Origin of the sequence: Curtobacterium sp. RIT-PI-V (assembly GCF_025642935.1) — a bacterium.
In the GTDB taxonomy this organism is placed as follows: domain Bacteria; phylum Actinomycetota; class Actinomycetes; order Actinomycetales; family Microbacteriaceae; genus Curtobacterium.
In genome coordinates, this window is sequence record NZ_JANZKM010000009.1 from 1 (window position 1) to 56,806 (window position 56,806).

Sequence of the window (56,806 nt, forward strand, 5' to 3'; positions counted from 1 at the left end):
CCCACTCGACACCCGAAGATGCTCCGCCAGAGAGGCTGGTGAATCCGCTGCCCGGGGAAGAACCGTGGCGGACAAGATCCCCGGGTGAACCCAGTGACCGTCTCAGCCGTTCCGTTCTCCGCCGCCGTGGCAACGAGTGATTACTCTACGCAGGGACGAACGGCTGCGCCAAGCCAGGCCGCATCCCGGGCGTGTCGCTCGGAACGGCCCGGAACGCGGAACGGCCCGCTCCCCCGAGGGGGAACGGGCCGTAGGGTGACGAGCCGGGTCAGTGGCGCGCGATCACCGGGTTCTTGAGCGTGCCGATGCCCGAGATCGTGACCTCGACGACCTCGCCGTCGCGGATCTGACCGACCCCGGCCGGGGTGCCGGTCAGGATGACGTCGCCGGGCAGCAGGGTCCAGATCGACGACACGAACTCGACCAGCGAGGGGATGTCGTGGACCATCTCGTTCGTCGAGCCCGCCTGGCGCAGGTCGCCGTCGACGCGGGTCTCGATGCGGATGTCCGACGGGTCGATCTCGGTCTCGATCACGGGGCCGAGCGGGCAGAAGGTGTCGAACCCCTTGGAGCGGGTCCACTGGCCGTCGCGGGCCTGCAGGTCACGGGCGGTCACGTCGTTGGCGATGGTGTACCCGAGCACGACGCTCGCGAAGTCCTCACGCCGGACGTTCTTGGCGAGCGATCCGATCACGATGGCGAGTTCGCCCTCGTGGTCGACGCGTCCGATGTCCGCCGGCAGACGGATGGGTTCGTCGGGTCCGATCACCGAGGTGTTCGGCTTGAGGAACACCACCGGGTCGTCGCCGGCGCGCTCGTCCATCTCCGAGGCGTGCTCGAGGTAGTTGAGCCCCACCCCGATGACCTTCGACCGCGGGATGACGGGGGCGAGGAGCTTGGCGTCGGCGAGTGCGACGCGCTCCCCCGTGGTCTCGAACCCCTGGTACATCGGGTCTCCGGCGAGCACCACCAGGTGCCGCTCGTCGAGGATGCCGTACCGGGGGTCTTCACCCTTGCTGCTGAACCGTGCGATCTTCACCGTTCGACCCTACCCACGCCCGGACGTCGATCAGGACGCGTCGGTCAGCTTCGTCATCCACCCGTGCGGGTCGGGACGACGGCCGTACTGGATGTCGGTGAGCTCGTCGCGCAGGGACATCGTGAGTTCCCCGGCGCCCTCGGTCGGCGAACCGATCGTGAAGCCCTCGCCGCGGAGCTCCGCGATCGGGGTCACGACGGCGGCCGTCCCGCAGGCGAACGCCTCGGTGATGGAGCCGTCGGCCACACCGTCACGCCACTCGTCGAGGGTCACCCGGCGCTTCTCGACCGTGAGCCCGCGGTCCTCTGCCAACTGCAGGATCGAATCGCGCGTGATGCCCTCGAGGATGGAGTCGGAGTCCGGCGTGACGAGGGTGCCGTCGGACTTCACGAGCACGACGTTCATGCCACCGAGTTCTTCGAGGTACTTGCCCTCGACCGAGTCGAGGAACATGACCTGCTGGCACCCGTGCTCGTAGGCCTCCTGCTGCGGCAGCAACGACGACGCGTAGTTGCCACCGGTCTTGGCGGCACCGGTCCCGCCCTTGCCGGCGCGGGCGTACTGGGTCGACAGCCAGATCGAGACCGGCTTCGGGCCTGAGGTGAAGTACGCCCCGGCCGGGCTCGCGATGCAGTGGTACGCCACCGCCTGCGCCGCACGCACCCCCAGGAACGACTCGGTCGCGATCATGAACGGCCGGAGGTACAGGCTCGTCTCGGGTGCGGACGGCACCCAGTCGACGTCGGCCTGCACGAGCTGCCGGATCGACTCGACGAAGGCCTCGACCGGCAGTTCCGGCAGCGCCAGGCGACGGGCAGACCGCTGGAACCGACGAGCGTTGGCGTCCGGGCGGAAGGACCACACCGACCCGTCCGCGTGCCGGTACGCCTTGAGCCCCTCGAAGATCTCCTGCGCGTAGTGCAGCACGCTGGCGCTCGGGTCGAGCGAGAGCGGGCCGTACGGGTGGACCGAGGCACCGTGCCACCCGCCGTCGAGCGTCCACTCGACGGTGGCCATGTGGTCCGTGAAGTGCTTGCCGAAACCCGGGTCGGCGAGGATCTCCTCGCGCTCGGCGGCGGCGCGACGGTCCGCGGACGGGGTGGTGGCGAACTCGAGTCCGAAAGCGGTGTCGGTGCTCATGGGGAGGGCTCCTTCTCAGGCGGTGGTGGTGCGTGCCGTGGCCGCGGCGGCGATGGCGTCGCCGATCTCGGCCGTGCGACGCTGCGTGGTGCCCCGGTCTGCCAGGTCCGCCTCGACGGCCCGCGTCACCGCCGTCGCGAGGTCACTGCGACCGATGTGGTCGAGCAGCAGTGCGACGGAGAGGATGGCGGCCGTCGGATCGGCCTTCTGCTGACCCGCGATGTCCGGCGCGGAGCCGTGGACCGGCTCGAACATGCTGGGGAAGGTGCCGTCCGGGTTGATGTTGCCCGAGGCCGCCAGACCGATGCCGCCGCTGATCGCGCCGGCCAGGTCGGTGATGATGTCGCCGAAGAGGTTGTCGGTGACGATGACGTCGAACCTAGCAGGTTCCCGCACCATGTGGATGGTGACCGCATCGACGTGCTGGTAGTCCACCGTGACGTCCGGGAACTCCGCCCCGACGGCCGCGACCGTGCGCTGCCACAGGGCCCCGGCGTGCACCAGGACGTTGCTCTTGTGCACGAGCGTGAGGTGCTTCCGGGCCCGACGGTCGGCCAGGGCGAAGGCGTAGCGGACGACCCGCTCGACACCGAACGCGGTGTTCAGCGACACCTCGGTCGCGATCTCCTGCGGCGTGCCCGTGCGGATCGCTCCGCCGTTGCCGACGTACGGCCCCTCGGTGCCCTCTCGCACGACGACGAAGTTCACCGCTCCCGGGTCGGCGAGCGGCGTCGCGACGGCGTCGTGGACCTTGGTCGGTCGCAGGTTGACGTAGTGGTCGAACGCGAAGCGCAGCTTCAGCAGGAGCCCACGTTCGATGATCCCGCCGGCGAGCCGGGGGTCACGGGGGTCCCCGCCGACCGCGCCGAGCAGGATCGCGTCGTGCGACGCGATGGCGGACATGTCGTCCTCGGTGAGGATGTCGCCGGTCTCGAGGTAGCGCGTCGCTCCGAGGGAGAACGGGGTCTCCTCGATGACGAGGTCGTCCGGGGTCACGGCGTGCAGGACCTTGAGGGCCTCGTCGACGACCTCTGGTCCGATGCCGTCCCCGCGGATCACCGCGAGCTGGAGCGTCCGGACGGCCATCAGAGCGTGATGTCGATCTCGCGGAGCGAGGAGGCGTCGATCGCCCGGCCGACGTGCTCCAGGATCTCGGCGGGCACCGGCGAGTCGACGGTGAGGACGCTGAGCGCCTGTCCGCCGGCGGCTTCGCGCGAGATCTGCATCGCCGCGATGTTGATGCCGGCCTCGCCGAACTCCTTGCCGTAGACCGCGACGATGCCCGGGCGGTCGACGTACTCCATGACGACGTGGTGCCGGTCGAGCGGGACCTCGACGTCGTGGCCGTTGATCTCGACGAGCTTCTCGACCTGCTTGGGGCCGGTGAGCGTGCCGGACACACTGATCGCGGGGCCGTCGGACTGGGCGCCGCGGATCGTGAGCACGTTGCGGTACTCGGGGCTGTCGGTCTCGGTGATGAGCCGCACGGTGACTCCGCGCTGCTCCGCGATGAGCGGGGCGTTGACGTAGGAGACCTGGTCGCTGACGACGTCGGTGAAGACGCCCTTGAGCGCCGCGAGCTTGAGCACGCTGACGTCGTACTCGGCGAGCTCACCGTGGACCTCGACGTCGATGCTCGTGACGGGCGACGTGGCGAGGGCCGTGAAGACCTGGCCGAGCTTCTCGACGAGCGGGATGCCCGGGCGGACGTACGGGTCGATGACGCCGCCGGCGACGTTGACCGCGTCCGGCACGAGCTCGCCGCCGAGGGCGAGACGCACCGACTTGGCGACCGAGACGCCGGCCTTCTCCTGCGCTTCGTCCGTCGAGGCACCCAGGTGCGGCGTGACGACGACGTTGGGCAGCGAGACGAGCGGGGAGTCCTTCGGGGGCTCCGACACGAAGACGTCGAGGCCGGCACCCGCGATGGTGTTCGCGGTCAGTGCGCGGTGCAGGGCGTCCTCGTCGATCAGGCCGCCGCGGGCGACGTTCACGACGAACGCCGTCGGCTTCATGAGCGCGAACTGGTCGTCCGAGATCATGCCGAGGGTCTCGGGCGTGCGCGGCATGTGGATCGTGACGAAGTCGGCGCGCTGCAGCAGGTCGTCGAGCGAGACGAGCTCGACCCCGAGCTGCTGGGCACGGGCCGTCGTGACGTAGGGGTCGTACGCGATCACCTGGACGCCGAAGGCCTGCAGGCGCTGCGTGATGAGCGCGCCGATGCGGCCGAGACCGATGATGCCGACGGTCTTCTCGTAGAGCTCGACGCCGGTGTACGACGAGCGCTTCCACGCCCCGGCAGCCAGCGACGCGTGCGCGGCCGGGATGTGTCGGGCGAGCGACAGGATGTGCCCGACGGTGAGCTCGGCGGCGGAGATGATGTTCGACGTCGGCGCGTTCACCACCATGACACCGGCGGTGGTCGCCGCCTTGATGTCGACGTTGTCCAGGCCGACACCGGCACGGGCGACGACCTTGAGGTTCGGGGCCGCGGCGATCGCCTCGGCATCGACCTTGGTGGCGGAACGCACCAGCACGGCATCCGCGTCGGCGAGGGCCGACAGGAGCGCGGGGCGGTCGGTGCCGTCCACGTTCCGGATCTCGAAGTCGGGCCCGAGGGCGTCGACCGTGGCGGGCGAGAGTTCTTCGGCGATCAGGACGACCGGCTTCGACACAGCTGCAGTTTCCTCACGAGAGACGGTTGGTATCCCACCATGCTATCGACGTGCGCGGCCCGTTACGACCGCGGGCGCCTAGAACTGCAGCAGGCTCGGCACGAACAGCTGCAGGTCGAGCCAGAGGGCGCCCGCCGCCGCGAAGGCGAGGACGAAGACGGCGAGGGTGACCGCGAGCCGCGCACGACGCGTGATCACCAGGGCGACCACGAAGGCGACCGGGGCGATCAGGATGTCCAGGACCAGCCACAGCCAGGGCGTGCTCGCCTGCAGCGACTCGCCACCGGAGGTGGTCGCGAGGAACGCGTTGAACTCGTCCACCCGCTGCGAGATCTGCGTGAGGTTCCCCACTGCCTGCACCGTCATGTAGGCGAACAGCACGGCGAACACGAGCCAGACCGCGATGCGGCCGATGACCGGACCGCGCGACCGACGGCCGACCGGCGTCGCGGCGGTCACCCGAAGCTCCGCGTCAGCAGGAACGGCCACGGGAACAGCACCACGGCTCCGAGCAGCATCCAGAGCAGTCGTGTCCGGGTCCGGCTGCCGCGGGCGGCCCAGAGCACCACCGTGAACCACAGCGCCGGCGCGAGGATGGCGAGGAACCGGAGCACCTCGACGAAGACCGTCAGGACGGTGTCGACACCCGAGACGTACGAGGTCGACGCCGTCAGCAGCCAGGCGACGGTGTAGAGCAGGTAGAGCCCCCCGAACACGCCGAACCCGACGAGGGCGCCGGAGGTCTCCGGTGCCTCGGGGTCGCGGTCGCCACGGTCCTTGACGGCGACCGGGTTGTGCGCGGCGTCGACGTGGGTGGCGTCGTCGGCGTCACCCCAGCTGAGCGCCTCGTCGTCGTGGTCGACGGCGTTCGTCACGTCCGGGTCGACCGACCCGTCGGGTGGGGATGCTGCCGTGTTCATGCCTCGATCCTACGAGGGACCAGCGCACGGGGAGACCACGGGTTCCCGGCGGGACGCGCGCTCAGGCGTCGGCGGGCTGCGCCTGGAGCACCTCGGCGACGACCTCGCGCACGGCGGGGAAGAGCGGGTGGCTCTCCATGAGGCCGGTGAGGATCTCGGTGAGCGCGTGCGCCGTCGCGCCGGAACGGAGCAGCGCGTGCAGCTCGATCGACTCCGGGTCGTTCTCGTCGTCGAAGGCGAGTGCGACGCGGACGGCGCCGAGCAGGTGCTCGACCGGCAACCCGCGTTCGGCGAGCTGCGCGGCGGGACCGACGAAGCGCTCGCGTCGGCCGAGCTTGCGGAGCGGGTTGCGTCCGACGCGCACGGTGGTGTCGGGCAGGTGCGGGTTCGCGATGCGCGACAGGTTCGCCGCGACGTACCGTGCGTGCTCCTCCGGGTCGAAGCCGTGCTTCGCGACGAGCAGCGCGGTGGTCTCGGCGAGCACGCCGTCGACCTCGGCGCGGACGGCGTCGTCCTCGAGGGCCTCGCGGATGAGCCGGATGCCGCGGACGTAGCCGTGGTAGGCGGCCGTCGCGTGCGCGGTGTTCACCGTGTAGAGCTTGCGCTCGACGAAGGGCTGGAGGTCATCGACCCAGGTGACGCCCTCGATCGTCGGGGGTTCGACGTCGGATCCGAGGAACGGCGTGCGCTCGATGACCCACTCGTAGAAGGGCTCGAGCACGACGTCGAGGCCGCCGGACTGCCCGAGCACGCCGGACTGGTCGGGGACGATGCGGTCGATGGCGCAGTTCGCGAAGACCGCCGCGATGTCGCGGTCCTCGAGCACGGGAGCACGCCGGATGCTCGCGTGCAGGGAGTCGGTGGCGTTGAACGCGTTCTCGCACGCCACGATCGTGACATCGCCGCGCTCGAGCGGACGCGCCGCGAGTCCCTCGGCGATGAGCGGTGCGACGAGCGGGAGCGTCCGGGCACCGACCGCGGTCGTCACGACGTCCGCCTCGGCGATCGCCTGGATCACGCGGTCGCGGTCGGTCTTGCTGCTGAGCGCCCGGAAGCCGTAGACGAGGTGCTCGACCGGCATCTCGCCGACCTCGTGCACCACGAAGCGCCCGGCTTCGTTCAACGCGGACACCACACGGTCGTCGACGTCGACGAAGGTGAGCTCGTAGCCGCTCGCCACGAGGAACTGGCCCACGAACCCACGCCCGATCTTGCCGGCGCCGATGTGGACCGCTCGTTTCGTCACCGCCATCCGATGATCATCCCATGCTGGTCGGTCCGCCCCTGACCGCTCGTGCGGACCGCGGACGACGGCTGTCGCGCATCGTCCGGGCGCACGCCGACGAGACGCCGGTCCACGGCGTCGGGGCTGGAGAAGAGCTGCTGCATAACGTTCGGGTCACGTCGCGAGGCGGCGGTGCAAGGGCTGCACCGCCGCCTCGTCATCGAGTGTTCCTCGGAAGACTACCGCGCTGCCGAGCCGTCCACGTAGTCGCCGTCGTTCTGCTTCCAGGCGAAGAGCGCGCGGAGCTCACGGCCGGTCGCCTCGATCGGGTGGCCCTCGCCCTTGGCGCGGAGCGCCTTGAACTCGGGTGCGCCGGCGTCCTGGTCGTCGATGAAGCGCTTCGCGAAGGCACCGTTCTGGATGTCCGCGAGCACCGCCTTCATGTTCTCCTTGACGTCGGGCGAGATCACGCGCGGGCCGGAGACGTAGTCACCGAACTCGGCGGTGTCGGAGATCGACCAGCGCTGCTTGGTGAGGCCGCCCTCCCAGATCAGGTCGACGATCAGCTTGAGCTCGTGCAGGACCTCGAAGTACGCGATCTGCGGCTGGTAGCCCGCCTCGACCAGGGTCTCGAAGCCGTACTGGATGAGCTGCGAGGTGCCACCGCACAGGACGGCCTGCTCGCCGAACAGGTCGGTCTCGGTCTCCTCGGTGAAGGTCGTCTTGATGCCGCCGGAGCGCAGACCACCGATGGCCTTCGAGTACGACCACGCGAGGTCCCATGCGGAACCCGACGCGTCGACCTCGACGGCGACGATCACGGGGACGCCACGGCCGGCCTCGTACTCGCGACGGACGGTGTGACCCGGTCCCTTCGGAGCGACGAGCGACACGTCGACGCCCTCGGGTGCCTCGATGTAGCCGAAGCGGATGTTGAAGCCGTGGCCGAAGACGAGCGTGGCGCCCGGCTTGAGGTTCGGACGGATGTCATCGGCGTAGACGATGCGCTGGACCTGGTCCGGCGCGAGGATGACGACGACGTCGGCCCAGGCGGTGACGTCGGCCGGGGTGAGAACCTCGAAGCCGGCCTCTTCGGCCTTCTGGCGGCTCTTCGAGCCCTCCTTGAGGCCGATCTTGACCTCGACACCCGAGTCACGGAGGTTGAGGGCGTGGGCGTGGCCCTGCGAGCCGTACCCGATGACGGCGACCTTCTTGCCCTGGATGAGCGTCAGGTCGGCGTCGGCGTCGTACACGATGTCAGTCACGAGGGTGTGTCTCCTTGGTTCTGGTGGATTGTGGGGGTGGCGGACCGCTGGTCAGCGCACCCGGTCGGTGATGCTCTTCGGTCCGCGGCCCATGCCGAGGAGTCCCGCACGGGCGAGCTCCTTGATGCCGTAGGGCTCGAGGACGCGGAGGATCGCCTGGATCTTGCCGGGGTCTCCGGTCACCTCGACGATGAGCGAGTCGTTCGCGACGTCGACGACCTGCGCGCGGAACAGGTTCACTGCCTCGAGCACGGCCGACCGCGTCTGGTTGTCGACGCGGACCTTCACGAGCATGTGCTCGCGCTGGACGGACTGCGAGAAGTCCAGTTCGACGATCTTGATGACGTTGACGAGCTTGTTGAGCTGCTTCGTCACCTGCTCGAGCGGGAGGTCCTCGACGTCGACGACGACGGTGATCCGGCTGAGGCCGTCGACCTCGGTGTTGCCGACGGCGAGCGACTCGATGTTGAACCCGCGGCGGGCGAACAGGCCCGCGACACGGGTCAGCAGACCGGGCTTGTCCTCGACGAGGAGGGACAGGACGTGGCTCATGCGGTTTCCCCCGTCATGTCGGCGTCCTCGTCGTCCCAGGTGGGTGCGAGGGCCTGGGCGTACTCGATGGACGAGTTGCTGACTCCCTGCGGGACCATCGGCCAGACCATCGAGTCACGGCTCACGACGAAGTCGATCACCACGGGGCGGTCGTTCGTCTCGAGTGCGAGCTGGATGGCGGCGTCGACCTCGTCGGCCTTCTCGACACGGATGCCGAGGGCGCCGTACGCGTCCGCCAGCTTCACGAAGTCGGGCACGCGGCGCGAGTCGTGACCGGTCTCGAGGTCGGTGAACGAGTGGCGGCCGTCGTAGAACAGCGTCTGCCACTGCCGCACCATGCCGAGCGACGAGTTGTTGATGATCGCGACCTTGATCGGGATGTCGTTGATGACGCAGGTCGCGAGTTCCTGGTTCGTCATCTGGAAGCAGCCGTCGCCGTCGATCGCCCAGACCACGCGGTCCGGCTGGGCGACCTTCGCGCCCATCGCCGCGGGGACGGAGTAGCCCATCGTGCCCGCGCCGCCGGAGTTCAACCAGGCGTTCGGGCGCTCGTACTTGATGAACTGCGCCGACCACATCTGGTGCTGCCCGACACCCGAGGCGTAGACGGCCTCGGGACCGGAGAGCTCGCCGATGCGCTTGATGATGGCCTGCGGGGCGAGCAGGCCGTCGGTCGGCTCGGCGTACCCGAGCGGGAAGTCGACCTTGAGCTGGCGGAGCTTCGTCCACCAGTCGGCCGTCGAGGCGCGGTCGTCGACGGCGATGCCGCCCCACGCGTCGAGCAGGTCGACCAGGACCTCGCGGGCGTCGCCCACGATCGGGACGTCGGCGAAGCGGATCTTCGAGATCTCGGCCGGGTCGATGTCGACGTGCACGACCTTGGCGTTCGGCGCGAACTCGTCGGCCTTGCCCGTCACGCGGTCGTCGAAGCGGGCACCGAGCGCGATGATCAGGTCGCTGTCCTGCAGACCGAGCACCGCCGGGACGGTGCCGTGCATGCCGGGCATGCCGAGGTGCTGCGGGTGCGAGTCCGGGAAGGCACCGCGCGCCATCAGCGTCGTCACGACGGGCGCACCCGTCGCCTCGGCGAAGCGGAGCAGCTCGGCTGTCGCGCGGGAGCGGATCACGCCACCGCCGACGTAGAGCACCGGACGCTCGGCCTCGGCCAGGAGCTGCGCGGCCGCGGTGATCTGCTTGCCGTGCGCCTTGGTGACCGGTCGGTAACCGGGCAGGTCGATCTTGGGCGGCCAGACGTAGGGCGCCGACTTCTGCTGGGCGTCCTTCGTGATGTCCACCAGCACGGGGCCGGGCCGACCGGTCGTCGCGATGAGGTGCGCCGCGGCCAGGGTCGCCGGCACGTCGGCCGGGTCCGTGACCAGGAACGAGTGCTTCGTGATCGGCATCGTGATGCCGACGATGTCGGCTTCCTGGAACGCGTCGGTCCCCATCAGCGTCGAGAACACCTGGCCGGTGATCGCGATGAAGGGCACCGAGTCCATGTAGGCGTCGGCGATGGCCGTGACGAGGTTCGTCGCACCGGGGCCGGACGTCGCGATGGCGACGCCGACCTTGCCGGACGCCGAGGCGTAGCCCTCGGCGGCGTGGCCGGCGCCCTGCTCGTGGCGGACGAGGATGTGGCGGATCGTCTTCGACGCCATGAGCTCGTCGTAGAACGGGATGATGGCACCGCCTGGCAGGCCGAAGACGTCGGTGATCCCGAGGTGCTCGAGCGTCCGGAGGACGGCTCCCGAGCCGGTCAGGATCTCCGGCGACCGGCGTGCACCGGCGGCCGCGGACAGCGGAGTTGCTTCCGTGGGCATGAGGTGGTCCTTGCCTGGAGAGGTGGCGATGGTGCGTGTGTCGAACGCTAGCCCGTGACCGCGCCCTGGGCGGCGGACTTCACGAGCTTGGCGTACTTCGCGAGGACTCCGCGGGTGTAGCGCGGGGGCAGCGGGGCCCAGCCGTCACGGCGGGCCTCCAGCTCGGTCGGGTCGACCAGTAGGTCGAGCGAGCGAGCCGCGATGTCGACACGGATGCGGTCGCCATCGCGCACGAAGGCAACTGGACCTGCGTCCACTGCCTCGGGTGCGATGTGGCCGATGCACAGGCCGGTTGTGCCGCCTGAGAATCGTCCGTCGGTCAAGAGTAGTACATCCTTGCCGAGGCCCGCGCCCTTGATGGCTGCGGTGATGGCGAGCATCTCGCGCATGCCCGGACCGCCCTTGGGGCCCTCGTAGCGGATGACGACGACGTCGCCCTTCTGGATCTTCCCCTCGGTGAGGGCGTCCATCGCGGCACGCTCGCGGTCGAACACCCGCGCGGGGCCCTCGAACACCTCGGCGTCGAAGCCCGCCGTCTTCACCACGGCGCCCTCGGGGGCGAAGGTGCCCTGCAGGACGGTCAGGCCGCCGGTCTCGTGGATCGGGTTGTCGAGCGTGCGGAAGACCTCGCCGTCGAGCGCCGGCGGGTCGATCTCGGCCAGGTTCTCGGCGACGGTCTTGCCCGTGACGGTGAGGCAGTCGCCGTGCAGCAGGCCGGCGTCGAGCAGCGCCTTCATGATCACCGGGATGCCGCCGTTGCGGTCCACGTCGACCATGACGTACTTGCCGAAGGGCTTCATGTCGGCCAGGTGCGGGACCTTCGAGCCGATGCGGTTGAAGTCGTCCAGCGACAGCTCGACCTCGGCCTCGTAGGCGATGGCGAGCAGGTGCAGGATGACGTTGGTGGAGCCGCCGAGGGCCATCGCCACGGCGATCGCGTTCTCGAAGGCTTCCTTCGTCAGTATCTGGCGGGCGGTGATGCCGTGCTCGAGCATGTTCACCACGGCCTCGCCGGAGCGGTGCGCGTAGTAGTCACGGCGGCGGTCGGCGCTCGGCGGGGCGGCGGAGCCCGGCAGCGACATGCCGAGGGCCTCGGCCACGCTCGCCATGGTGTTGGCCGTGTACATGCCACCGCAGGCGCCCTCGCCCGGGACGATGGCGCACTCGATCTTCTTGAGCTCTTCTTCCGACATGGTGCCGGCCTTGCAGGCCCCGACGCCCTCGAAGGAGTCGATGATCGTGACTTCCTTCATCGTGCCGTCGGCCTGCTTCACGTAGCCCGGCATGACCGAGCCCGCGTACAGGAACACGCTGGCCAGGTCGAGGCGCGCGGCGGCCATGAGCATGCCCGGCAGCGACTTGTCGCAGCCGGCGAGCAGGACGGTGCCGTCCAGGCGCTCGGCGTTGACGACGGTCTCGACGCTGTCGGCGATGACCTCGCGCGAGACGAGCGAGAAGTGCATGCCCTCGTGGCCCATCGAGATGCCGTCCGAGACGGAGATGGTGCCGAACTGCAGCGGGTAGCCGCCACCGGAGTGGACGCCTTCCTTGGCGCCCTGTGCGAGGCGGTCGAGCGAGAGGTTGCAGGGCGTGATCTCGTTCCACGAGGACGCGATGCCGATCTGCGGCTTGCTCCAGTCCTCGTCTCCCATACCGACGGCCCGCAGCATGCCACGCGAGGTGGTTGCTTCGATCCCGTCGGTGACGACCCGGCTGCGCGGCTTGACGTCGATATCAGGCATGGAGCGAGTCTAGGACGCTTTGGGATACCAGTCGGACAACAACATGCGTTCGCATGTTCAGGAGTCTGACCGGGAGGCCCGGATCACCCTGGTCAGCGCGTCGCACGGATCCTGGCGAGCTGCTTCAGGACACCCGTCAGGGCCGCCGGGTCCGCGATGCGGTACCCGGCACGGGTCTCCCCCGGGCCCACCTTCACGCCGACGTCGCCGTCCCCGAGCACGCGGAAGCCGTCCTCGTCGGTGACGTCGTCACCGGCGAAGAACACCGCGTCGGCACCGTGGAGCTCGCGCAACCGGGTGATCGCGTCGCCCTTCGTGACGTGCCGGACGGCGAACTCGACGATGTCCTTGCCGCCGCGCTCGAGCACGTCGGCGTCGGCCTCGTGCGCCGCGCGGCTCGCGTCGGCGTTCGCCTGCGCGGCGACCTCGGCGCTCACCCGACGGGTGTGCACGCCGTGGCCGGCGGGCTTGTGCTCGATGACGACGCCCGGGTACCGCGCGCCGACCTCGTCGAGCGCCGCACCGATCCATGCGACCCGGGCGACCTCGTCGTCGGTCAGGGCGGCCTCGTCGTGGCCGTCCACGCGCCACTCGACGCCGTGCGACCCCACCAGCGCCATGTCCTGCGGCGCGTGCGACACGGAAGCGAGGCTGCCGAGCGGGCGACCGGAGACGAGCACGACCTCGGTGTCCTTCGCGCGGTGCAGGGTCAGGACCGCTGCCCACGAGCCCGGCAGGGCGCCGACCTGCGACGGCTCGTCGGCGAACGGCGCGAGCGTGCCGTCGAAGTCGAGGGCGACGATGAGTCGCGGCGCAGCCGCGAGCGTCTCGAGTGCCGTGTCGATGGCGGTCTGGTCGGTGGTGGTCTCAGTCATCACGTGCCTCCCGGGTGTCCTCGGCAGCCCTGGCGGACTGGGCGTCCTGGTCGAAGATCGACATGTTGTCGGTCTGCGCCTCACGGTGTCGGTCCGCCGGGTCGGTGGCGGACGGGTCGAGCTGGGCGTTCCGCGGCGCGTGCCGGTCGAGCGCCTCGAGGAACGAGCGCGACCAGCGCGCCACGTCGTTGTCGCGCACGCGCTTGCGGAGCGCACGCATGCGCGTCGAGCGCTCGCGGCGCGGCATCTCGATCGCGCGCTCGATGCTGTCCTTCAGCGCGCCGATGTCGTGCGGGTTGACGATGACGGCCTGCTTCAGCTCGTCGGCGGCACCGGCGAACTCGGACAGGATGAGCACCCCGTCGCTGTCGAAGCGAGCCGCGACGTACTCCTTCGCGACGAGGTTCATGCCGTCGCGCAGTGCCGTGACGAGCATGATGTCGGCGGCCAGGTAGAGCGCCACCATCTCCTCGCGCGGGTAGCCGTGGTGCAGGTAGGAGATCGGCTGGTGGCCGATGACCCCGAGGTCGCCGTTGATGCGCCCGACGCTCAGCTCGATCTCGTCGCGGAGCGTGGCGTACGTGTCGACGCGTTCACGGCTCGGACTCGCGACCTGGATGAGAGCGGCGTCCTCGACCTTGATGCGGCCGTCCTCGACGAGTTCGCCGAAGGCCTTGATGCGGTGCCGGATGCCCTTGGTGTAGTCGAGGCGGTCGACTCCGAGCAGCACCGTCTTCGGGTTGCCGAGGCTCTCGCGGATCTCACGGGCTCGCTCCTGCACCTCGGGACGACGCGCGATGTCCTCGAAGGCCTCGGCGTCGATCGAGATCGGGAAGTGCCGGGCCTCGACGTGGCGGACCGTGATCCCCTTGCGGCTGCGCGGCGCGTCCGGGTCGTCGACGGGGACGTCGATCGTCTGGCCCTTCGTCGTGTAGCCCTTGATGTGACGGACCGCTCGGAGGAAGTCGCTCGCGTCGTCGTGACGCTGGAAGCCGATGACGTCGGCGCCGAGCAGGCCGTCCAGGATCTGCGCGCGCCAGGGCAGCTGGGCGTAGATGCCGACCGGCGGGAACGGGATGTGGTTGAAGAAGCCGATCGTCAGGTCGGGACGCTTGGCCCGGAGCAGTGCCGGCACGAGCTGCAGCTGGTAGTCCTGCACCCAGACGATGCCGTCCTGCTCGGTGATCTCGGCGATCTGGGCCGCGAAGCGCTCGTTGACGCGCTTGTAGGCGTTCCACCAGTCGCGGTGGTAGCTCGGGTGCTCGATGACGTCGTGGTACAGCGGCCAGAGGGTGTCGTTGCTGAAGCCCTCGTAGTACTCCTCGACGTCGTCGTCGGACAACGGGACCGGCACGATGTGGATGCCCTCGTTGTCGAACGGCTCGACCTCGACCTCGGGCTGGCCGACCCAGCCGACCCAGGCGCCGTCGTTCGCGCGCATCACGGGCTCGAGGGCGGTGACGAGGCCACCGGGCGAGTGCCGCCACCCCTCGTTGCCGTCCTGGTCGACGACCCGGTCCACCGGCAGGCGGTTCGAGGCGACGACGAAGGCGTACTTGGTGGAGGAACGAGAAGGCGCAGACACGGTGGGAACCTACCAGCGCCCGGACAGCGGATTCACGGCGGATCGGCGGGTTCCGGTACGCTTCGGGGGCGTGTCGGGGGGACACGGGTGCTGGCGTGCGGCATCGGCCTCCCGGTCGGAGAGGACCCACCAGCCATGAGCGAGAACCCGCCGAACCCGCCCGTCCCGCCCGTTCCGCCGGGGCAGCCCGGCCCGCGGTCGTCGGACGCGTTCGGCCGCCTGCTGCGGTCCGTGTCCGGCCGTGACTGGCTGGCCGCCGTGCTCGCCGCCGTCGGCGGCTGGGTCGCCGCCTACGTGGTCGCCGCGATCTCGCTGCTCCTCACCGTCGCCGTGCTGGCAGCGGGCGGATCGGGATCCGGTTCCGTCGGGTCGGGGTCGACCGGCACCGGGACCGACCTCGGCGCCGGGAGCACCCCCGACGTCCAGTCGCTGCTGTCCGGGGTCAGTGTCCTGCTCGGTACCCCGGCCCAGCTCGTCGCCCTCGCCGACCTCGGCCGCCTGCACCTGTCCGGCTCGATCGGCTTCCTCGGGTCGGGGTCCGGCGCGCTCGCGGTCGTCCCGGCGGTCGTGCTCGCCGCACAGGTCGTGCTGGCCGTCGTGCTCACCCGTCGCATCCGCACCCGCGGCCTCGGGCGCGCCGCGATCCTGCTGACCGCCGTCCTGTCCGGGCTGGTGACCACGGTGCTGACCAACGCCGCCGCGGGCATCCTCGCCATCCGGTTCCCCGCCGGCTCCGGCGCCGTCATCGACCCCGTGCACGCGGTCGGCCTCGGCAGCATCCTCGGCGCCTTCGTGATCGGCGCACTCGCCGCGGTGCTCGCACGGCCCTCGGCCCTCCTCGGCCGGAACGTGTTCGCCGGTCGCGTCCTCGGCACAGTGCGCGTCGCGGCGTCGCAGCTCACGGTGCTCGTCGTGCTGGTGACGGTCGTGGTCATCGTCGTCGCCCTGGTCGCACAGCCCTCGTGGGGCGCGGCGCTACCGGTGCTCGTCGGCAACGTCGCGGTCGGCCTCACCGCCCTCGGGTTCCTCGGCGGCGTCGGACTGTCCGGCTTCGGCTCGGCGGGGAGCACGGCATCGGTCTTCGGCGGCGCCGGTGGCTGGACCTGGCTCGTCGTCCTGCTCGTCGTCGTGACCTCGGTCGTCGCGGGCCTCGCACTGGCAGTCCGCCGCAACGACCGGTTCCGCACCACGCTGGACTGGGTCGTGACCCCGGTCGTCTGGTTCGCCCTCGGACTCCTGCTGTTCGTGCTCGGCACCGGCCTGGTGTCCTACCAGGCGACGGGCATCAGCGCCGTCAGCGGGACCGGTTCGATCGGGATCGCGCCGTGGACGCCGCTCGTGTTCGCGCTGTGGGGCGGCGCGATCGAGGCCGTGGCACGGTACCTCGCGCCCGTGCTGCTCCCCCGCCTCGGCGGTGGCGTGGTGCTGCGGACCTCGCGCCTCGTCGGAGCGGACCCGCGCCCCGCGGCCGCACCGACCTTCCCGGCAGCGACTCCGGCGTTCTCGCCGGCCGACCCAGCGTTCCCGCCGGCCGACCCGGCGTTCCCGTCGGCGGCGCCCGCGGGCGCCCCGGCAGCAGCAGCGTGGGCGGCGACGCCCGGCGTCGGCCACCCCGGTCAGCCGGAACAGCCCTTCGTCGGCGGTGGCGCTCCCGCACCCGCTCCGATGTCGCCGCGCGCCAAGAAGGTCCTGGTGCGCTCGCTCATCGCCGGTGGCGCCGTGGTCGTCGTCGTCATCGCGGGTGCCGTCACCACCGGCGTGCTCCGGGCCAACGTGTGGGGCCCGGCGCCGACCGTGAAGTCCTACGTGCAGGCCATCGCGAGCGGCGACGCCGACACCGCCGCCCGACTCAGCGAGGTGCCGTCCGACGCCGCGATGCTCGACTCCGCGGTGCTGAAGAGCGCGAAGGACCGCCCGTCGGACATCCGCGTGGGCCGTGTCTCGACGAGCGGTGACAACGCCCTGGCCACCGTCAGCTACACCCAGGACGGCAAGAACCGCTCCGGTCAGGTCAGCCTCCGGCGCACCGGCACCTCGTTCCTCGTGAAGGACGAGTGGCGCGTCACCGAACCGCTCGCCCAGACCGTCACCCTGACCGCGTCCGAGGTGCTCGAGGGCGCGCCGGTCACGGTCGGCGGCAAGGAGATCGGCGAGATCAGCGACGGCCGGTTCACCTCGCTCGCCTACCCCGGCACCTACGAGGTGCAGGTCGGTGGGACGAAGTACTTCACGGGTGGCACCGAGCGGGTGTCGGTCGGCGCGACGTCCTCCGGGTACGTCGACTTCACCCCCACCGCCACGAAGGCGCTGCAGCGAGACGCCGAGCGGTACGTGACCGACCTGATCGACGGCTGCGCCGAGAAGACCGACCTCAGCGCGCTGAGCGGTTGCCCCTGGTACGGCCCGTACGACGCCGACGGCGCGGTGCGTTACGACGTCACGACCATGCCGGAGATCGAGGTCGAGGCCTCCGGTTCGGGCACGGTCATGGTGCAGAGCACGAAGGACGGTGTCGTCGAGTACGACTACACCTCGTACTCCGGGGACGCGGAGCACGGCGAAGACAGCTTCGACGTGAACCAGTACCTGAAGGTCGAGGACGGGAAGCTCGTCTCCGCCTACTGACGCACCACCGCACGCGACGACGGCCGGCCTGGGATCTGCAGGCCGGCCGTCTCACTAGGCTGACGCGCATGGTCAGGACACGGGCGTGGCGGAACGGCGACGCGGCGGAACGGGACTTCCCCGTCGACCGGATCTCGGACCTCGTCGCCGACGCCGACACGTTCGTCTGGGTCGACTACACCGACCCGGTGCACGACGACCTCGTGCAGGTCGAACAAGAGCTCGGCATCCACGCCCTCGCCGTCGAGGACGCCGTCGAGCACGGCCAGCGCCCGAAGCTCGACCGGTACCGCGACAGCCTGTTCCTCGTGGTCTACGACGTCGGCGGTCTCGGCGAGGACGGTGAGCTCGTCACCCACGAGGTGAAGGCGTTCGTCACCGAGCACGCCCTCGTCACCATCCACGGGGCCGACGTCGACACCGCCGCGATGGAGCACCGGCTCGACGCGAACGCCGACGTGGCCGACCACGGAGTGCCGTGGCTCGTCTGGGCGTTGCTCGACGCCGTCGTCGACCACGCCACCGAGACCGTGGAGGACATCGAGCGACGGATCGACGCGCTCGAGGACGACCTGTTCGAACGGGGGAACCCCCGCGAGCAGCAGATCCAGCGGCGGTCGTTCCGCCTCCGCAAGGCGCTCGGGGTGATGCGCCGCCTCGTCGTGCCGACCCGGGACAGCGTCGGGTCGCTGCTGCACGGCGACGCCGAGACGATCTCGGACGGCATCCGACCGTACTTCCGCGACGTCGAGGACCACCTGGTGTCGATCTCGGACTCCGTCGAACAGCTGCGCGACGCCGTCTCGAGCGTCCTCGACACGAACCTCAACCTGTCGTCGAACCGGCAGAACACCGTGATGAAGAAGGTGACGAGCTGGGCCGCGATCATCGCGATCCCCACCGCCATCACCGGCTTCTTCGGGCAGAACGTGACGTTCCCGGGCGAGGGTGCGTGGAGCGGGTTGTACGTCTCGCTCGCGCTCATCGTCGCGTCGTCGCTCGTGCTCTACCGCGTCTTCAAGGCCCGCGACTGGCTCTGACCGCCGCCGCGGGTCAGAGCGCGAGCACCCCGGCGATCCCCCGTCAGAGCGCCAGCGCGAGCACCCCGGCGACCACGGTGAGCGGAGCCGCGACGCACCCGAGCAGCATGTACTTCCCCCACGACAGGTGCACGCCCTCGGCCGACAGCCGTGCGTGCCACAGCAGCGTGGCGAGCGAGGCCCACGGCGTCACCAGGCACCCGGCGTTCACGCCGATGAGGAGCGCCGCGTACCGCACGGCCTCGTGACCGGCGGCGGGCTCGAGCACCAGGTACGCGGGCAGGTTGTCGATGGCGTTCGCCGCCACCGCTCCCCCGGCGCCGAGCAGCAGGAGCGGTCCGGTTCCGGTGCCGTCGCCGAGCGCCCGCACGATCGGATCGGTGAGCCCGGTGCTGTGCAGGGTCTCGACCACGACGAAGAGCCCGGCGGCGAAGAGCAGCGTCGACCACGGCACGCGCGACGGTCGGAGCTCGGCGGGCGACCGGAACGCCGCGACGACGACGAGCACGAGGGCACCGGCCACGGCGGCGATCCAGACCGTCACCCCGGCGGTCAGCGCCACGACGAGCGCGACGAGCACTCCGGACGCCGCCCAGAACGACACCGGGTCGGACGGACGCCGTACCGACACCGGTGTGTAGCGCCCGAAGAGCTCGCCGCGGAACACCACGAGCAGGACGGCGCACGGCACGACCACCCCGGCGACGGCCGGCCAGGCCATCAGGCCGGCGAAGGGCAGCGGGCCGCCGAGGCCCATCCGATCGACGGCGAGCAGGTTCGTCAGGTTCGACACCGGCAGCAGCAGGGAGGCGGTGTTCGCGAGCCAGACGGTGGTGAGCGCGAACGGCATCGGCGGCAGCCCGACCCGGCGCGCCAGCGAGATCACGATCGGAGTGAGCAGCACCGCGGTGGTGTCGATCGACAGGAACACGGTGCAGAGCACGGCGAGGACGACGACGGCGCCCCAGAGTCCGATCGTGCGTCCGCCGCCGACACGCGCCGCGACGTCGGCGAGTCGGTCGAACACCCCGGCGTCCGCAGCGAGCTCGGCGACGATCGTCAGCCCGAGGACGAACCCGAGGACGGGCAGGACCCGCTCGGCCAGGACCCCGAGGTCGTCGAGCGGCAGCAGGCCGAGCGCGACGCACACCGCGCCGATGACGAGCAGCACTGCTCCGATGACGGCCTGACGCACGGGCGCTCCTCCACGAGTGCGCCGGGCAGGGTGTCCGGCGGCGCTCCAATGTACTGACCGGTAGCGTTGGCAGCACGACGACAGGAGGCCTCTGTGCGCAAGTTCATGTTCAACGGTGCGGTGTGGAGTTCGCTCATCAGCGGCTACAGCGTGCTCCAGACCACCCGCCAGGGACCCCGCGACTGGCGGCTCGCCCTGACGTGGGTCGCGTGGATCGCGACCACGATCGTGGCGATCGGCACGGTGGTCGAGGACGACCGCGCCGTCAAGGCGCGCCAGCCGTAGGTCCAGGCCGCGAGACGGACGGGAGGCCCGTGGCGGATCCGCCACGGGCCTCCCGTCCGTCGTCAGCCCCGTCCACGGCACCGGGTTCCGGACACGGAACCACGCGATTCCGCGGTGCTGTGTCCAGAACCTGGTTCCGCAGCGGAGGACCCGACCGTCAGCGCTCCGACGGCGGGATGTCGGACGTCTGGATCGGGCCGGTGAAGAGCGCCGCGCGGTCCTCCTGCCCCGGCGCGAACAGCGCCGAGTCGGCGGCGGTCGACGCCGTGCGCCGCCGCGGTGCCGTCTCGTCGACCATGAGCACGCGCTGGACCGGCAGCGCGTCGGGGTGGGTGCGCTGGATCCACTCGACGAGTTCTTCGCGGATGTAGCAGCGCAGGTCGAACAGCGACGGCGCGTCGTGTGACGTCGCGAGGACCCGCACCCGCACGTACCCCTGCACGGCGTCGGTGACCTGCAGCACCTTGACGCGGCGGTCCCACAACTCGGTGCGGTCGAGGATCCGGTCGAGCTCCTCGCGCATCTCCCCCGGACGGACCCGCCAGTCCAGGTCCATCTCGACGGCGCCGAGCAGTTCGCTGTTCGTGCGCGTCCAGTTCTCGAACGGGGTGCTCGTGAAGTACGTCGACGGCAGCACGAAGCGCCGGTCGTCCCACAGGTGCACGACCACGTAGGTCAGGGTGATCTCCTCGATCCGCCCCCACTGCTGCTCGACCACGACGACGTCGTCGACGCGGATCGACCCGGAGAACGCGAGCTGCATGCCCGCGAAGACGTTGCCGAGCGTCGACTGCGCCGCCAGACCCGCGACGACCGAGATGAGTCCGGCGCTCGCGAGCACGCTCGCGCCCGCGGCCTCGACCCCGTCGAAGGTGAGCAGGATCGCGCCGACGGCGATGATGACGAGCACGGCGACGGTGAGCCGCCGGATGATGAGGACCTGCGTGCGGATGCGGCGGGCCTGCCGGTTGTCAGGGACGTCGATGCGGAACCGGTGGAGGCCGAGGTCCTCGAGGAAGATCGCGATCTGGCACGCCAGCCAGCAGCCCACCGCGATCGTGACGATGAGGAACCCGTGCACGACCTCGTCGCGCCACGGGTACGCGTCGGCGTCGCGCGGGACGCTCGAGGTGAACGCGATCCAGAGCAGGACCACGAGCAGGGTGGTGCGGAACGGGTGCTTCGCCCGGCGCGAGAGCACGCCGGCCCACCGCTCCCGTCGCGCGACCGTCCGCAGCACCAGGTGCAGGACGACCGCGGCGACGGCGGTGATGAGCAGGGCGAACCCGATCGCGACCAGGAGTCGGAGGAGGATGTCCATCCCTCCATGCAAGCAACGAAACGACAGTCGTCGTTCAGAAAACCGGCCCCGGACGCGACGGAGGCCCGGTGCGCACGACGCGCACCGGGCCTCCTGTCCGACCTGCTGACTACTTGCCGGACGTGAGCGAATCGACGAAGTCCTGGTGCTCGGAAGCCCACTTCTCGGTGATCGCGGGGTACTCGCTGGCCTTCGCGCCGCTGTTCACGAGCGCGTTCTCCAGCGAGTAGAGGGTGTCGGAGTCCATCGAGAAGTCCTCCATCCACTTCGACGCCTGCGGGAAGTCCTGCTCGAAGTCCTTCTTGGCGATCGTGTGGATCTCCTCGTTCTTGCCGAGCGCACCCTTCGGGTCCTTCAGGTCCTTGATCGGGAAGGCGTCGTACGCCCAGTGCGGACGCCACAGCGTCACGACGACGTCCTCCTTCTTCGCGATCGAGGCCTTGAGGTCGGCGAGCATCGCCGGCGTCGAACTCGTGATGAAGTCCATGCCGTCCAGGCCGTACTGCGGGATGACCTGGTCGGACACGACCTTCGTCTCACCGGCAGCGGGCTCGATGCCGATGATCTTGTTGCCGAACTCGGACGCGTGCGCCTTCAGCTCGTCGATCGAGTCGACGTCCGAGTACTCCGGCACCGCCAGTTCCAACGACGCCTGCTCGTTCCAGGCGCCGAGGTCCGTCAGGTCCTTGCCGTAGGTGTCCATGTACTCCTTGTGCGTGTTCGGCAGCCAGGTGTCGAACACCACGTCGTAGTCACCGGACGCGAGGCCCGTGTACGCGGGTGCGACGTCGGAGTTGGTGAGCTGGACGTCGTAGCCCTTCTGCTCGAGGACGTGCTTCCAGAGGTAGCTGGCGGCGGTGTCCTCGTCCCAGCCGTTGAAGACGACGACGTGCATCGACTTCTGGTCACCGTTGTCGACGGTGCCGGAGGCCCCGTAGTAGCCGGGCGGCATGCAGGCGGACAGGCCGACGGCGGTGGCGACGGCGAGCACGGCCGCTGCGAGGGTGCGGCGGGTGCGGGTGCGTGGGGTGCTGGTGCGTGGGGTGTGGTTGCGTGGGGTGTGGTTGCGCTTCATGGTCTGGTCCTTCCTCACGCGCTGGTCGTCTGCGGCTCGCGCCGGCGGTCGGCCGGGGCTGCCTCGGTGGTGGCGGCGGTCTGGGCGGTCGCCGCGTTCGGCGTCGCGGTCACGGTGGGCTTCCGCCCGCGCTTCCACGGCCGGGAGGCACCACTCGCGTCGCCGCCGAGCGCTGCGGTCAGGCGGTCCAGCAGGATCGCCAGGACCACGACCGACAGGCCGGCTTCGGCGCCGAGCCCGACGTCGATGCGGTTCAGCGAGGCGACGATCTGCTCGCCGAGGCCGCCGGCGCCGACCATGCCGGCGATGACGACCATCGACAGCGACAGCATGATGACCTGGTTGACGCCGGCCATGATGCTGGCCTTCGCCAACGGCAGCTGGATCTGGCGGAGGATGCGCCACGGGCTGGAGCCGAACGCTGCACCGGCCTCGACGACCTCACTCGGGACCCCGCGGATGCCGAGCTCGGTGAGCCGGACGCCGGGGGCCATCGCGAAGACGATCGTCGCGACGATGCCGGGGACGACGCCGACGCGGAACAGCAGCAGCGCCGGGATCAGGTAGACGAACGCCGGGGTCGTCTGCATGAAGTCCAGGACCGGGCGGATGATCCGGCTCGCGGCGTCGGACCGGGCAGCCCACACCCCGAGCGGGATGCTGAGGACCACGGCCAGGCCGGCGGCGACCACGACGAGCGCGAGGGTGTTCATCGCGTTCGTCCACTGCCCGACGCTGACGATGAACAGCAGACCGATCGCAGCGCCGAGCGCGAGCTTCCAGCCCTTCGCCAGGAACGCGAGCACGACGAGGACCGCGACGACGACCCAGAACGGCGGGGTGGACAGGAAGTACTCCATCCACGCGTCCATCCACGTGAACACGTAGCGGACGACGTCGAAGAAGCCGGACAGGTAGGTCGTGATCCAGTCGACGACCGCGGCGACCCAGGTGCCGAGGGGCAGGTGGAAGTCACCGAAGGAGTTGGTACCGGGGGTGATCATGCGTGGTCTCCTTCGGCGAGGGTCGAGTCCATGTCGGAGTCGGAGATGCGGGTGACCGGTTCGAGCACCGGGATCGGCATCGTCGCGGTCGGCACGTTGCCGAGCGCGGCCAGCAGGGTGACGCGGGGGACGACGCCGAGCAGGCGCTGCTCGTCGTCGACGACGGCGATCGGCAGGGGCGACTCGACGGCGAGCTCGAACAGGTCGGTCAGCGCCGTGTCGGGGGCGACCCGCGCGTACTCGGTGTTCACGATCGCGTCGAGGTTCGTGTCGCCGGCCTTCACCTGGCGCATCACGTGCCGGTCGCGGACCCAGCCCTCGAGCTTCCGGCCACGACCGGTGACGAAGAGCGCGGCGGTCTGCAGGTCGCGCATGGTGCGCAGTGCACCACGAGGACCCACCGTCAGCGGGACGGTGGCGCGGGCCGGCTCCATGACGCTCGCGGCGGTGAGCACGCGGGCGCGGTCGACGTCCTGCACGAACTGGGCGACGTAGTCGTTCGCCGGGTCGGTGAGGATGTCCTCCGGCGACCCGATCTGCACGATCCGGCCGTCGCGCATCACGGCGATCCGGTCGCCGAGGAACATCGCCTCGTTGAGGTCGTGCGTGATGAAGACGATCGTCTTGCCGAGCCGCTGCTGCAGGTCGACGAGCTGCTCCTGCATCTCACGGCGGATGAGCGGGTCGAGCGCGCTGAACGCCTCGTCCATGAGCAGGACGTCGGTCTCGGCGGCGAGCGCACGGGCGATGCCGACGCGCTGCTGCATGCCACCCGACAGCTCGTCGGGCTTCGCGTCCGCCCAGACGTCCAGGCCGACCAGGTCGATGACCTCGCGGGCCTTCGCGAGCCGCGTCGTCTTGTCGACACTGTTCACCTCGAGGCCGTACGCGACGTTCTCGAGCACGGTGCGGTGCGGCAGCAGGGCGAAGTGCTGGAACACCATCGACACACTGGACCGGCGGATGTCGCGGATCCCCTTCGGCGTCGCGCCGGTGACCGTGCGTCCGCCGATCTCGACGCTGCCGGCGGTGGGCTCGAGCAGGCCGTTGAGCATCCGGATGAGGGTCGACTTGCCGGAGCCGGACAGCCCCATGACGACGAAGATCTCGCCGGGTCGCACGTCGAAGGACGCGTCGATGACCGCGGCGGAACCCTGCTCGCGGACCTCGTCGCGGGTGGCACCGGCGGCGAGACGGCGGACGGCCTCGGCGGGTCGGCGGCCGAACACCTTGTAGACGTCGCGGACGCTGACCGCCGGCGACGTGGTGGGGTCCGGCGACGGGGTGTGCCGGCTCTGGGGTGGTGCGATGGACAACTGGGCTCCTCGCGTCGCCACGGCGGACGGAGCGCACGTGCGGCGACGGTGTGGTTGCGAACGGGTCGTCCGGGACGGTGCGCGCGGCCACGTCGAGCCCGCGCAACGGCGCAGGGCGAGCGATCACGCACGCGGGGACCACGCTCGGGGCGGTCCCGGTCCGGCCGACCGTACGGCTGCGGCGCTGCTGGCCGCGGACGCGTTCTGGTCGTCGTGCCCCCGGCCGTCGGGCCTGTGGGGACGTTCAAACCTAACGGTCTCCTGTCCCCCGATCACAATCGACGTCCGCCGGAATCCCGGCACCGCTGTACCCCGTCGTCGGCGTGTCGCCCACGTACATGGGGATCGCGATCGTGACCGTCCTGTTCCAGATCAGCTCGTTCGGAGGTTTGTGTGCCGCCCCGGTTCCGTGCGCATGTAGGTTGGCGCGCATGACAGCGCAGAACGACACGGGCGTGAACCGTGCTCCGGCGAACGACTTCTCGCACGAGCAAGAGGGCTACCAGCACGGTCTGAAGCCCCGGCAGCTGCAGATGATCGCGATCGGTGGGGCCATCGGCACCGGACTCTTCCTCGGTGCGGGTGGACGACTCCACACCGCGGGCCCCGCGCTCGCGCTGACCTACCTGATCTGCGGCATCTTCGCGTTCTTCATCCTGCGCGCCCTCGGCGAGCTCGTGCTGCACCGTCCGTCGTCGGGGTCGTTCATCTCCTACGCGCGTGAGTTCTACGGCGAGAAGTTCGCCTACGCCGCCGGCTGGATGTACTTCCTGAACTGGGCGATGACCTCGATCGTCGACACCACCGCCGTCGCGATCTACCTGCAGTACTGGTCCGCGTTCACCGCCGCACCGCAATGGCTCCTCGCGTTGATCGCCCTGATCGTCGTGCTCGCCGCCAACATGGTCGCGGTCAAGGTGTTCGGCGAACTCGAGTTCTGGTTCGCGCTCATCAAGGTCGCCGCTCTCGTCGCGTTCCTCGTCGTCGCGATCATCTGGCTCGTCTTCGCGTTCCCGGTCGAGGCCGGCGGCGAAGCCGTCCGCACGGGCTTCTCGATCTGGGGCGACAACGGCGGGCTCTTCCCGAACGGGCTGCTCCCCGCGGTCATCGTGATCCAGGGTGTCGTCTTCGCCTACGCGGCGATCGAGCTCGTCGGCACCGCGTCCGGTGAGACGCAGAACACCGAGAAGGTCATCCCCCGCGCGATCAACTCGGTCGTGTTCCGCATCGCCGTCTTCTACGTCGGGTCGATCATCCTGCTCTCCCTGCTCCTGCCGTACACGGCGTACAAGGAGGGTGAGAGCCCGTTCGTGACGTTCTTCTCGTCGCTCGGCAACCCGCAGGTCGGGTCGATCGTGGGCGGCATCATGAACTTCGTCGTGCTCACGGCCGCGCTGTCGTCGCTCAACGCCGGTCTGTACTCGACCGGTCGCGCCCTGCACTCGATGGGCATGAACGGTTCGGCACCGAAGTGGACCACCAAGATGTCGAAGGGCGGTGTGCCGTACGCCGGCATCCTGCTCACCGCCGGCTTCACCGTCGCCGGCGTGGTCCTGAACTACTTCGTGCCGAGCCAGGCGTTCGAGATCGCGCTGAACATCGCGAGCCTCGGCATCATCACGGCGTGGGGCACGATCATCCTCTGCCAGATGCGGCTCCGATCGTGGGCGAAGCAGGGACTGGCGAAGGAGCCGTCCTTCAAGCTGCCGGGGGCCCCGGTGACCGCGTGGCTCACCCTGGCGTTCCTGGCGTCGGTCATCGTGCTGATGGCGATCGACTACCCCGTCGGCACCTACACGATCGCGTCCCTCGTCATCGTGATCCCGCTGCTCGTCGTCGGCTGGTTCCTGCAGCGCGACCGCATCCTGCGCATCGCGTCGCTCCGACAGGGCGTCACCGGCCCGTACCCGATCGGCGTCCGTGACCCGGCGAACCAGGTCCGTCGCGACGGCGAGGCTGGCAACGAGCACAAGGGGTCCGACGACACCGTCTGATCTGTCCCCGGAGCGCAGCACGTCGCGCGCCGAGTGCAGTGGGTCCGGCACCCGTCGGTACGATCGGCGGGTGCCGGACCGCTCTGTCTCCCCTGCGTCTGTTCCACCCACCCTGGATCTCCAGCTGAGCTGGCGAGGCGCGTACGGACGCCTGCGGGTGTTCCCCGACCACCTCGAGGCCGAGACCGACTACGAGCGCGAGGCGCGGGTCTCCGTGCCGATGGACGCGGTCTCGGGTTGGGGCCTCGGACCGTGCGACGAGGACGCTGTCTGCGTCGAGTTCGTCACGGAGCAGGAGACCTTCCGCGTGCTGCTCGACACCTCGGACGAGCAGCTCGCCGCGCTGGCGATCCAGAAGGTTCTCGGACCACCGCTCACCACCGGCTGACGGTCCGCAGGCGCTGCGCTCAGGCGTCGCCCTCCGGGGCGAACTGCGTGACGCGGAACGTGGCGCCCTGCGGGTCCCGCAGCTCGGCCGCACGCGTCCACGGGCCCTGCCAGGTGCCGAGCACGGCACCGCCGAGCTCCTCGGCCCGTGCGGCGGCGTCGTCACGATCCGCCACGCTGAATGACACGTGCCAGTCGTCCGGCCCGTCGTCGAGTCGGGCGAGGGCGCCGATGACGTCCGCGAAGCCCTCCGGTGCCCCGACCTGCCGTTCGCGGATGTCGGGGTCGGAGGTGGCCGCGAGGTGGTCCCCGTAGCCGGGCAGCCGGACCATGGCGCTCGGGCCCTCCTCGATGCCGGAGACACGCCAGCCGAACAGCTGCTCGTAGAACGAGATCGCCTGCTCCGGCTCGGTCGAGCGGAGGTCGCTGAAGACCCAGCCGCCGGGGGCGTTGACGTGCTGCGACCCGAGCCGGTCGCGCGCCTGCCAGAGTCCGAACGCCGCACCGCGCGGATCGACGCAGTCGACGCTGCGGCCCGCGGACCCACCCGGCCCGGCGTCCTCCGCTGGAGCGGCGGTGCCACCGAGCTCGACGACCCGAGCCGCCACCGCGTCGGCGTCGTCCACGGCGATGTACGTCGTCCACGACGCCGGCTCGTCACCCGAGGCGATCGCACCGACCTCTCGTCCGTCGATGCTCACGATCCGGTACGAGCCGGGGGCACCGGGCGGCAGGCGCTCCTCGAAGTCCCAGCCGAACAGAACGCCGTAGAACGCCTGGGCGGCGTCCGGGTCCGGGTGTCGTCCGTCGATCCAGCTCGGCACGCCCTGCGGGTAGGTGCGAGGGGTCCGGTCCGTCATGGTGTCTCCCGAGGTCGCCGACGCCCAGGTCGGATGCCCCAGGTCTACCGCTGACCGCCGACGTCGGCCGGGCCGGTCGCCGGCCCGGTCGCCGGGTCAGTCGTCGGTGTCGACCTGGTCGGTGACGACGTCGCCCGAGCCGGCGTCGATCCGGACGCTGTGCTTGGTGCCGGATCCGTCGACGACGTCGCCCTCCCAGACCACCTTGCCGAGGTGGTCGTCGAGACCGAGCTCGGTGATCGAACCGGCGTGCAGGTCCTCGAAGGCGCTGACGGCCTTGCTGACGTCGAGGTCGGCCGCTGCGACGAACCGGTCGTGCTCGGCACGGTCGTCGGCGTCGGCGGTCTCGGTCTGCGGGGTACCGGTCACCCCGGTGCCGGCGGCATCGGTGTGCAGCTCGTGCTCGGTGCCGTCCTTCGTCACGACGAGGACCTCGTACGCGCTGCCGCGCTGCTCCTGCTCGACCGAGATGACGGTGCCGGAGCCGACGCTCCCCCGTGCGGTCGCGACGGCGGCCAGCAGCGCGTCGTTCGACGTGGCCGAGGCGGCGGTCGCGGACGCGCCACCCGACGTGCCGGTGGTGGCGTCCGTCGCGGCCGACCCGTTCGAGGACGATGCCGCCGAGTCGGACGAGCCGTTGGTGGAGCAGCCGGTGAGGGCGAGCGCGGCCACGACCGGCAGGGCAGCGAGGGCGGCGATGCGGCGGGCTGAGGGCTTCTGGAGCTGGGTGCGGAAGGTCATGGGACGAGCATGTCGGCGGGGTGCTGAAGCAGACCTGAAGCCGCCTGTTCAGCCGCCGAGTGCGATGCGCACGACGAACCGCGCCCCGCCGAGCGGTGAGTCCGCCACCGTCGCCTCGCCGCCGTGCGCCCGGACGGCGTCCCGCACGATCGCCAGACCGAGGCCAGCACCACCGGCGTCGCGGCTGCGGGCCTCGTCGAGCCGGACGAACCGCTCGAACACCCGGTCACGCTCGGCCGCCGGGATCCCGGAGCCGTCGTCGTCGACGGTCAGCACCGCGGCGCCGTCCTGCTCGACGAGGGCCACCGCGACGCGCGACGTGGCGTGCCGGACGGCGTTGTCGACGAGGTTCCGGACAACGCCGGTGAGCAGCCGTTCGTCGCCGAGCACGCGTGCGGCGGAGATCCCGGAACCGTCGACCCGGATCGCACGGTCGCCGGTCGCGCCACCCGGCACCCGCGCCCGCGCCCGCGCGACGGCGTCGAGTACGAGGTCGTCGAGGTCCACGGGACGACGGACACCCGTGCCGCCCTCGTCGAGCCGTGACAGCTCGAGCAGCCCGGTGACGAGGTCCTGCAGGCGCACGGCCTCGGATCGCACGACGTCGGAGAACTCGGCGACGTCGGTCCGGTCCGGGTACGCGACGGCGACTTCGGCGTGCTGCCGGAGGGACGCGATCGGCGACCGCAGCTCGTGCGAGGCGTCGGACACGAACTGCCGCTGACCCGCCGCGGATCGGTCGAGCCGATCGAGCATGGCGTTCATGGTGGTCGCGAGCCGGGCGATCTCGTCGCCGGTGTCCGGCACGACCACGCGGGCATCGGGCTGCGCGGCACGGATCGTCTCGACCTCGGTGCGCATCCGTTCCACCGGCCGCAACGACCGCCCGGTCACGGACCAGGTCACGATCCCGAGCACGAGGACGAGCACCGGCACCCCGACGGCGAGGAGCACCACGGCGGTCCGGATCGCGGTGTCGGTCTGCTCGAGGGAGACGCCGTACACCAGGGTCGCCTCACCCCCACCGGGCAGGTCGACGTCGTCGGCGACGAGCAGCCAGCGTTCGCCGTCGTGCGACCACCGGGACTCGTCGGCGGTCGGCAGGGCCGGCGCGTCGGCGTCCTCACCGTGTGCGAGGACCGAGCCACCGTCACCGACCACCTGCACGAGGACGTCCTCGTAGTCGGTCACCGCACCGGCACCGTCGGACTCGACCCGCGACGACACCTGTTCGAGTCCGGCCTCGGCGGACGTCCGCACCCCGTCGAGCAGCACCAGGCGGAGCACCACGACGAACCCCACGGCACCGACGACCAGGGCAGCGAGCACGACCAGGCCGGCGCCGAGCGTGGTCCGCGCGCGCACGGACCGGAAGCGGCGCGTGCGCCGCGCCCCCCGGTCAGCCACCGTCGGCCGCCAGCCGGTAGCCCGCTCCGCGGACGGTCTCGAGCGACGTCCGTCCGAACGGCCGGTCGAGCTTGCGCCGGAGGTGCCCGACGTACACCTCGACGATGTTCGGGTCGCCCTCGAAGTCGACGTCCCAGACGTTCTCGATCACCTCGCGCTTCGAGCACACCTGCCCCGAACGCCTCGCGAGGTACTCGAGCACCGCGAACTCCCGGCTCGTCAGGTCGACGGGGGTCCCCGCACGCGTCACCGTCCGTGCAGCCGGGTCGACGACCAGGTCGCCGAGGGTCAGTACCACCGGACGCTCCCGCGCACCCCGGCGGACGAGCGCGCGCAGCCGGGCGACGAGGACCGGGTGCGAGAAGGGCTTCGTGACGTAGTCGTCGGCGCCGGCGTCGAGGGCCTCGACCTGGTCCCACTCGCCGTCCTTGGCGGTGAGCATGAGCACCGGCGTCCAGTCCTGGTCGGCACGGAGCTGGGCGCAGACCGCCCATCCGCTCATCCCCGGCATCATCAGGTCGAGGACGATCGCGTCGTAGCCGAACTCGCGGGCGTGCCACAGACCGTCGACGCCGTCGTGGGCGACGTCGACCGCCCACCCCTCGGCCTCGAGGCCGCGACGGACGCCGTCGGCGAGCCGCACCTCGTCATCGACCACCAGGACACGCATGGCGACGATCCTGCCGTGCCGCCCTGAAGCAGCGCTGAAGCGACGCCCGACGGCGAACGGCTCAGACCAGCAGCAGGATCCCGGCGACGACCGCGGCCACGGCGATGGCGAGCGCGATGAGCAGCAGCACGAGGTGCACCGTGTAGAACGTCGTCGGCTTGCCCGCGGCGTCCCGCGCGCGGGTGTCCTTCGCGACGCGCTGGAAGAAGCGCGGCCAGGTGACGACGTTGAAGACGGCACCGATGAACAGGACGACTGCGGCGAAGACGAGCACCGTCCGAGTCTAGACAACGCGTGTCGGTGGTGCTCGGCCGCCCCCAACGCGGCCGAGTCCCACCGACGAGCCACAGGATCTGTAGCACTTGCTACAAACCCTACACGGGCGTCGGGAGACCGTCGAGCCACCCGTTCGGGCTACGCGGAGTCGAGCGCTGATTCGGCCTCGGCGAGGACGGCTCGCTCGGCATCGGTCAACGGCGTGCGCGTCCGCCGGAGCCCGTCGTTGACCTCGACGATCGCGCGGCTCAACCGCGTGGCGGGGTCATCGGTCGACGGGTAGGCGTTGTCGGCACCGATCCGCGCGTGCAGCGGCGCGAGACGTCGCAGCGCCGCGTCGACCCGCCGCGTGCGCCGACGTCGCGAGACCCGGTGTCCGACGACGAGCAGCAGCATCCCCGTCGAGACGCAGATCACGGCGCCGGGCGTCGTGACGTCGTACGGCAGCGCGAGGGCGCGCATCCGGTCGAGGTCTCCCAGGACGTGCGCCAGGTCCATGACCACGACGACGACCATCCGGACGACCCCCAGCACGCCGCCGAGCACCAGCACCCACAGCCCGACCAGGTCCGTCGTCGTCCGGGCCTCGCGCAGGCGGAGGACGCAGATGAGGCCCGTCGCGCCGAGCGCCACCCCGAGGTACACGGTCTGTGCGATCGAGTAGACGGTCGCGGCCGGGTGCGATCCGGCATCGAGCATGAACGTCGTCGTGGTCGCGGGCTTGTCCAGCACCGCGAAGGCGACCACCACCACGACCACCACCGCGGCGCACGACACCACGATCGTGTTTCGGAGCCACGGCCGCGCAGCGCCGACCGCCTTCGCAACACCCCAGAGCAGCGTGCTCGTGCCGGCGACCATCAGGCAGTCGCTGACCACGGTGACCACGTTGGAGCCGCCGAGCAACGGGTCGAGCCACCGGTACAGCGGATCGACGTTCGTGACGATGGTGCCGGCGAAGAGCAGGAAGGTCACCGCCAGGGTCCGGTCCTGCCCGTGTTGCAGGACGAAGAGCGCGATCGTCCCGGCGATGAGCAGCACCGCCTGGACGACGGCGACGATCATCCGAAGACCCCGCGGAAGGCGCTCGGGCGGCCGCGGTGCCGCCGGATGAGCGTCGCGAGCGCGTCGGCGAAGACCTCGGCCTCGTGCTCGTACGCGTTCGAGAACATCCCCCGCGCCAGCGCCCGCTCGACCTTGTACTCGGGCAGGTCCGGGATGACGTCGCGGATGTAGGCCGACTGCGGCGCATGCTCCTGGTGCCGGTGCAGGACGTGTCCGAGCTCGTGGCCGATGACGAACGCCCGGAAGGTCGGCGACGCGGTCGGCGAGATCATGATCAGGTGGGCGTGCTCGAGCGTCGCGACGAAGCCGCACACGGGCTCCGTCGCCAGGAACGCCTCTTCGCGGACGACGATGGGCTTGTCCACGACGACCGCCGCGGCGGCGACGGCCTGATCGACGTCGGACCACCCCTCGACCGCACCGCGTGCCCAGAAGGACTCGAGCAGCGGGTCGGTCACGCCACGCTCCCGCGCTGTGATTCCTCCTCGAGCACCTCGGCGATGCGCCGCAGCGCCTCGGGTGAGAGCTCGCCGGGGAACGTGCGTGCAGCGAACCCGCTCACGCGGGCGGAGCGCAGGGAGCGGACGAGGGCGAGCTGGGCGCCGATGCGCTCGGGGACGTCGCTGTCCTCGAGCAGGAAGCGCTCGTCGACCTCGAAGTACCCGGCGAGGAGCCGCAGGAGCTCGGTGTCGCGGTTGCGTCGGCCGTCGCCCGAGAGCATGTAGGTCCACTTCGCCCGCGAGAGCGAACCGCCGCGGGCGGCGACGTACTCCTCGATCGAGGCGAACGGCACCGGGGCACCACGCTGGGACTCCTCGAAGTCGAGGAGCAGGTTGATGCGCCGTGCGAGTTCGGCGGCGTCCAGGACTCCGCCCCTCGGATCACCGGTCTCCATGTCGGACTCCTCCCCAGCCGTGCGTGCACGACATCGTAGCGCGGCGGACACGGTGCACGCCGTTAGCCTCGTGGGCATGGCCCGCAGCTTCCCCGCCACGATCGCCGACCCGGTCCAGCACGAGATCGTCATCACGAAGTCGCGGTTCATCACCACGGTCGCGCCCGTGTCGGACGTCGCGGACGCCGAGCGGGTCGTCGCCGAGGTGAAGCGCCGCCACTGGGACGCCCGGCACAACTGCACCGCGATGGTCACCGGCACGCTCGGCGACCAGGCCCGGTCGTCGGACGACGGCGAACCATCGGGCACGGCGGGCGTGCCGATGCTCGAGGTGCTCCGACGCCGCGACCTCACCGACGTGGTCGCCGTCGTGACGCGCTACTTCGGCGGCGTGAAGCTCGGCGCCGGCGGACTCGTCCGCGCCTACTCGACCTCGGTCTCCGAAGCCCTCGACACCGCCGCGCTCGTCCGGCGCGAAGCACTCACGCAGGTCCGCTTCGACGCCCCGCACGCCGAGGCCGGCCGGCTCGACAACGTCCTGCGCGACTGGGTCCGGCACCACCACGCGACCCTCGGTGCGACGACGTACGGACGCGCGGCGACGTTCGAGGTCTGGGTGCCGGCCGATGCGCTCGCGACCCTGACCGCCGACCTCGCAGCGGCCTCCGCCGGCGCCGTCGACCTCGTGGTCGGCGTGGAACGGATCGTCGACGTCGCCGCCGACTGAATTCGACCGCCGGAAGCACCTCGGGCGTGTCTCGCTGGGAACTCGTGCACACCCCCGGAACGCACGAAGGCCCCGACTCGATGAGTCGGGGCCTTCGTGGTTGTGGTGCACCCCCTCGGACTTGAACCGAGAACCCACTGATTAAGAGTCAGTTGCTCTGCCAATTGAGCTAGAGGTGCATGTTCCGGCTTCCGTGCCGCAACGGGAATCAACAATAGCATGGGTTCTGCGCGCTCACGACCACTCGTGGGCACGGAGCGAACAGGAGCACCATGACCGACCGTCTCGCCGCCGGCGACACCGCCCCCGACTTCACGCTGCCGGACCAGGACGGCGTCGAACACTCGCTCGCCGCACTGCGGGGCAAGAAGGTCATCGTGTACTTCTACCCGGCCGCGTCCACCCCCGGCTGCACCACCGAGGCCTGCGACTTCCGCGACAACATGTCGTCGCTGCAGGCAGCCGGCTACGAGGTGCTCGGCGTCTCGAAGGACGAACAGGCGAAACTCAAGACCTTCCAGCACGAGCAGGCACTCACGTTCCCGCTGCTGAGCGACCCCGACCTGGCGGTGCACAAGGCCTACGCCGCGTGGGGTGAGAAGAACAACTACGGCAAGATCGTGACCGGCACGATCCGCTCCACCATCGTGGTCGACGAGGACGGCAGCGTGCAGCTGCCGCTCTACAACGTCAAGGCGACCGGACACGTGGCGAGCCTGCGGAAGAAGCTCGGCCTGGTCTGAGGACCGGCCCACAAGGCGGACGGGCGCGCCCCGCTCTGCCGTGACGCGCCAGCGTCACGCGGGGCGCGCCGACCGAGCCTGCGAGGGAGGGGTGGCGGCGTCGCCACGGGCCTCCCGTCCGTCTTTCGGTCGCGTCTACTCGGCCGGACGCGCGAGGGCGGCCGTCACCGACCGCGACAGCACGAACGTGATGCCGAGCAGTGCGGGGATCAGCAGGACCCAGCCCACCGCCGGCTCACGGAAGACACCCTGGAACGCGCCGATCGCGATCGCCCCCTGCAGGACCTGCCAGACGATGATCCCCGAGCGCACCCAGGCGCGCCGCTTCCACAGGCCGTTCAGGAGCGCACCGAGCCAGAGCGCCGCGACGGCCGACAGGATCGTCAGCGCGATCCCGGAGGCCAGGCTCGACGCCGGCGCGACGATCAGCTCGACGACCAGGACGACCGTGACCACGACGAGCGCCGCGAACTCGAGGCCGACCACCACCAGCAGGCCGATCAGCGCGCGTGAGCGTCGCTCAGGACGGTCGACCGCGGTCGGGTCGTCATCGTGCACAGTGATCCTCCAGCATCGGAACCCTTGATTTGCCCCTACCAGTATGGAACGATATTCGAGGTCGTTTGGACGGCACGATGTGGTGTGCGTCTCCCGTGGTTCGTCGCTCCTCCCCCGAGCGTCACGCGGGCGTCAGACTCGCTTCCAGCGGACTCCTCCCCACAGTTGTCCCCTCATGCCTCATGCATGGTCAGCGTTCCGATCCCCCGAACCCCGGCCCCGGCCTGCCGTTCGAGCATCGACATCAAGGAGCACCACACATGGACTGGCGTGACAAGGCAGCTTGCCTCACCGCGGACCCCGAGCTCTTCTTCCCCGTCGGGAACACCGGGCCCGCCGTCGATCAGATCGAGAAGGCCAAGTCGGTCTGTGCGCGCTGCACGGTCACCGAGATGTGCCTGCAGTACGCACTCGAGAACAACCAGGACTCCGGTGTCTGGGGTGGCCTCAGCGAGGACGAGCGTCGTGCGCTGAAGCGTCGCGCCGCCCGCGCCCGCCGCGCTTCCTGACCCGGGCCGGTCCCCGCAGGACACACCGACGCCCGTCGTCCCTCCGGGGGCGGCGGGCGTCGTCGTGCGCGTGGGCGGCAGCCGCTGCGCGGGGCGGGGCGGGGCGGCACGCCGTGCGCTGGTCCTCGGGGTTCCACAACATGCCGCGCGCCGACCGTCGAGGTTCCCCAACTCGCGCGATCGCACGCCGAGATGCGCAGATCTCGGAACCTCACGAGCGGGCGCGAAGGCGGGTGCCTCGGAGAAGCGGGGTGCCCATGCGCGCCCCCGCAGGGGCATTGCGCCCCGAAGAGCCGGGGCGCAATGCCCGTGAGCGGGCGCGAACCCGACGCGCAACTCCCGCGGGCACGGCACGGCACGGCGCGGCGCGCGGGCTAGGCCGGGGCAGTCAGCCAGCGGAACGGGATGGTGATCGTCACCTCGGTGCCGCTGCCGGTCAGGGTGTGCCAGTCGATCGTGCCGCCAAGCTCGCCCTGGATGAGCGTGCGGACGATCTGGGTGCCGAGACCCGAGCCGACCTTCCCCTCGGGCAGACCCACGCCGTTGTCGCGGACCTCGATCTCCAGGTGGTCGTCGAACCGGCGGGCGACGATCTCGACCTCACCGTCGCGGCCGTCCAACCCGTGCTCGACGGCGTTCGTGACGAGCTCGGTGAGCCCGAGTGCGAGCGGCGTGGCAGCCTCGGACGGCAGCACCCCGAACTCGCCGGTCTTCTTCGGGTGCACGGTCGTGTTGTGCGATGCGGCGACCTCGGTGACGAGCTTGAGCACCGAGTCGAAGACGTCGTCGAAGTCGACCGTCTGGCTCAGGCCGCTCGACAGCGTGTCGTGCACGACCGCGATGGCTGCCACCCGGCGCATGGCGTTCTGCAGCGAGGTCCGTGCCTCATCGGAGTGCGTGCGACGAGCCTGGATGCGCAGCAACGACGCCACCGTCTGCAGGTTGTTCTTGACGCGGTGGTGGATCTCGCGGATCGTCGCGTCCTTGGTGATGAGCTCGCGCTCCTGGTGCCGGAGCTCCGACACGTCGCGGCAGAGCACGATCGCACCGATGCGGTCACCGTGGTCGCGGAGCGGGATCGACCGCAGCGACACCGTCACGCCCTTCGACTCGATGTCGGCCCGCCACGGAGCGCGACCGGTGACGACCAGGGGCAGTGACTCGTCGACGTCGAGCTGCGCACCGATGAGCTCGGTGGTGACCTCGGCGAGGGACTTCCGCTCGAGCTCCCCCTCGAAGCCCATGCGGTTGAAGGCGCTCAGGCCGTTCGGACTGGCGAAGGTGACGATGCCGGCGGTGTCGAGGCGCAACAGGCCGTCACTGGCGCGCGGGGCGCCGCGGCGCGGACCGGCCGGGGCGCCGAGGTCCGGGAAGTCGCCCGTCGCGATCATGCCGAACAGGTCGTTCGCACTCGCGGTGAAGTTCAGTTCCTGACGGCTCGGCGTCCGCATCTCGTCCTGGTTGGAGTGCCGCGTGACGACGGCGATCGGCCGCTCGGTGGTCTCCGCGGTCTTGGCGCTGAGGCGCCGCAGGACCGGGATCGCACGGACCCGGGTGGGGGTGTCCTCGTACCAGTCGGGCTCGGCGGAGTCGACGACACGGGACCCGGCGAAGCTCTCGGTCACCTGGCCGCGCCACTCCTCGCGGATCTCCTGCCCGACGATGTCGCGGTAGAACAGCGTGGCCGCGGAGCTCGGACGGGCGTGTGCCACGGCGACGAACGAGCCGTCCTCGGCGGTGGGCACCCACAGGACCATGTCAGCGAAGGACAGGTCGGCGAGGAGCTGCCAGTCCCCCACGAGCAGGTGGAGCCACTCCACGTCGGCTTCGGAGGAACGGCCTTGCGCGAGGACGAGGTCACTGAGGGTCGACACCCAGCCAGTCTAGGTGCGCCGACTTGTGGAGAACGTCGTCCTCTCCACAGCATCAGCGCCTTCGTATTTCGCATGTTGCACGCCCCATACGCTCGCTCCAGCAACGGAAGGGGCAGGGGTGGCGGAGCAGGCACGCCGGATCGACCACACGACGACGACGGCGCACTCGCCGCCGCTCACGATCGTCGAACCAGAGCCGGTCGAAGAACCGGCGAACGATCCACCGGACCCGGCGGACACCGCACGCGCCCTGGGACTGTGCGTCGCCGAGGTCCTGACCGGGGCCCGCGAGGTCGACAGCATCGCCCGCTGGATCACCGACGACGTCCACCGACACCTGCAACAACGCGCAGCCGTGGCCGCGCACGCCCGATCGGTGCGCCGACGGTCACGGAGCCGCCCGGTGCTGCAGGTCGGCAGCGTGCTCGTCTGTCGGCCCGCCGATGGCGTCGCCGAGGCGACCGTCGTCGTGCACACGCGCTCTCACGCACGCGCCGTGGCGATGCGGTTGGAGACGCGGGACGGCAGGTGGCGGGCGACCGCGATCGGCGTCCTGTAGGTGCCCGACGCGGACGGGAGGCCCGTGGCGACGTGGCCACGGGCCTCCCGTCCGTCGGTCGGCGCGCTTGGTGAGCAGCAATGGTCGGGTCCCGAGGCGGGACCCGACCATTGCTGCTCACGATGCGCTGTCGCGCACGCGGACTACTTCTTCGACGCCTGACGACGCTCGGCACGGTTGCCGGCCGCGGCGGCCTGGCCGGAAGCCGTGGCCGCGTTGCCGAACGCGGAGCCCTGCTCGGGCTCGGCAGCAGCTTCGGCCTCGGCCTGGGCCTGCTGCGCGCGCGCCGTGGCGGCCTGCTCGAGGCGGCCCTTCTCGTCGCGCACCTCGACCTCACCATCGATCGACGGTGCCGAGTACTCGAGGCCGGAGACCTCGTCCTCGCCGAGACCCTTGGCCTCGATAACGGCGTTCTCGCCGTCGGACTGCACCTGGACCTCGAGGTTGAACAGGTAGCCGACCGACTCTTCGCGGATCTGGCCCATCATCGTCTGGAACAGCGCGTAGCCCTCGCGCTGGTACTCGACCAGCGGGTCACGCTGCGCCATCGCGCGGAGGCCGATGCCGTCCTTGAGGTAGTCCATCTCGTACAGGTGGTCGCGCCAGCGGCGGTCGATCACCGACAGGACGACACGACGCTCGAGCTCGCGCATCGCCTCGTCGCCGAGGAGCTCCTCACGCGTGGAGTACGCCAGCTTGGCGTCGGAGAGGATCTCGCGGCCGAGGAACTCACGCGACGCCTTGCCCTTCGAGCCGGCCTCGGTGATGACCTCGTCGATGGAGATCGAGATCGGGTAGAGCGTGCCGAGCTCGGTCCACATGGCGTCGAGGTCCCAGTCGTCCGGCGAGCCCTCACCGGTGTGAGTGTCGATCACGTCGTCGATGACGGCCTTGAGGAACGACTGCGCGCGGTCGTGCAGGTCGTCGCCCTCGAGGATGTGGCGGCGGTCGCTGTAGATCGCCTCGCGCTGCCGGTTCAGGACGTCGTCGTACTTCAGGACGTTCTTGCGGATCTCGGCGTTCCGGCCCTCGACCTGTGCCTGGGCGGAACGGATCGCGCGACCGACGAGCTTGTTCTCGATCGCCAGGTCGTCCGGCACGTTCGAGCGACCCATGAGGCTCTCGGCGGCACCGGAGTTGAACAGGCGCATCAGGTCGTCGGTGAGCGACAGGTAGAACCGGCTCTCGCCCGGGTCACCCTGACGACCGGAACGACCGCGCAGCTGGTTGTCGATGCGGCGCGACTCGTGGCGCTCGGTGCCGAGGACGTAGAGCCCACCGGCCTCGCGGACCTTGTCGCCCTCGACCTCGACCTCGGCCTTGACACGGGCGAAGACCTCGTCCCACTCGGCTTCGTACTCGTCCGGGGTCTCGGTCGGGGACAGGCCCTTGGCGTGCATCTCCTGCACCGCGAGGAACTCGGAGTTGCCGCCGAGCATGATGTCGGTGCCTCGGCCGGCCATGTTCGTCGCGACGGTGACGGCACCGAGGCGACCGGCCTGGGCGACGATCGCGGCTTCACGCGCGTGGTTCTTCGCGTTGAGGACCTCGTGCTTCACGCCCTTCTTGGCGAGGAGCTTCGACAGGTACTCGGACTTCTCGACGCTCGTGGTGCCGACGAGGACGGGCTGACCCTGCTCGTGGCGCTCGGCGATGTCCTCGGCGACCTGCTCGAACTTCGACTTCTCGTTCTTGTAGACCAGGTCGGTCTGGTCGATGCGCTGCATCGGCTTGTTCGTCGGGATCGGGACCACGCCGAGCTTGTAGGTCGACATGAACTCGGCCGCTTCGGTCTCAGCGGTACCGGTCATGCCGGAGAGCTTCTGGTACAGCCGGAAGTAGTTCTGCAGCGTGACCGTGGCGAGGGTCTGGTTCTCCGCCTTGACCTCGACGTTCTCCTTCGCCTCGATCGCCTGGTGGATGCCCTCGTTGTAGCGACGGCCCATCAGGATGCGGCCGGTGTGCTCGTCGACGATGAGCACCTCGCCGTTCATCACGACGTAGTCCTTGTCGCGCTTGAAGAGGGCGACGGCCTTGATGGAGTTGTTGAGGAACGAGATGAGCGGGGTGTTCGCCGACTCGTACAGGTTGTCGATGCCGAGGTAGTCCTCGACCTTCTCGATGCCGGGCTCGAGCACGCCGACGGTGCGCTTCTTCTCGTCGACCTCGTAGTCCTCGCCCGGGGTCAGGCGCTTGGCGATCGAGGCGAACTCCGTGAACCACCGGTTGGCCTCGCCCGAGGACGGGCCGGAGATGATGAGCGGCGTGCGCGCCTCGTCGATGAGGATCGAGTCGACCTCGTCGACGACGGCGAAGAAGTGGCCGCGCTGCACCATGTCGGAGGCCTGCCACGCCATGTTGTCGCGCAGGTAGTCGAAGCCGAACTCGTTGTTCGTGCCGTAGGTGATGTCCGCCGCGTACTGCTCGCGGCGCTCGGCAGGCGTCTGGTTCGCGATGATGCAGCCGGTCGTCATGCCGAGGGCGCGGAAGACCCGACCCATGATCTCGGACTGGTACGACGCCAGGTAGTCGTTGACCGTGATGACGTGCACGCCGCGCGACGGGATCGCGTTGAGGTAGGCCGCCGTGGTCGCGACGAGGGTCTTGCCCTCACCGGTCTTCATCTCGGCGATGTTGCCGAGGTGCAGGGCCGCCCCGCCCATGAGCTGCACGTCGAAGTGCCGCATGCCGAGGGTGCGCTTCGCTGCCTCCCGCACGGCGGCGAACGCCTCGGGGAGCAGGTCGTCGAGGGTCTCGCCGTTGGCGTACCGCTCGCGCAGCTCCTTCGTCTCGTCCTGGAGTTCCTCGTCGGTGAGGCTCGAGAAGTCGTCCTCGAGGTCGTTGATCGCCGAGGCGTACGCCTTCAGCCGGCGGACGGTGCGTCCTTCGCCGATGCGGAGGACCTTCTCCAGCACGTTTGCCACGTGAGCTCCTTACGGGGTCGTCGTGCGCGACCTGCGCGCCCGATCGACCAGTCATGCTAGCAACCCCCCGGTGCCGAGCGCTGTGAGGGCCGTCGGTGTGGGGGCAGCGGTGTGCGCGGCCCGCGAACGGACCGCGCACACCGGGTCGGACGTAGTCCGGAGCGATCGCGTCAGGCGAGCGCGGCGGTCGGCTCGGCGTCCGCCGCGGCCGTGACTCCGGTCTGGTCGTCGATGCCGATCACCCCGTAGTCCCAGCCCTTGCGTCGGTAGACGACGCTCGGGCGGCGGGTCTCGGCGTCCACGAACAGGTAGAAGTCGTGGCCGACGAGTTCCATGAAGTACAGGGCGTCGTCGACGGTCATCGGGGCGGCCTCGAAGACCTTGTGCCGGATGACCACGGGGCTGTAGACCTCGTCGTCCTCGTCCTCCGGTGCGTCGGCGTCGACGACCGGGACCGCGCCGGTGGCGACGTCCTCGATGAGTCGGCCGTCGGCGGGGACCACCCCCATGCCGTCGAAGCCACTGCCGGCTGCCTCGGCCACCGAAGTCGGGCGGTGACGACCGTGGTGCACCTTGCGCCGGTCACGAGCACGACGCAGCCGTTCCATGATGCGGGCGAAGGCGAGGTCGAAGGCCGCGTACTTGTCGGACGCGGCGGACTCCGCCCGCACGAGGGGCCCCGGACCGATGAGCGTCAGCTCGATGCGGTCCTCGCCCTGGCTGCCGCCGGACTTCTCGTGGTGGCGGCTGATGCGCACCTCGAAGGCGAGCGCACGGTCAGCGAGCACGTCGATCTTCTCGGACTTCTGTTCGACGTAGGTGCGGAATCGGTCGGTGACCCCGACGTTCCGGCCTGTGATCGTCACGTCCATGTCGCGGCTCCCATCGAGCTTCGGCGCGTCGCCTCCATCCGGCGAACCCGAACGCCTTGCCGCGAGGCTAGACCCGCCGCAGCTCCGACGTCACGGTGCGTCGGCGAGTCCGCAGGACACCCACCGGACGCACAGCGGTCACCCGGTGTTCATCGATCCGTCAGTCCTCGACGCTCGCGACGGCCACGCACCGGACGACCCGGCCGCCCGCGGCGCGGACCGCCCGCACCCCCTCGGCCATCGTGACGCCCGTCGTCACGACGTCGTCCACGAGCACCACGTCCCGTCCGTCGACCCCGCACGCCCGCAGCGTGCCGACGGTCGCGGCGACCCGCTCGATCGCCGTCCGCTCCTTCTGGCCCGGTCCACCGCTCGCCGCCCCGCCCTGGACCAGCACCCGCCGGAGCCGCCCGGTGCCGCGGACGCCACCGCGGGCGAGCAGCAGCACCACGGGGTCGAACCCCCGGCGCCGTGCCCCCGCGCGCGACGGCGGGACCCGCAGCACGACGGTGCCGACGGGCGCCTCGGCGAGCGCGGCACGCACGAGCGAGCCGAAGCGGGCGGCGATCGGCCGAGCGACGTCCACCCGGCCGCGGAGCTTCAGCTCGAGCAGCAGGGTGCGGACGAGTCCCTCGTACTCGAAGGCGGCGTCGAGCCGCACGCCCGCGACGAGTCGGACCCGACGCGGGCGTGCGGCCAGGGCGGCACGGCAGGTCCGGCAGAGCGCACGGTCGGGGCGTCCGCAGCCCAGGCACTCCACCGGCAGGACCAGACCGAGCACCGCGAGCGCCGCGTCACGCCACGGCGTGAGGGGGCCCGCGGTGGGCGGGTCCTCGGTGGGCGGGTCCTCGGTACGCATGCGACGAGTGTGATGGCGACCGGACGGCGGGCGTGGGCCGACGGAGCGGACGGTGGGCGGGCCTCCCGGCCGGTGTGGGTGTGGAGGGGTGACCGCGCCGTCAGCGCTGGACGCCGAGCACGTCCGCGGTCACGCCGGTGGTGTCCCAGCCGCCGCCGGTGGACTGCAGCACCGACCCGCTCGACATCCGGAGCAGCAGTGCGCCGCCGCTCCCACCGCTGATCGAGGTCGCGCGGCCGTCGGGCTTCGGCAGGGTGCTCGACTGCCCGCCGATGGTGGTCCGGACGACGTTCGGCCCGGCCGTGGTCTGCCCGACCGACGCCACGTCGGTGTCGCTCACCCACGTCGCCCCGACCGCGTCGCCGGTGGCCGCCTGCACGCGGACGGCTGCGCCGAACGACGTCGGGGACCGGTCGGACCCGCGGATGATCGCCATCACGTACAGGCCGGGACCGTCGGCGGTCTGGATCAGGGCGAGTGCCCGGGTCGAGTCGCGGGACACCTGGAACGACACGAGGTCGCCGCGCGGCAACGACGTCGCGACCTGGTGCGGGTCGCCGCCGAGGCCGTAGGCGGTGATCCGGCGGGTGTCCGACGACTGGCCGACCCAGACGAACCCGAGGTCGTCGATCGCGGGGGCGACCAGGTCCGCGCGGGCGTCGACGCGCAGGTGATCGTCGCCGCGGACGACGACGGCACCGTCGCGGTTGCCGACGGCGGCCGTGGTGCCGGAGGCGGAGAGCGAGATCGAGGTCGGGTCGAGGCCGGCCACGGTGTCACCGACGCCGCCGCCGAGCTTCGAGACCTTGCCGGTGCCCGAGGCCGCGTAGCCGACCACACCGTCCTCGTCGACGAGGGGGCGGGGGTCGACGTCCGGGTTCTGCTGCGCGTTCGCCCCGCTCGAGTCGGGCACGGACAGGCTCGCACCCTCGATGGTCATCGACACCGACGAGATGGTGGCGACCGAGGCGAGCGACTTGCTCAGCTGCTCGCGCATCCGGACGCGGTCGACGGTACTGGCGCGCAGGGCGTCGCTGGACAGGTCGACGAGTGCCGTGCCGCTGTCGATGGTGACCGCGTTCAGGGAGAGCTGGGTGCCCTCGGGGAACGACGAGACCACGGCGCCCTTCAGCCAGTCGGCGGGACCGGCCATCAGGGCGCTGGCGATGCGGGTGCTGGTGGACGAGCGGGCGAGGAACCATCGCTCGTCGGGCACGAGGAACCGGAACGTCGGGTCGTAGAAGTACAGGGCGTGCTGCTGGAAGACGGAGTCGAAGCTCACCGGGGACAGGATGATGCCGTCCGGGGCGTAGGCGATGCGCCACTCGCCGTCCTCGCGGGTGAACTGAAACGTCAGCGTGGACGAGGTCGGGCGGACCGCCTGGGTGTACTCCCCCTCGGAGTCGACCGTCGCACTCGCGGTGAGCGTGTACGTCAGCTCGCGGTCGTCGGCGCGCTCGACGGTGCCGCTGCCGTCGCGGATCGTGACGCCCTGCCGCGGGTTCCACTGCTGCGAGAAGTCCGAGGCGAGGAACTGGCGGGCGATGGCGTAGTTGTCCTGCGCACCGGTGGCCGCCGCGATGAACCCGCGCAGGATCGCCGTCTGGTCGGAGCCCGTGATCGGCTTGTCCGGCCGGAAGTCGACGCCGGAGAGCGACTCGTCCTTGATCGTCTGCCCGGTGCGGACCGCACCGTCGACGGGGATGGCGGCGCAGGCGGTGATCGCCAGCACACTGACCGCCGCCAGTGCCGCGGCGACGACGTGCCGGAAGCGGGGACGGAGACTGGGGCGCATCAGGACTCCTCTCGCACGGCGCGGGGGCCGTCGTACGACTCGTCGAGCTCGGGCAGTGGGATCGCCGACGTCGCGGCGGTGACCTGTTCGTTGCGCGGCAGGGTGAGCACGAAGGTCGACCCCTGACCGGGACGCGACCACACGTCGATCCGACCGCCGTGCAGCTTCGCGTCGCCCAGGCTGATCGCGAGACCGAGGCCGGTGCCGCCGATGGTGCGCTTGCGGCTCGGGTCGGCACGCCAGAACCGGTCGAACACCCGTGCTGCGTCCTCCGGCGGCATGCCGACGCCCTGGTCGCGCACCGCGATGGCGACCGTGCGGGCGTCGCTGTCGACGACGACCTGGACGGGCTTGGCGTCACCGTGCTCGATCGCGTTGCCGACCAGGTTGCGCAGGATGCGGCGGACGCGCTTGGCGTCGAGCCGCATCGTGGTGTGGCCACCGGGTGTGGCGAGCTGCAGGTCGATGCCGGCGCGTTCGGCCAGGGGGCGGAACTCCTCGACGATGTCCGCGGCGAGCGCCGCCGGCACCGACGGCTCGGTGTCGAGCTGCACCGCCTGCGCGTCGTAGCGGGAGATCTCGAGCAGGTCGGCGAGCAGCAGCTCGAACCGCTCCACCTGGGCGTGCAGGAGCTCGGCCGAGCGCCCGACCGAGGGCTCGAACGCGTGCCGCGAGTCGAAGAGCATGTCGCCGGCGAGCCGGATGGTGGTGAGCGGCGTGCGCAGCTCGTGGGACACGTCGGACACGAAGCGCTGCTGCACGCGCGAGAGCTCGGCGAGCTGGGTGATCTGCCGGCTGACCGCCTCGGCCATGCCGTTGAAGCTCCGCGCGAGGGTCGCCAGGTCGTCCTGGCCGCGCACCGGGATGCGTTCGTCGAGGCGGCCGGCGGCGATCTTGCGGCTCGTCTCCGCCGCCTCGCGGATCGGGACGACGACCAACCGGACCACGAGTGACGTCACCAGGGCGATGAGCACCATGAGCGCGACGCCGCCGATCGAGAGCGTCTGCGACACGAAGTCGAGGGTCTGCTGGGCATCGGACAGGTCGTAGACCAGGTACAGCTCGTACTGGCCGGCGCTCGGGATCTGCAGCGTCGAGCCGACGGCCAGCCCGGGCACGCGGCGGCCGTCGTCGTCGAGCTGCACCGGCTGCAGGCTGAGCTTGCCGGTGTTCGCGCCGACCTCCTTGCGCAGGGCGTCCGTGATGACGGCGTCCGGGAAGTCCTGGCTCGCGATGGTCTGCAGCGTCTGCGGGGTGGACTGGTCCGGGCTCCGCTCGATCGCGATGCTCGTGCCGCCGGGGCTCGTCGTGTTCGACAGGATCGCCTGCTGCGCCTCGTTCTGCAGCGTCTCGAGCTCGGACTGGTTGTTGTCCTCGGCAGCGGTGGCGGCGTCGAAGATCCCCTGCGCGACGATGGTCGCGCGGGCCGACTCCGACTCGATCTGGTCGCGGCGCTGCGAGTAGACGTTCGTCGAGATGCTCACCATGACGGCCGTACCGATGATCCCGACCGCCAGTCCGGTCGTCATCACGGTGATGGCGACCGAGCGGAACATCAGGGACCGACGCCACACGTACGCGACGGGCCGCCAGCCACGACGGACCCAGCGGCGCATCCGTCGTCGGCCGCGGCCGACCACCCCGATCGACACGGTGGCCGTGCCGGGGGCGGCACCGGCTGCCGTGCCGGGAGCGGTGCCGGCGGGCGGGGCGGGCGGCACGGTGGTCAGGCTCCTCCGGCCCGGTACCCGACGCCGCGGACCGTGGTGACGGTCTTCGGGTTGTCCGGGTCGTGCTCGATCTTCGCGCGCAGGCGCTGGACGTGCACGTTCACCAGGCGGGTGTCGGCCTTGTAGTGGTAGCCCCAGACCTGCTCGAGCAGCATCTCGCGGGTGAAGACCTGGTTCGGCTTCTCGGCGAGCGCGCGGAGCAGGTCGAACTCGAGCGGGGTGAGCGCGATGACGGTGTCGCCGCGGCGGACCTCGTGCCCGGCGACGTCGACGGTCACGTCACCGACGTGCAGCACGGTGGCGTCGGTGGCGCTCGGCCGCAGCCGCGTGCGGATGCGGGCGACGAGCTCCTTCGGGTTGAACGGCTTGACGACGTAGTCGTCGGCACCGTTCTCGAGGCCGAGGACGACGTCGGCGGTGTCGCTCTTGGCGGTGAGCATGATGATCGGCGTGCCGCTCTCGGCACGGATGCGCTTGCAGACCTCGATGCCGTCGATGCCCGGGAGCATCACGTCGAGCAGGACGAGGTCCGGCTTCGTGCTGTGGAACGCGTCGACGGCGTCGTTGCCGTCAGCGCTGAACTCGGGTTCGTAGCCCTCCGAGCGGAGGACGATGCCGATCATCTCGGCGAGGGCCTGGTCGTCGTCGACGACGAGGATGCGCGGTGTCATGTGATGTGGACTCCGTGTGGCGTGCGGGTGGTGCCGGGTCGGCACGTGTCCCCACACGATAGCCGAGGCCCCGTCACGCGGCGTTTTCCGCCAGGATGGAGGTGGACCGCGCGTCGCAGCGCGGACCGACACGACGAAGGGGGCCGAGGTCATGTCCGATTGGCAGACGCCTGGCGGTGGTCAGCAGCGCGCCGGGCAGCAGGGCGCGTGGCAGGGACAGCCGGGAGGCCCGCCCCGGTTCTCCGCGCCGCCGCCGCCCGCCCCGGGGCCGGGTCGACCCCCCGGCGGTCGTCCGCCGTCCGGCTCGCGTCCGGTGATCCCCCTGCGCCCGCTCGGGTTCGGTGACGTGCTCGGCGGCGCCTTCACGGTCTTCCGCCGCAACGCCCGCGTCCTGCTGCTCTGGAGCGTGCTGCTCAGCGGCGTGCTCGGGCTGCTCTCCACCCTCGTCAGCACGTTCGGCCAGCAGGCGCTGCAGTCGCGGATGATGACGGCGTTCGACGGCAGCGGTGGTGGCGACACGATCGTCGCGGGCTCGGTGACGCTGTGGATCCTGCTGACGATCGGCCTGCCGTTCCTCGCGTACCTCGGTCGCGGCTTCCTGGTGGCACCGGTCGCCGCGGACACCGGCCAGCGGGTCCTCGGCCGTCGCGCGACCTTCCGGGGCCTGTGGGCGCTGCTCGCCGGGCGGCGGTGGCCGGTGGTCGCGTGGATGTTCGTGCAGATCGGCGCGGGGCTCGTCGTCGGCATCGTCGTCGCGGTGGTCTTCGTTGCGTTCTTCGCGGCGCTCGGCGCCGGGGACGCCGGCGCCGGGTGGTTCGTCCTCGCTGTCTTCGTGATGGTCCTCGGCCTCGGCGTGGTCCTGACCTGGCTCGGCATCCGCTTCGCCTTCACGGTGCCGACCATCGCGCTCGAGGGTCGACCGGTCTTCGCCGCCGCCGCGCAGTCGTGGCGGCTCACCCGCGGTGCGTTCTGGCGGACCTTCGGCGTACTGCTGCTCGTGCAGGTGGTGTTCGGCGTCGCGGCGTCGATCGCCACGGCACCGCTCACCATCGGGGCCGTGCTCGTCGGCGGGGTGTTCGACCCGCTCGGGCAGACCGACGCGTCCTCGGGCATCGGTGCCGGCGCCCTCGTCCTGATCGTCATCGGCAGCCTGCTCGCGATCGCGGTGCAGTGCGTCACCGACGTGCTGAGCGCCGCGGTCGTCACCTTCCTGACCATCGACCGGCGGATCCGGACCGAGGCCCTCGACCAGCGCATCGCGTCGCACCTCGACACCGGGCAGCCGGCCGACCCGTTCGCGCCGTCCGCGCCGGTCGCCCGTCCGCCGTGGCCGCAGCAGCCGTGGGCGGGGCAGCAGCAGTGGCCCGGCCAGCCGGCGGGGCAGCAGCAGTGGCCCGGCCAGCCGGCGGGGCAGCAGCAGTGGCCCGGCCAGCAGCAGCAGGGGCCCGGGCAGCAGCAGGGGCAGCACCGCCCGCCGGACGGGACCGCATGACCGCGGTCGACCCCGACGAGGCCCGCCGTCTGCTCGAACGCGAACTCGACCGGCCCGCGTACGACGGCGCGCACGTGACGTGGTGGGACCGTGCGTCACGGACGTTCCTGGACTGGCTCGGGTCGCTCCGCGCCGACGGACTCGACTCCCCCGTCGCGGCCCGCACGGCCCTGGTGATCGCGATCGTGGTGCTCGTCGCCGTCGTCGTGCTCGTCGTCGTGGCCCGCGGGCTCCCCCGACGTCGTGCACGCAGCGACGCGGACGACACCGGCGGGGTGTTCGACGACGACGACCTCCGGTCCGCCCGCGAACTGCTCGACGCCGCACAGTCCGCGATCCGCCGGGGCGACTGGTCGGCCACGGTCCTCGACGGCTTCCGTGCGACCGCCCGCGGCCTCGGCGAGCGCGACCTGGTCCCCGACGTCCCCGGGGCGACCGCACGCACCATCGCCGCCCGCGCAGCCGTGCCCTTCCCCGCCGAGGCCGCGGCGCTCGACGACGCCGCGACGGCCTTCGACGCCGTCCGCTACCTCGGGCTCGACGCCGACGAGGCCACTGCTCGCCGGGTCCTCGACACCGAGCGTGCCGTTCGCCAGGCCCGTCCGGCCAGGTCCACGGGGCCGGTGGTGCCAGCATGAGCACCGCCACCGACGTGCCGCGCACGGCCGCACCCCGACCGGAGCAGCGCGAGAGCCGACGGTTCCGGTTCGGCTTCTGGATCGCCATCGTGCTCGTCGGGATCGTGCTCGCGGTGCTCACGGCCGTGGTGCAGGGCGCCCAGCCGCCGGAGCGACGCCCCCTCGACCCGACCTCGACCACCGCGAGCGGATCGGCCGCGCTGGTCCGGGTCCTGGAGCAGCGTGGCACCTCCGTCCGGGTGACCGACCGTGCCGACGGGATCGACGGTGGCACGGTGTTCGTCGACGACTCCGACGGCGTCCTCGACCCAGGCGTCGCCGAGCGCATCGCCCGGACCGCCGAGCACGTGGTCCTGGTGGGCGTCGACTCGACCCCGTTCGCGTCGTTCGGCCTCGACGTCACCACGGCCACCGCTCCCGAGGGCGGCGACACCGTGTCCACCGCGTCCTGCGCGATCCCGGCCGCGGCGTCGGCTGCGCGCGTGTCCACCGAGGGGTACGGCTACACGGTCGACGACCCCGGCGCGGACCGCTGCGCGCCGTCCGGCAGCGGCGACGACCGAGCCTGGGGCCTCGTCCGCACGGCGACCACCGGCGGTGACGTCACCCTCGTCGGCACCACCTCGGCCTTCCGCAACGACACGATCACGACCGCCGGGAACGCCGCACTCGCCCTCGGCCTGCTCGGCTCGGACGACCGCCTCACGTGGTACACGCCGACCGTCGGCGCCCCCGACGCCGTCCCGACACTCGGCGAGCTCGCACCGCCGTGGGTGCCGAGCGGCCTCGCGCTGCTCGCCCTGGTGGCCGTCGCCGCCGCGGTGTGGCGGGGCCGACGTCTCGGGCCGCTCGTCGTCGAGCGGATGCCCGTGGTGGTCCGCGCCGCGGAGACCACCGAGGGCCGGGCCCGGATGTACGCCCGCACCCACGACCGCACCCATGCCCTGGACACCCTCCGCGCCGCCGCGGTCCGTCGGATCGGCCAGCTGCTCGGACTCCCCCGGTCCGCGCACGTCGACGACGTCGTCCGCGCAGCGGCCCGCGCCACCGGCATCCCGCACGACCGCGTCGGCGCCGTCCTCGTCGGCGGTCCGACCCCCGACGACCGCGCCCTCGTCGACGGCACGAGGGCGCTCGACGACCTCGAACGGGCCGTCCGACGATCCACGTCGGGCGACCGTCCCAGCACCGACCGAGACCGACCAGGAGCACGACCGTGACCGACCTGCCAGATGCCCCCGACCCGCACGACCCCACACCGGCCGACCGCGCCCCGCACGACCGGAACGAGCACGACCCCGGGCTCCGCGACGCCTTCGGGCGGGTCCGGGCCGAGGTCGCCAAGGCCGTCGTCGGACAGGAGGGCGCGGTGTCCGGCATGATCGTCGGACTCCTGGCGCAGGGGCACGTGCTGCTCGAGGGGGTGCCCGGCGTCGCCAAGACCCTGCTCGTCCGCAGCCTGGCCGCCGCGATGTCCCTCGACACGAAGCGGATCCAGTTCACGCCGGACCTGATGCCCGGCGACGTGACGGGTTCGCTCGTGTACGACGCCTCCACCGGCACGTTCCCGTTCCGCGAGGGCCCCGTCTTCACCAACGTGCTGCTCGCCGACGAGGTGAACCGAACACCCCCGAAGACCCAGTCCGCCCTGCTCGAGGCGATGGAGGAACGCCAGGTCAGCGTGGACGGCGACGCGCGGCTCCTGCCCGACCCGTTCTTCGTCGCCGCGACCATGAACCCGATCGAGTTCGAGGGCACCTACACGCTCCCCGAGGCGCAGCTCGACCGCTTCCTGATGAAGCTGACGCTCGACATCCCGCCGCGCGACGTCGAGTGGCAGGTCCTCCGCCGGCACGCCGACGGCTTCGTCCCGCGGGACGTCCGGTCAGCGGGCATCACCCCCGTGGTCGGCGTCGACGAGGTCCTCGCCGCGCAGCGCGCCGTCCGGGCCGTCGGTGCCCGTGACGACGTGCTGGCGTACATCGTCGACCTCGCCCGCGCCACCCGTCAGGCACCGTCCGTCCGTGTCGGGGTCAGCCCGCGCGGTGCGACCGCTCTGCTCGCCGCTGCGAAGGCCTGGGCGTGGCTCACCGGCTACGACGCCATCACGCCGGACCACGTGCAGGCGATGGCCCTGCCGGTCTGGCGCCACCGGCTCCGGGTGGCCGCCGACGCCGAGCTCGAGGGCGTCGGCGCCGACGGGGTGCTCCAGCAGGTGCTCGAGCAGGTGCGGGTGCCGATCTAGTGGCGGTCTCCGGCCGGTTCGTCGCGCTGCTCGCCGTCGCCATCGTGCCCACCGTGCTGCTCGCCAGCGGGTGGGCCGGCCTGGCGTGGGTCGTGGTCGTGCTGCTCGCCGCGGCCATCGACGTGCTGCTCGCCGCCGACCTGGCACGCGTGCGGGTCGAGCGGCGGATGCCGCGACTGGCCCGTCGGGACAGCACCGCCGACGGCACGCTCGTGCTCGCGAACGACGGCGGGCGGGTGCTCCGGAGCATCGTCCGCGACATGTGGGAGCCCTCCGCCGGGCACCGGCCGCGCCGGGTCCGGATGACGGTGCCCGCGGGCGAACGCCGGACCGCCCGCATGCGGTTCACCCCGTTCCGCCGCGGTCGACGCCGCACGGCCGGCGTCGCGGTCCGGGCGTTCGGTCCGCTCGGTCTCGCGGCCCGGCAACGGGTCGTCACAGCGCCGGGCGAACTCGTCGTCACCCCGCCGTTCCGCTCGCGACGGCACCTGCCGTCACGGCTGGCCCGGTTGCGCGAACTCGACGGTGAGACCACCCTGCAGCTCCGCGGCCACGGCACGGAGTTCGACTCGCTGCGCGACTACGTGCGGGGCGACGACGTCCGCTCGATCGACTGGCGAGCGACCGCCCGACGACAGGACCTCGTGGTCCGCACCTGGCGCCCGGAGCGCGACCGGCGGGTCGTGGTCGTCGTCGACGCCGGGCGTGCCGGCGCCGGACGGGTGGCCGACGAACCCCGCCTCGACACCTTCATCGAGTCCGCACTGCTCCTCGGCGCCCTCGCCGCGGCCGCCGGCGACCGGGTCGACCTGGCGGTCCTCGACGACACCGTCCACGACCGTGTGCACGGGGCGACCCGCACCGACGTGGTCCAGCGCTTCGGCGAGGCCCTCGCGATGGCGGAACCCGGACTCGCCGCGACCGACTGGTCCGCCGTGCCGGCGCTCGTCGACTCGATCACGACCTCACGGGCGCTCGTCGTGCTGGCGTCGAGTCTCGACTCGGTCGGTGCCTCCGGCGACCTTCTGGCGGTGCTGCCCCGGCTCACCCGGCGGCACGCCGTGGTGGTGACGAGCATCGAGGACCCGGCGGTGCAGCGGACCGCACGCGGCGGGGTGGACCCGGCCACGACGATCCGCACGGCGCGGGGCGGACGCGTGCCGGGCCTCCCCACCGGCGCGGAGCGCGACGTGTACCGGCGGGCCGCCGCCGAACGCACCCTGCTCGATGCCGACGGCGTCGCCGACGTCGCACGCCGGAGCGGCGCCGAGGTCGTCCGTGGCGCACCGGAGGACGTCCCACCGCTCGTGGCCGACGCCTACCTCCGCGCGAAGGCGACCGGCCGGCTCTGAAGCCGGGCGGACGCTACCCGGCGACCAGGGCGGACGTGCCGCGCTCGAACTCGTCGAGGTCGCCGCGCTCTCCGGCCCGGTACGCACGACCGCCGAGCACCCACTGGTACGCCAGGACCGCGGCGAGCGCGATCGTCCCGATGCCGATCTTGACCGGCCACGGCCAGTCCTGACGGGTGACGATGCCCTCGACCAGGCCGGACAGCAGCAGCGTCAGCGTCAGGCCGACCGCGATCGTGATGAGGGCTCGGCCGTCCTCGGCGAGGGCCTGCGCGCGGGTCCGGTGCGGCCCCGGAGCGACCCACGACCAGAAGATCATCAGGCCCGCCCCGCCGGCGAGGAAGACCGAGTACAGCTCGAGCTGGCCGTGCGGGGCGATGTAGAGGAAGAAGTCGGCCAGGCGACCCTGCGAGTGCATGATCGCCGCGGAGACACCGAGCCCGACGGCGTTCTGCATGATCGAGAACGGCACGAAGACACCCGTGATGCCGAACGCGACCATGGTGGCCGCGATGAAGGCGTTGTTCGTCCACACCTGCGCCGTGAACGCGCCGAGGCCGTGGTCGGAGTAGTAGTCGACGAAGTCCTGCGTGGCGTACTGGCGCAGCGCCTCCGGCGTGCCGAAGGTCGCCGTCGCCCCCGGGGTCGTCGTGATCCAGACGGCCACGATCGCGCCGATCGCGACGGTGGCCAGCGCCACCCAGATCGTCACCCAGCGGATCCGGTACAGCGCCGCGGGCAGCTGTCGGGTGAAGAACAGGGCGACCGCGGTGAGCGGGTCGACCGGGGTGCCGGTGAAGCGCAGGCGGGCGCGGTACAGGGTGAGCGACAGTCGGTCGCCGGTCGCGGTGCGAGGTGCGGCGCCGCGGATGCGGGCGAGGTCCGTCGCGGCGGCCTGGTACCCCGAGACGAGCTGGTCGACGTCGGCACCGGTGGTGTGCCGGGCGCGCGCGAGGCGGTCGAGCTCCTGCCAGCGGTCGCGGTGCACCTCGGCGTAGGCGTCCAGGTCCACGTGTCCCCCCTCGTGTCGGCCGACTTCCGACAGAATGATCCCATGTCGAAGCCCCGCACGCCGCGCGACCTCGCCGACGCCCGGTTCTCGCTCGCCCTGGACGAGACCGCCGACGAGCTCGTGGTCGGCGAGGCGGTCGCGCTCGACGTGCAGCCGGCCGGACTCGTCCTGCGGTTGGCGTCGGCGCTCCTCGACGGGGTGTGCCTGCTCGTCCTGTACCTGCTGCTGGTGTTCGGGGTGTCCCGGCTGTGGCCGAGCGGCCTCGACGAGGCGTGGGGCGCCGCGCTGGGCATCGCCCTGTTCGTCGCCGTGCTCGTGCTCGTGCCGGCCGCCGTCGAGACCGTGACCCGGGGCCGCAGCGTCGGCCGGTACGCCGTCGGCACGCGGGTCGTCCGGGTCGACGGCGGTGCGATCGGCTTCCGGCACGCCTTCACCCGCGCGCTCGTCGGGTTGTTCGAGCTGTGGACGACGTTCGGGTCGGTGGCGCTGCTCGTGGCGTTGTTCGGCAGTCGTCCGCGGCGCCTCGGGGACCTGCTCGCCGGCACCGTCGTGCAGCACGAGCGGCTGCCGAAGCAGCGCGACCCCCAGGTCGTGCTGCCACCCGAGCTGACGGCCTGGGCCACGGTCGCGGACGTCTCGGCGCTGCCGCAGCGACTCGAGAACCGGCTCGGCGCGTTCTTCCGCGGGGCTGCCGTGATGCGCCCCGAGCTCCGGGAGTCCGCCGCCCGAGCGCTGGCCGCGGACGTCGCGCCCTTCGCCCACCCGGTGCCGCCGGTGCCCGCCGAGGTGTTCCTCGCCGGGGTCGTCGTGCTGCGCCGTGGGCGGGACGTGCAGGCGCTGCGCTCCCGCGTCGGGCTGCTCACCGCGGCTGGCGCGTCGGCGTCGGCGCGGCCGCCGGGCTTCCCGCGCTAGCGCGGCGCCCGGCGCGCCTCGGCTCAGTACCGGTAGTGCTCCGGCTTGAAGGGGCCCTCGACCGGCACGCCGATGTACGCCGCCTGCTCCGGGCGCAGCGTCGTCAACTCCACCCCGAGGGCGCCGAGGTGCAGGCGAGCGACCTTCTCGTCCAGGTGCTTCGGCAGCACGTAGACCCCGGTCGGGTACTCGTCACGACGGGTGTGCAGCTCGATCTGCGCCAGCACCTGGTTCGTGAACGAGTTGCTCATCACGAACGACGGGTGCCCGGTGGCGTTGCCGAGGTTCATCAGCCGCCCCTCGGACAGCACCAGGATCGAGCGGCCAGTCGGCAGGCGCCACTCGTGCACCTGCGGCTTGATCTCGACCTTCTCCACACCGGGCAGCGACTCGAGGCCGGCCATGTCGATCTCGTTGTCGAAGTGGCCGACGTTGGCGACGATCGCCAGGTGCTTCAGCCCGAGCATCTCGTCGACGCCCACGACGCCGAGGTTGCCCGTGCACGTGATGACCATGTCGACGGTCTCGATGACGTCGGCCAGACGGGCCACCTGGTAACCGTCCATCGCGGCCTGCAGCGCGCAGATCGGGTCGACCTCGCTGACGATGACGCGGGCACCCTGGCCACGCAGGGCCTCCGCCGCACCCTTGCCGACGTCGCCGTACCCGACCACGAACGCGACCTTGCCGCCCATCAGGACGTCGGTCGCACGGTTCAGGCCGTCGGGCAGGGAGTGGCGGATGCCGTACTTGTTGTCGAACTTCGACTTCGTCACGGAGTCGTTCACGTTGATCGCGGGGAACCGCAGCTGTCCGTTCCGCGACAGCTCGTACAGGCGGTGTACGCCCGTGGTGGTCTCCTCGGTGACGCCCTCGATGTCCGCGGCGATGCGGGTCCAGCGGTCGGACGACGTCTCGAGCGACGCCGCGACGGTGTCGAGCACGATCTTCCACTCGGCACTCGCGTCGGCGCCGGCGTCCGGTGCAACACCAGCGGCTTCAGCGTCGGCTCCGGTGTGCACGAGCATGGTGGCGTCACCGCCGTCGTCCAGGATCAGGTTCGGACCGGCCCAGTCGGCTCCGACCGCGGCGGCTTCGGCGGTCCAGTCGAAGATGCGGCTGGTGCACCACCAGTACTCCTCGAGCGTCTCGCCCTTCCACGCGAACACGGGGACACCGGCAGGCTCGTCCGGCGTGCCGGTCGGGCCGACCGCGATCGCCGCGGCGGCCTCGTCCTGCGTGGAGAAGATGTTGCAGCTCGCCCACCGCACCTGCGCACCCAGAGCGACGAGCGTCTCGATCAGGACGGCCGTCTGCACCGTCATGTGCAGCGACCCGGCGATGCGCGCTCCGGCCAGCGGCTGCGACGCCGCGAACTCCTCGCGCAGGGCCATCAGGCCCGGCATCTCGTTCTCGGCGAGGCGGATCTGGTGGCGGCCCGCCTCGGCGAGCGAGAGGTCGGCGACGCGGTACGGTGCTGCGGTCTGGGCTTCGGTGGGCATGCCATCAGTCTTCCATGCCGGGAGGCACGGGTCCCCAGGCGACGTCGGTCACGTTCCACTGGCCCCGTCCACCGCCGTTGGTGCGTCGCGCAGGCGCGCCGTCAGTCGGCCTCGCGCTGCAGCGGCTCGCGCCGCACCACCTGCCAGCCGCGCGGGACGCGCAGACCGGCGGCGTGCCGGGTGCAGAGGTCGTAGCCGTGCGGTTCGACCCGCGTGGAGAGCGGCCCGACGACGACCATGGAGTCCCCGTAGTCGTAGGTCAGGGTCGCCGAAGCGCTCGCGGCGCACGCGACCTTGCTGCAGATCCTCACGTCCATGTCGACACGGAGCCTAGCGGAGCGTCCGGGAGCACCCGGTGCGCGCGTACGATGTGGGGATGCGTCGCAAGCCCCGCCTCGTCACCCCGATCGACCGCGGTCGAGGCCGGTCCCGGCACGGACGCGGTGGGCGGTCGAGCGTGACCGGTCCCGAGCTCGCACCGATCACGACCCGCGCCGAAGCCTTCGACCGCATCGTCGGCGACAGCGCCCACTACCTGATCGGCCTGTGGCCGGAGGAACTGTCGGGCGTGGTGTTCCAGGTGGCCGACATGCCGACCGATGCCACCCTTCCCGACGCGATGCCCCGGTGGCGCATCGACCGCGACACCCGCAGGGTCACCGTGTTCCGGATCCCCGTCGAGCGGGTGAACCGCAGCCCCGAGAAGGACGACGCTGACCGGCGGATCATCATCGAGACGGCCGTGTTCCGGGCCGTCGGCGAGCTGATCGGCAAGGACCCGTGGGACCTGGCGCCGGACCGCTACCGCCACTGGTGACGGTGCGGCGCCCGGGGGCGG

Annotated in this window: 53 protein-coding genes and 1 tRNA gene; 16 read left to right on the plus strand and 38 right to left on the minus strand. The window is 71.2% G+C overall.

What is annotated here, in order from left to right:
- Positions 1–268: 268 nt before the first annotated feature.
- From OGL88_RS07590 to otsA, 13 genes are all read right to left on the minus strand, one after another.
- Positions 269–1,039, minus strand: coding sequence for a fumarylacetoacetate hydrolase family protein (locus tag OGL88_RS07590; RefSeq protein ID WP_111085932.1), 771 nt, complete (start codon positions 1,037–1,039; stop codon positions 269–271).
- 30 nt (positions 1,040–1,069) lie between these two features.
- Complete coding sequence (locus OGL88_RS07595; protein ID WP_263090934.1) at positions 1,070–2,179, minus strand: branched-chain amino acid aminotransferase; 1,110 nt, start codon at positions 2,177–2,179, stop codon at positions 1,070–1,072.
- Positions 2,180–2,194: 15 nt separating this feature from the next.
- Positions 2,195–3,265 (minus strand): 3-isopropylmalate dehydrogenase, encoded by a 1,071-nt coding sequence (locus OGL88_RS07600; protein ID WP_263090936.1) that lies wholly within the window; start codon positions 3,263–3,265, stop codon positions 2,195–2,197.
- On the minus strand, positions 3,265–4,854 hold the full coding sequence (gene serA / locus OGL88_RS07605; protein ID WP_111085935.1) for a phosphoglycerate dehydrogenase: 1,590 nt from the start codon (positions 4,852–4,854) through the stop codon (positions 3,265–3,267). The genes OGL88_RS07600 and serA overlap by 1 nt, the downstream gene beginning before the upstream one ends.
- A gap of 78 nt (positions 4,855–4,932) precedes the next feature.
- Positions 4,933–5,313 carry a hypothetical protein gene (locus OGL88_RS07610; RefSeq protein ID WP_263090940.1) on the minus strand — a complete coding sequence of 127 codons (381 nt, stop codon included), beginning with the start codon at positions 5,311–5,313 and terminating at the stop codon, positions 4,933–4,935.
- Positions 5,310–5,774: a hypothetical protein gene (locus OGL88_RS07615; RefSeq protein ID WP_111085937.1), complete on the minus strand. Its 465-nt coding sequence runs from the start codon at positions 5,772–5,774 to the stop codon at positions 5,310–5,312. The genes OGL88_RS07610 and OGL88_RS07615 overlap by 4 nt, the downstream gene beginning before the upstream one ends.
- Positions 5,775–5,835: 61 nt before the next feature.
- Positions 5,836–7,026 carry a mannitol-1-phosphate 5-dehydrogenase gene (locus OGL88_RS07620; RefSeq protein ID WP_205462650.1) on the minus strand — a complete coding sequence of 397 codons (1,191 nt, stop codon included), beginning with the start codon at positions 7,024–7,026 and terminating at the stop codon, positions 5,836–5,838.
- Between the two features lie 212 nt (positions 7,027–7,238).
- Positions 7,239–8,264, minus strand: coding sequence for a ketol-acid reductoisomerase (gene ilvC, locus OGL88_RS07625; RefSeq protein ID WP_111085939.1), 1,026 nt, complete (start codon positions 8,262–8,264; stop codon positions 7,239–7,241).
- A gap of 51 nt (positions 8,265–8,315) precedes the next feature.
- Positions 8,316–8,816, minus strand: coding sequence for an acetolactate synthase small subunit (gene ilvN, locus OGL88_RS07630; protein WP_022907763.1), 501 nt, complete (start codon positions 8,814–8,816; stop codon positions 8,316–8,318).
- The gene (locus OGL88_RS07635) at positions 8,813–10,636 is read right to left on the minus strand and encodes an acetolactate synthase large subunit (RefSeq protein WP_123292268.1); all 1,824 of its coding nucleotides are present in this window, start codon (positions 10,634–10,636) and stop codon (positions 8,813–8,815) included. The genes ilvN and OGL88_RS07635 overlap by 4 nt, the downstream gene beginning before the upstream one ends.
- Before the next feature lie 47 nt (positions 10,637–10,683).
- Positions 10,684–12,378: a dihydroxy-acid dehydratase gene (ilvD, locus tag OGL88_RS07640; RefSeq protein ID WP_123292267.1), complete on the minus strand. Its 1,695-nt coding sequence runs from the start codon at positions 12,376–12,378 to the stop codon at positions 10,684–10,686.
- Positions 12,379–12,470: 92 nt separating this feature from the next.
- On the minus strand, positions 12,471–13,253 hold the full coding sequence (gene otsB, locus OGL88_RS07645) for a trehalose-phosphatase (protein WP_263090946.1): 783 nt from the start codon (positions 13,251–13,253) through the stop codon (positions 12,471–12,473).
- The gene (gene otsA, locus OGL88_RS07650; protein WP_123292265.1) at positions 13,246–14,838 is read right to left on the minus strand and encodes an alpha,alpha-trehalose-phosphate synthase (UDP-forming); all 1,593 of its coding nucleotides are present in this window, start codon (positions 14,836–14,838) and stop codon (positions 13,246–13,248) included. The genes otsB and otsA overlap by 8 nt, the downstream gene beginning before the upstream one ends.
- A gap of 135 nt (positions 14,839–14,973) precedes the next feature.
- Here otsA and OGL88_RS07655 point away from each other — a divergent pair, with 135 nt between their 5' ends.
- Both OGL88_RS07655 and OGL88_RS07660 read left to right on the plus strand, forming a co-directional pair.
- Positions 14,974–17,463 carry a hypothetical protein gene (locus OGL88_RS07655; protein WP_263090948.1) on the plus strand — a complete coding sequence of 830 codons (2,490 nt, stop codon included), beginning with the start codon at positions 14,974–14,976 and terminating at the stop codon, positions 17,461–17,463.
- Positions 17,464–17,531: 68 nt separating this feature from the next.
- Positions 17,532–18,503, plus strand: a complete 972-nt coding sequence (locus OGL88_RS07660; protein ID WP_205462653.1) for a magnesium transporter CorA family protein — start codon at positions 17,532–17,534, stop codon at positions 18,501–18,503.
- A 43-nt stretch (positions 18,504–18,546) separates the two neighbouring features.
- On the opposite strand, the gene OGL88_RS07665 is transcribed toward OGL88_RS07660, so the two are convergent.
- A complete protein-coding gene (locus OGL88_RS07665) occupies positions 18,547–19,698 on the minus strand; it encodes an SLC13 family permease (protein WP_263090949.1) in 1,152 nt (383 codons plus the stop codon).
- A gap of 93 nt (positions 19,699–19,791) precedes the next feature.
- Here OGL88_RS07665 and OGL88_RS07670 point away from each other — a divergent pair, with 93 nt between their 5' ends.
- Positions 19,792–19,983 carry a hypothetical protein gene (locus tag OGL88_RS07670; protein WP_111085947.1) on the plus strand — a complete coding sequence of 64 codons (192 nt, stop codon included), beginning with the start codon at positions 19,792–19,794 and terminating at the stop codon, positions 19,981–19,983.
- Positions 19,984–20,140: 157 nt separating this feature from the next.
- Here OGL88_RS07670 and OGL88_RS07675 read toward each other — a convergent pair whose 3' ends face one another.
- From OGL88_RS07675 to OGL88_RS07690, 4 genes are all read right to left on the minus strand, one after another.
- Positions 20,141–21,304: a mechanosensitive ion channel family protein gene (locus OGL88_RS07675; protein WP_263090951.1), complete on the minus strand. Its 1,164-nt coding sequence runs from the start codon at positions 21,302–21,304 to the stop codon at positions 20,141–20,143.
- 109 nt (positions 21,305–21,413) lie between these two features.
- Entirely contained in the window at positions 21,414–22,379 is a 966-nt protein-coding gene (locus OGL88_RS07680; RefSeq protein WP_263090952.1) for a glycine betaine ABC transporter substrate-binding protein, read from the minus strand.
- A gap of 14 nt (positions 22,380–22,393) precedes the next feature.
- Complete coding sequence (locus OGL88_RS07685; protein ID WP_263090953.1) at positions 22,394–23,383, minus strand: ABC transporter permease; 990 nt, start codon at positions 23,381–23,383, stop codon at positions 22,394–22,396.
- Positions 23,380–24,699 (minus strand): quaternary amine ABC transporter ATP-binding protein, encoded by a 1,320-nt coding sequence (locus tag OGL88_RS07690; RefSeq protein WP_263090954.1) that lies wholly within the window; start codon positions 24,697–24,699, stop codon positions 23,380–23,382. Before OGL88_RS07690 ends, OGL88_RS07685 begins: the two co-directional genes overlap by 4 nt.
- Positions 24,700–25,130: 431 nt before the next feature.
- Here OGL88_RS07690 and OGL88_RS07695 point away from each other — a divergent pair, with 431 nt between their 5' ends.
- Positions 25,131–26,693, plus strand: coding sequence for an amino acid permease (locus OGL88_RS07695; protein ID WP_263090955.1), 1,563 nt, complete (start codon positions 25,131–25,133; stop codon positions 26,691–26,693).
- A 70-nt stretch (positions 26,694–26,763) separates the two neighbouring features.
- Positions 26,764–27,081, plus strand: a complete 318-nt coding sequence (locus OGL88_RS07700) for a hypothetical protein (protein WP_263090956.1) — start codon at positions 26,764–26,766, stop codon at positions 27,079–27,081.
- A 19-nt stretch (positions 27,082–27,100) separates the two neighbouring features.
- Here the strand turns inward: OGL88_RS07700 and OGL88_RS07705 are convergent, their stop codons facing one another.
- From OGL88_RS07705 to OGL88_RS07740, 8 genes are all read right to left on the minus strand, one after another.
- Complete coding sequence (locus tag OGL88_RS07705; protein WP_263090958.1) at positions 27,101–27,940, minus strand: VOC family protein; 840 nt, start codon at positions 27,938–27,940, stop codon at positions 27,101–27,103.
- 96 nt (positions 27,941–28,036) lie between these two features.
- Complete coding sequence (locus tag OGL88_RS07710) at positions 28,037–28,681, minus strand: PepSY domain-containing protein (RefSeq protein ID WP_263090960.1); 645 nt, start codon at positions 28,679–28,681, stop codon at positions 28,037–28,039.
- A gap of 48 nt (positions 28,682–28,729) precedes the next feature.
- Positions 28,730–30,046 carry a sensor histidine kinase gene (locus tag OGL88_RS07715; RefSeq protein ID WP_205462660.1) on the minus strand — a complete coding sequence of 439 codons (1,317 nt, stop codon included), beginning with the start codon at positions 30,044–30,046 and terminating at the stop codon, positions 28,730–28,732.
- 34 nt (positions 30,047–30,080) lie between these two features.
- Entirely contained in the window at positions 30,081–30,758 is a 678-nt protein-coding gene (locus tag OGL88_RS07720; RefSeq protein WP_263090962.1) for a response regulator transcription factor, read from the minus strand.
- Between the two features lie 61 nt (positions 30,759–30,819).
- A complete protein-coding gene (locus tag OGL88_RS07725) occupies positions 30,820–31,032 on the minus strand; it encodes an SCO4848 family membrane protein (RefSeq protein ID WP_111085956.1) in 213 nt (70 codons plus the stop codon).
- 140 nt (positions 31,033–31,172) lie between these two features.
- On the minus strand, positions 31,173–32,099 hold the full coding sequence (locus OGL88_RS07730) for a hypothetical protein (RefSeq protein ID WP_263090963.1): 927 nt from the start codon (positions 32,097–32,099) through the stop codon (positions 31,173–31,175).
- Positions 32,096–32,557, minus strand: a complete 462-nt coding sequence (locus OGL88_RS07735) for an ImmA/IrrE family metallo-endopeptidase (RefSeq protein WP_111085958.1) — start codon at positions 32,555–32,557, stop codon at positions 32,096–32,098. The genes OGL88_RS07730 and OGL88_RS07735 overlap by 4 nt, the downstream gene beginning before the upstream one ends.
- A complete protein-coding gene (locus OGL88_RS07740; protein ID WP_205462663.1) occupies positions 32,554–32,994 on the minus strand; it encodes a hypothetical protein in 441 nt (146 codons plus the stop codon). Before OGL88_RS07740 ends, OGL88_RS07735 begins: the two co-directional genes overlap by 4 nt.
- Positions 32,995–33,070: 76 nt before the next feature.
- Between OGL88_RS07740 and OGL88_RS07745 the strand changes: the two genes are divergently transcribed.
- Positions 33,071–33,721, plus strand: a complete 651-nt coding sequence (locus tag OGL88_RS07745) for a YigZ family protein (protein ID WP_276583032.1) — start codon at positions 33,071–33,073, stop codon at positions 33,719–33,721.
- A gap of 103 nt (positions 33,722–33,824) precedes the next feature.
- On the opposite strand, the gene OGL88_RS07750 is transcribed toward OGL88_RS07745, so the two are convergent.
- Positions 33,825–33,900 (minus strand) — tRNA-Lys (locus tag OGL88_RS07750).
- 93 nt (positions 33,901–33,993) lie between these two features.
- Here OGL88_RS07750 and bcp point away from each other — a divergent pair.
- Entirely contained in the window at positions 33,994–34,464 is a 471-nt protein-coding gene (bcp, locus tag OGL88_RS07755) for a thioredoxin-dependent thiol peroxidase (RefSeq protein WP_123672221.1), read from the plus strand.
- A 135-nt stretch (positions 34,465–34,599) separates the two neighbouring features.
- Here bcp and OGL88_RS07760 read toward each other — a convergent pair whose 3' ends face one another.
- Positions 34,600–35,022, minus strand: coding sequence for a hypothetical protein (locus OGL88_RS07760; protein WP_131881465.1), 423 nt, complete (start codon positions 35,020–35,022; stop codon positions 34,600–34,602).
- 260 nt (positions 35,023–35,282) lie between these two features.
- On the opposite strand from OGL88_RS07760, the gene OGL88_RS07765 reads away from it, so the two are divergent.
- Entirely contained in the window at positions 35,283–35,531 is a 249-nt protein-coding gene (locus OGL88_RS07765) for a WhiB family transcriptional regulator (RefSeq protein ID WP_017888820.1), read from the plus strand.
- A gap of 374 nt (positions 35,532–35,905) precedes the next feature.
- Here OGL88_RS07765 and OGL88_RS07770 read toward each other — a convergent pair whose 3' ends face one another.
- Positions 35,906–37,405 (minus strand): sensor histidine kinase, encoded by a 1,500-nt coding sequence (locus OGL88_RS07770; protein WP_263090977.1) that lies wholly within the window; start codon positions 37,403–37,405, stop codon positions 35,906–35,908.
- 118 nt (positions 37,406–37,523) lie between these two features.
- Between OGL88_RS07770 and OGL88_RS07775 the strand changes: the two genes are divergently transcribed.
- The gene (locus OGL88_RS07775) at positions 37,524–37,964 is read left to right on the plus strand and encodes an Rv3235 family protein (protein ID WP_263090979.1); all 441 of its coding nucleotides are present in this window, start codon (positions 37,524–37,526) and stop codon (positions 37,962–37,964) included.
- Between the two features lie 143 nt (positions 37,965–38,107).
- On the opposite strand, the gene secA is transcribed toward OGL88_RS07775, so the two are convergent.
- The 6 genes from secA to mtrA all read right to left on the minus strand — a co-directional run bounded on the left by secA (position 38,108) and on the right by mtrA (position 46,815).
- Positions 38,108–40,888, minus strand: coding sequence for a preprotein translocase subunit SecA (gene secA / locus OGL88_RS07780; RefSeq protein WP_205462665.1), 2,781 nt, complete (start codon positions 40,886–40,888; stop codon positions 38,108–38,110).
- Positions 40,889–41,058: 170 nt separating this feature from the next.
- On the minus strand, positions 41,059–41,760 hold the full coding sequence (hpf, locus tag OGL88_RS07785; protein ID WP_263090980.1) for a ribosome hibernation-promoting factor, HPF/YfiA family: 702 nt from the start codon (positions 41,758–41,760) through the stop codon (positions 41,059–41,061).
- A gap of 160 nt (positions 41,761–41,920) precedes the next feature.
- Positions 41,921–42,619, minus strand: coding sequence for a ComF family protein (locus tag OGL88_RS07790; protein ID WP_263090982.1), 699 nt, complete (start codon positions 42,617–42,619; stop codon positions 41,921–41,923).
- A gap of 100 nt (positions 42,620–42,719) precedes the next feature.
- The gene (locus tag OGL88_RS07795; protein ID WP_263090983.1) at positions 42,720–44,414 is read right to left on the minus strand and encodes a GerMN domain-containing protein; all 1,695 of its coding nucleotides are present in this window, start codon (positions 44,412–44,414) and stop codon (positions 42,720–42,722) included.
- Entirely contained in the window at positions 44,414–46,135 is a 1,722-nt protein-coding gene (gene mtrB, locus OGL88_RS07800) for an MtrAB system histidine kinase MtrB (protein ID WP_243692441.1), read from the minus strand. The genes OGL88_RS07795 and mtrB overlap by 1 nt, the downstream gene beginning before the upstream one ends.
- A 5-nt stretch (positions 46,136–46,140) precedes the next feature.
- The gene (gene mtrA, locus OGL88_RS07805) at positions 46,141–46,815 is read right to left on the minus strand and encodes an MtrAB system response regulator MtrA (protein ID WP_123292246.1); all 675 of its coding nucleotides are present in this window, start codon (positions 46,813–46,815) and stop codon (positions 46,141–46,143) included.
- A 313-nt stretch (positions 46,816–47,128) separates the two neighbouring features.
- On the opposite strand from mtrA, the gene OGL88_RS07810 reads away from it, so the two are divergent.
- From OGL88_RS07810 to OGL88_RS07830, 5 genes are read left to right on the plus strand one after another with little or no spacing between them, the layout of a single operon-like run.
- Positions 47,129–48,307 (plus strand): glycerophosphoryl diester phosphodiesterase membrane domain-containing protein, encoded by a 1,179-nt coding sequence (locus OGL88_RS07810; RefSeq protein ID WP_263090984.1) that lies wholly within the window; start codon positions 47,129–47,131, stop codon positions 48,305–48,307.
- Positions 48,304–48,945, plus strand: coding sequence for a DUF4129 domain-containing protein (locus tag OGL88_RS07815; protein WP_263090986.1), 642 nt, complete (start codon positions 48,304–48,306; stop codon positions 48,943–48,945). The genes OGL88_RS07810 and OGL88_RS07815 overlap by 4 nt, the downstream gene beginning before the upstream one ends.
- Positions 48,942–50,165: a DUF4350 domain-containing protein gene (locus OGL88_RS07820; protein ID WP_263090989.1), complete on the plus strand. Its 1,224-nt coding sequence runs from the start codon at positions 48,942–48,944 to the stop codon at positions 50,163–50,165. Before OGL88_RS07815 ends, OGL88_RS07820 begins: the two co-directional genes overlap by 4 nt.
- Positions 50,162–51,190 carry an AAA family ATPase gene (locus OGL88_RS07825; protein ID WP_263090990.1) on the plus strand — a complete coding sequence of 343 codons (1,029 nt, stop codon included), beginning with the start codon at positions 50,162–50,164 and terminating at the stop codon, positions 51,188–51,190. The genes OGL88_RS07820 and OGL88_RS07825 overlap by 4 nt, the downstream gene beginning before the upstream one ends.
- Positions 51,190–52,542, plus strand: coding sequence for a DUF58 domain-containing protein (locus OGL88_RS07830; protein ID WP_263090992.1), 1,353 nt, complete (start codon positions 51,190–51,192; stop codon positions 52,540–52,542). The genes OGL88_RS07825 and OGL88_RS07830 overlap by 1 nt, the downstream gene beginning before the upstream one ends.
- 13 nt (positions 52,543–52,555) lie before the next feature.
- On the opposite strand, the gene OGL88_RS07835 is transcribed toward OGL88_RS07830, so the two are convergent.
- The gene (locus OGL88_RS07835) at positions 52,556–53,554 is read right to left on the minus strand and encodes a stage II sporulation protein M (protein ID WP_263090994.1); all 999 of its coding nucleotides are present in this window, start codon (positions 53,552–53,554) and stop codon (positions 52,556–52,558) included.
- Positions 53,555–53,596: 42 nt separating this feature from the next.
- Between OGL88_RS07835 and OGL88_RS07840 the strand changes: the two genes are divergently transcribed.
- Positions 53,597–54,466, plus strand: coding sequence for an RDD family protein (locus OGL88_RS07840; protein WP_205462673.1), 870 nt, complete (start codon positions 53,597–53,599; stop codon positions 54,464–54,466).
- 23 nt (positions 54,467–54,489) lie between these two features.
- Here OGL88_RS07840 and ahcY read toward each other — a convergent pair whose 3' ends face one another.
- Positions 54,490–55,968: an adenosylhomocysteinase gene (gene ahcY, locus OGL88_RS07845; protein ID WP_263090997.1), complete on the minus strand. Its 1,479-nt coding sequence runs from the start codon at positions 55,966–55,968 to the stop codon at positions 54,490–54,492.
- A 101-nt stretch (positions 55,969–56,069) separates the two neighbouring features.
- Positions 56,070–56,285, minus strand: coding sequence for a DUF3499 domain-containing protein (locus tag OGL88_RS07850; protein WP_263090999.1), 216 nt, complete (start codon positions 56,283–56,285; stop codon positions 56,070–56,072).
- Positions 56,286–56,344: 59 nt separating this feature from the next.
- On the opposite strand from OGL88_RS07850, the gene OGL88_RS07855 reads away from it, so the two are divergent.
- On the plus strand, positions 56,345–56,785 hold the full coding sequence (locus OGL88_RS07855; protein WP_263091001.1) for a metallopeptidase family protein: 441 nt from the start codon (positions 56,345–56,347) through the stop codon (positions 56,783–56,785).
- Positions 56,786–56,806: the final 21 nt, after the last annotated feature.

Excerpts from the sequence above, each read along its gene's own strand:
- ilvD (WP_123292267.1), bottom strand. The coding sequence starts at position 12,378 with ATGCCTGATATCGACGTCAAGCCGCGCAGCCGGGTCGTCACCGACGGG.
- OGL88_RS07730 (WP_263090963.1), bottom strand. The coding sequence starts at position 32,099 with ATGATCGTCGCCGTCGTCCAGGCGGTGCTGCTCATCGCCGGGACGATC.
- OGL88_RS07600 (WP_263090936.1), bottom strand. The coding sequence starts at position 3,265 with ATGGCCGTCCGGACGCTCCAGCTCGCGGTGATCCGCGGGGACGGCATC.
- OGL88_RS07695 (WP_263090955.1), top strand. The coding sequence starts at position 25,131 with ATGACAGCGCAGAACGACACGGGCGTGAACCGTGCTCCGGCGAACGAC.
- OGL88_RS07790 (WP_263090982.1), bottom strand. The coding sequence starts at position 42,619 with ATGCGTACCGAGGACCCGCCCACCGAGGACCCGCCCACCGCGGGCCCC.
- ilvN (WP_022907763.1), bottom strand. The coding sequence starts at position 8,816 with ATGAGCCACGTCCTGTCCCTCCTCGTCGAGGACAAGCCCGGTCTGCTG.
- OGL88_RS07660 (WP_205462653.1), top strand. The coding sequence starts at position 17,532 with ATGGTCAGGACACGGGCGTGGCGGAACGGCGACGCGGCGGAACGGGAC.
- OGL88_RS07815 (WP_263090986.1), top strand. The coding sequence starts at position 48,304 with ATGACCGCGGTCGACCCCGACGAGGCCCGCCGTCTGCTCGAACGCGAA.
- OGL88_RS07855 (WP_263091001.1), top strand. The coding sequence starts at position 56,345 with ATGCGTCGCAAGCCCCGCCTCGTCACCCCGATCGACCGCGGTCGAGGC.
- OGL88_RS07765 (WP_017888820.1), top strand. The coding sequence starts at position 35,283 with ATGGACTGGCGTGACAAGGCAGCTTGCCTCACCGCGGACCCCGAGCTC.
- OGL88_RS07710 (WP_263090960.1), bottom strand. The coding sequence starts at position 28,681 with ATGACCTTCCGCACCCAGCTCCAGAAGCCCTCAGCCCGCCGCATCGCC.
- ahcY (WP_263090997.1), bottom strand. The coding sequence starts at position 55,968 with ATGCCCACCGAAGCCCAGACCGCAGCACCGTACCGCGTCGCCGACCTC.
- OGL88_RS07720 (WP_263090962.1), bottom strand. The coding sequence starts at position 30,758 with ATGCGTGTCCTGGTGGTCGATGACGAGGTGCGGCTCGCCGACGGCGTC.
- OGL88_RS07705 (WP_263090958.1), bottom strand. The coding sequence starts at position 27,940 with ATGACGGACCGGACCCCTCGCACCTACCCGCAGGGCGTGCCGAGCTGG.
- mtrA (WP_123292246.1), bottom strand. The coding sequence starts at position 46,815 with ATGACACCGCGCATCCTCGTCGTCGACGACGACCAGGCCCTCGCCGAG.
- OGL88_RS07675 (WP_263090951.1), bottom strand. The coding sequence starts at position 21,304 with ATGGACATCCTCCTCCGACTCCTGGTCGCGATCGGGTTCGCCCTGCTC.
- OGL88_RS07795 (WP_263090983.1), bottom strand. The coding sequence starts at position 44,414 with ATGCGCCCCAGTCTCCGTCCCCGCTTCCGGCACGTCGTCGCCGCGGCA.
- OGL88_RS07740 (WP_205462663.1), bottom strand. The coding sequence starts at position 32,994 with ATGGAGACCGGTGATCCGAGGGGCGGAGTCCTGGACGCCGCCGAACTC.
- OGL88_RS07850 (WP_263090999.1), bottom strand. The coding sequence starts at position 56,285 with ATGGACGTGAGGATCTGCAGCAAGGTCGCGTGCGCCGCGAGCGCTTCG.
- OGL88_RS07615 (WP_111085937.1), bottom strand. The coding sequence starts at position 5,774 with ATGAACACGGCAGCATCCCCACCCGACGGGTCGGTCGACCCGGACGTG.
- OGL88_RS07820 (WP_263090989.1), top strand. The coding sequence starts at position 48,942 with ATGAGCACCGCCACCGACGTGCCGCGCACGGCCGCACCCCGACCGGAG.
- OGL88_RS07685 (WP_263090953.1), bottom strand. The coding sequence starts at position 23,383 with ATGATCACCCCCGGTACCAACTCCTTCGGTGACTTCCACCTGCCCCTC.
- OGL88_RS07655 (WP_263090948.1), top strand. The coding sequence starts at position 14,974 with ATGAGCGAGAACCCGCCGAACCCGCCCGTCCCGCCCGTTCCGCCGGGG.
- bcp (WP_123672221.1), top strand. The coding sequence starts at position 33,994 with ATGACCGACCGTCTCGCCGCCGGCGACACCGCCCCCGACTTCACGCTG.
- otsB (WP_263090946.1), bottom strand. The coding sequence starts at position 13,253 with ATGACTGAGACCACCACCGACCAGACCGCCATCGACACGGCACTCGAG.
- OGL88_RS07635 (WP_123292268.1), bottom strand. The coding sequence starts at position 10,636 with ATGCCCACGGAAGCAACTCCGCTGTCCGCGGCCGCCGGTGCACGCCGG.
- OGL88_RS07680 (WP_263090952.1), bottom strand. The coding sequence starts at position 22,379 with ATGAAGCGCAACCACACCCCACGCAACCACACCCCACGCACCAGCACC.
- OGL88_RS07840 (WP_205462673.1), top strand. The coding sequence starts at position 53,597 with ATGTCGAAGCCCCGCACGCCGCGCGACCTCGCCGACGCCCGGTTCTCG.
- OGL88_RS07620 (WP_205462650.1), bottom strand. The coding sequence starts at position 7,026 with ATGGCGGTGACGAAACGAGCGGTCCACATCGGCGCCGGCAAGATCGGG.
- OGL88_RS07595 (WP_263090934.1), bottom strand. The coding sequence starts at position 2,179 with ATGAGCACCGACACCGCTTTCGGACTCGAGTTCGCCACCACCCCGTCC.
- OGL88_RS07745 (WP_276583032.1), top strand. The coding sequence starts at position 33,071 with ATGGCCCGCAGCTTCCCCGCCACGATCGCCGACCCGGTCCAGCACGAG.
- hpf (WP_263090980.1), bottom strand. The coding sequence starts at position 41,760 with ATGGACGTGACGATCACAGGCCGGAACGTCGGGGTCACCGACCGATTC.